Below are 47,108 nucleotides of genomic sequence, written 5' to 3' on the forward strand. Positions count from 1 at the left end.
GGTTGATGCCTTGTTTTTTTTTGCCTGAAATTTTATAGCTATAAAAAAGCCCATCGAAATGGGCTAGCTTGGCGTTAACTTAAGATGTTTGAATTGATCTTTCGCGTTAAAAGTGACGCAAATTAAGCTTTCAAATGGTCTTCGAATTCTTCACCCAATTGCATCGCAAGGGTATTACCAGAGAGATCACAAGTCACCAGACCATATTCTTTTTTAAAACTAAATGTAAAACCACGGTTGTCTGCCAAGGTACGTACGGAATACCCCAATTTTTCAAGCCATAGACGGAATGCCAGAAGATTTTTTGCTTTCACCACTTTTTTCACGAGATAACTCCTTCATCACTGTTCCTTAATAAATTAGGGTGAATAAAAAATTTTTAAAGGGGAAAATTTTAAAAATTCTTTAAATTTCCTGAAAATGCTTTTTTTATAGACAAATAATTGGATGAACTTTCACTAATAAATAGCTAAATTTATGATTTATGAATGCTTTCGGATGTTGTAACTAAATATTAGAAATCGCACTCTGATTGACTAAAATTTAAGCATAATAAAGTTTTGAGTATGTTGCAGCTAGGGGGAGTCTATAACTAATCGAATTGTTATTCATTTCAATTTGGGTAAAGATTGCAGCAATCATCTGATTGACCATTTTTTGCAATAAGTGGTCCTCGATCAATGTGTAGAATAATTTATACTTGCAAAAAATAGTGAGTCTGAATATGACACAAGTAAATATTGAACAGTATGTAAAGGATTGTATTGAACGTATGCAGCAAGAGGATCAGACACCGGTTGCTGTCATGTTGGGACATGAGGACTGGATTGAATTTACCGTACAGTCTCAAGTGGCATATACGCCATTCGGGAGCGCAAGACGTTATCAGCCAGCACTGGGCGGTTTATTACTGGTTCGGGTGGATGAAATGCATGCTTTACGCGTTGTGACCCAAGCAGAGCTGGATGCCTACGCGCAAAGCAATCAGATTCTCTAAAACCCTAATTAGAAATTGTCTTTCAAGGTTCTTAAACGGGCAAATTCTTCAACGCTGTCTGCACGCAAGAAAGGATTGGTTTTAAGTTCAATTTCAATCGTGCTGGGTAAGGTGCATTGGCCTAGCATTCTCAGACGTTCGACCTGTTCATGGCGCTCCTGAATTTCCAGATTATCTGGTTCTGCATGCAGTGCAAACTGGGCATTGGAAAGTGTATATTCATGTGTACAGTACACCTTGGTGCGCGGGGGTAATGCAGCCAGACGGGATAGAGAGTGGTACATCTGTTCAAAAGTACCTTCAAACACCCGGCCACAGCCCATCGCAAACAGGGTATCACCGCAGAACAGCACATCTAGAGCATCAATAAAGTAGACAATGTGGCCTAAAGTGTGTCCCGGTACACTGATGATACTGACCTCGATACCATGAAAATCGAATTCATCATCATGATCCAGAGGATGGCTGATGAATGGGATTTTACTCAATTCCTCACGAGGACCATATATCGGAATGTTTTTATCCTGAATCAGTTCGGGTACACCGCCAATATGGTCTTTATGCCAGTGGGTTAACCAGATTTGTGCCAGTTCAAGCCCATGCTGTTGGCAATATTCCTGTACCAGTCCGGCTTCTGTGGGATCAACAGCCACGACTTGTTTGGAGTCTGTATGTTCCAGCAGCCAGATATAATTCTGTAAGTTATTTTTGACGTCTATACAGTGAATTTTGAAAGGCATCATTTCAGTTAAACCGTTCGAAGTTATTTAGTAAATTAGCATAATTACCCGGCATATGCAGATGCTGGGTCAATGTTTGTTGATGATTCATGTATCTGATTTTAAGAGTGTATAGGTTGGGTGATCAGTCTATATCATCCGCTGAAACAGGATCACCAATGCTATAAAAATGACCGCCTGCAATATGGTGAATACTGCGCCATTCACGCTCCACGTCCTGATAATACCAGTGTCCATCACGGAACACGCGCTCGTCAGCATAAGCCGCAATGACCTTGCCAATAAACAGGTCATGAGTTTGCTGATTATGGGGTTCAGGAATCAGTTCACACAGCAGCCAGGCTGCACAACCACTTACAGCCGGAATGTCTGACTGATCAAACTGAAACAGTTCCACACCACATTGTTCTAACTTATCGGGTTGATCATGCATGCTGATCGTTCCAACAGCTTGCACCATGTTCAGCTGTTTAAGCGTGGGAACTTGCAAAGCAAAGTAACCAGAATTTTCAATAATTTTGCGGGTTTTGGTACTTTTATCTAAAACTACAGTGACTTTGGCTGGCTGGAATTCTAGTGCACAAGCCCAGGCTGCGGCCATAACATCTGTATTTTCCTGATCCTGGGCAGAAACCAGCACCGTTGGACCATGATTGAGCAAACGATAGGATTTTTCCAAGGGTACAGCTTTCAGATGGGGATTAGACATTGCAAACCTTAAAATAAACAAATGTACGTGCTAAAAATTATGCACTTATTGGCTTATTAACATATATAAATTTTTTTGGCGAAAAAAGCTTTTAAACTAAAGCGCTAAACAAAAGGAGTTTAAGCAATGAAAATGTATCAAGTGGATGCGTTCACTACGGAGCTGTTCAAGGGCAATCCCGCTGCGGTGATTGTGCAGGATGAGTGGCTGGATGAGAGCCTGATGCAAAACATTGCGCTGGAAAATAATTTATCTGAAACTGCCTTTGTGAAGACCATTGATGCAGAAAACTATGAAATTCGCTGGTTTACGCCAACGAAAGAAGTTGATTTCTGTGGGCATGCGACCCTGGCCAGCAGCTTTGTATTATTTCTGGATTATACCTCGCATAAAACCATTCGATTTCATGTAAAAAATCTCGGTATTTTTACAGTTAGCCAAGATCAAGATGGCAAAATCCGTATGAACTTCCCGATCCGTCGGGCAGTTTTGGTCGATGAATATCCTGCTATGTTGCGTGGAGCTTTGACCAAATCTTTTAAAAATGTCTATTTAAATGAACAGGCCTATATTATCGAATATGAGTCGGTACAGGATGTGCTGGATGAGACTCCGGATTTTGAATTACTAAAACAGGTCAATGATCGCCGTACCGCGATTACTGCGACTGGCGCATTGCTGGATGTCGCCTTAATGGCGGGTGCAGAACAGTATGACTGTGTATCGCGTTACTTTGCGCCAAGTAATGGTATTAATGAAGATCCGGTGACCGGTTCAATTCATACCGGAATCGTGCCGATCTGGGCAGAAAAACTCGGAAAACAGCAGCTGGTTGCTTATCAGGGCTCAAGCCGGGGGGGTGTGCTGTATTGCGAGATGCAGGATAATGACCGGATTGAAATTTCAGGTTACGGCAAGCTGTATATGAAAGCTGAAATTCTGCTTTAATCAGATAGAATATCTAAAAGCTGTTGTGAACAGCAGCTTTTATAAAAATACAACTCACAACAAGAGAGTCATTCTCTATGATGTTCACTGAATAAAAAGTTCATGTTTAAATTTGCTGGATCCAGAATGTCACTACGTTTTAAAAAATTAACACTTTCCATGTTTTTAATGGGCGCAGCGACGCTCAGTTTTGCTCAACCGGTATTGGTAAAAACAGAACAAAATATTGAAGAATATAAACTGGATAATGGTTTAAGAATTGTCCTTGCACCAAATGACAAAGAAAATAAGACTTTTATGAATACGGTCTATTTCACCGGTTCATTGAACGATCCGCAGGGGAAGGGTGGTCTGGCACATCTATTAGAACATTTAGCCTTTAAAGGGACTGAAAATATTAAAGGCGATGAATTTCAGCGTCGTCTGGACCAGTACACACTCTCATCGAATGCCAGTACGGATTATTATTCTACCAAATATACCAATCTGGTTCGCCCTGAAAGCACTGCACTGGCTGCGGTAATTCAGCTTGAAGCAGAACGGATGGATAAGCTGGTACTACAAGAAAAATATGTACCAACTGAAATTGATATTGTTAAACGTGAACGTGAAATCCGTCTGGATCAGCCATTTTCAGTATTGATGGATCAAATCTTTAAATCGGCTTATGGCAACCAGCATCTCGGTCGTCTGCCAATTGGCGATTTAAATGAGCTGCAATCGATCAATATGCAGGAATTGAATCAATTCTACCGGACCTGGTATGCACCAAATAATGCCTATATGGTAATTTCAGGCAAGTTCGACAAGAAACAGGTACTGAAATATATTGATCAGCATTTTAGTCCAATCAAGGCACGTTCTGTACCAGAACAGCCGAAAGTACCAGAGTTAAGTCCTGAAAAGATTAAACAGCGTGAGTTTACTGTGGCCAAAGGCAGTGATTTTGCCAAATTCAATATCTATCTGAACCGTTCAGAAGTAGCTAAGCAGAACGCATTATCGGTAACACCAACGCTATACACCTTGCAGCCGAGCGGGCATCTGTATCAGGGGGTTGTCGAGCAGGGAACAGCGACAGCTGTACAGTCTGCTACCTGGCTAGATAAGGACTTCAATATGGTCTTCATGGGGGCAGTCTATGCGCCAAATCATGATGCGAAAAAGGTCGAACAGGCGTTGCAGAATGGTGTCGAGCAGGGTAAAGGTTTTAATGAAACTGAGCTGAACCGGGTTAAAAATATGAGCCGCAATGCCGCTGAGAACATTAAAAATAATGCAGCAGCACTAGGTTTACGCCTGAGTGATTATATTGCATCTTCGAATGGAGACTGGAGCAAATATTTTAAGGATCTGGATGCAATTCAAAACCTGACTGTGGCAGATGCTAACGCTATCTATAAAGATTTTTTTAAGGCGCAATACCGCATTCAGGGCAATATTGTACCTACGCCTGAAGATCAGAAAAAAGCCAAACAGCAAGAGCAGTTTGCAGCAGCTAAACCAACCCTGGATCAACAGCCTGTCACTGAAGAACCTTTAAAAGATGTTTCGGTTTACCAAGCTGAAGTAAAGCAGTATGTGAAGGAGTCTAAAAAGCTACTGACCAGCAAAGAAAAGCAGATCCAGCGTGGCAAACTGCAAAATGGCATTCAGTATGCTTTGTTCCCAACCCAGACTCGCGATGACAAAGTCTATTCGACGATTGCCCTTGATTTTGGTACAGCTGAAACACTCAAGCATAAAGGAGAATTGCTGGATCTGATGGCTTACTTGATCATGCGGGCTTCTGAGACTCAGAGCCTGCAACAGATTTCAGATAAGACCATTGAAGTGAGTGGCTCGGCCAATGTCAGTGCATCAGGCAATGGCCTGAATATTTCGATTTCAGCCAAGAAAGAATATTTTGAAGAATATTTTAAATACATTCTAAATGTATTGAAAAATCCGACTTTTGAGCAGAGCCAGTTTGACCTGATCAAGTCTCAGTCTTTGTCCAGCTTAGACCGTCCTTATACAGAACCGGATACAGTGACCAGTCTGACTTTTGCGCGTCTGCTTGAGCGTTATGAGCCGGGAGATTTACGTTATCACTTTGAACCTGACTTGGCTAAACAGCAGATCAACGCAGCGACGCGTGAACAAGTTCAGCAACTGTATCAACGTTTCTTTAAAACCCATCATGCCCGCGTTGCGGTCACTGGTGAATTTAAACCTCAAGCGATGCAGACGCTGATCAAGCAGGAATTTGAGGGCTGGAAGAGCAATGAGCCTTATACTCGCCTCAAGTCTGAATATGTCGCGCGTACTGCTGAAAGGGTACATGCATTATCGGAACAGCGCGAGTTTGGCAGCTATGTCGCCGCCATTTCAATTCCGGTGGGTTCAGATCATCCAGATGTACCTGCATTACTGGTATTAAGACACATTTTGGGTGATTCACAACTGTCTTCTCGTCTGGCACAGGAATTACGTGAAAAGAATGCCCTGGTCTATGGCTTTAGTGCCAATGTAGATTTCGCTGAATGGGACAATGCCGGTGCCTTGGCCTTTGGCGCAAACTATACCGCAGGACGCTCTGGCCAAGTATCGGATTCAATACGTAAGGTGATTGCTGAGCTACGTAGCAAAGGTGTCACTGCACAAGAAGTCGAAGCTGCAAAAGCCAGTATTCTGAAAAAACGTGTCACAGCACTGGAAGATGATCGCCGTATTCATAGCATGCTGGTGCCTCAGCTGGAACGGAACCGTGACCTGAATTATCGTCAGAAACGTGACCGCGCGGTGGCAGCCTTAACCAAAGCAGATATCGATGCAGTGATTCAGAAGTATCTGAATACCGATCAGCTGGTAGAAGTGATGTCGGATCAATATGGGCAGCCAGTAAATCAGACCACGCTTACGAAACGTTAAATCTGTCTAATTCTGATAGATAACTGACTAAAAAACCTCCTCAATGCAGGAGGTTTTTTATAAGGAAGGGAAATATTTATTCTTTAATAGTAAATATCTTCCATAAGGTGAAAAGTAATAGACATTCCATAATTTCTGGCCATTTTCTCAACCTTTAAAGCCGGTAAAAACCTTTGGCATTGTCATGAAAAACAGATTTTAAAGCATTTTCATCATAGCTATGTACGATATCGCTAAAGGCATCAATGATATCAACTAGATTTGCACTGACCCGATCCATCGGAAAATTGGAGGCAAATATGGCACGATCCCTTCCAAAGCATTTTAGGGCATGCTGAATTAGAGGTGTTGCAAGTTCAATCAGCTGTGCTTTGGAAGCTAATTGTCGCTGCTGATGAAAATGATGACCCAGCACTGGCATAAATAGCGCAGAGATTTTGGTCATGACATTCGGACATTCTGCCAGTTTGGCCAGATCTGTTTGCCAGTTTTCTAGAATCCGTTGCCTTTCCTGTGCAGTTTTTCCGGTACCTTTACCCACTGTGCCAAATAGTCCAACAGGCGTGCCGAGATGATCCAGAACAATCGGTGTTTCAGGGAAAGTCTTGGCAAGATGAATCACATCAGAAATCTGGGTGGAATAGACCCAGGCATCAAAACTCAGCCCGGCTTTGGCCAGATGTTCAAACCCTTTCAGGAATTTTTTATTAAGGTACAAATGGGGTTCATCAGCCCAGGCATGCACGCCTTTATCCGGATGCACGGAAGCCATTTTACGGATCCCACGAAACTTGGGCGAAACTTCCTGATGGAGTTGCAGTAATTTTTTAAAGTCTTTCCTGCGTGGATCCGCCGTAGCCACAATTGCACCTAATGCCAGATCGTGTGCCTGAAAAGGCAGACCGGCTACAAATCGGGTTTCATTCACGACACCTGTGCCTTTGTATTCATGCCAGCCAGCTTCAATATGTACCACCTGTTCAACCTGATAACGACCAATATCCTGTTTATAATGGGCAGGTAAATAAGGTGCGGTAATGTGTTCAGTCAGGCCTATCGTTTCAATAATTGGTTTGGGATTCAGGAGGCGCACCATACGGTCCAGCAGGCGAGGATGCTTACCAAACAGTTTGACTGCCAGTGCTGCCGCATGAGGGGTGTGATAGGGATCCCACTGATGGATATGTGGGTCGATGATGGGGAAGCTAAGCTGCATGACTTTCCTTGTTGTTATTGGAATTATTCTTATTGCTATATAGAAGTAAAATAATACGGGCGTCAATGCAAAAAGTTGATCTAAAAATGCCAGGTATAAAAAAAGCCCCGAAGGGCTGAGCATTAATGATCGTGGTCATGATCATGTTTATGCTTGTTAGCATGGAATTCTTCGTTATGACGGAAGCGCAAATAGTTTTCGAACTGCTCGCAGTATTCATCATAATTGTCTTCCAGCATCATCTGGAACTGCTGAAGAATGTAAGACATCACCTGATCTTTGGCATCACGCATTTCATTGCCGTCTTTGAAATTGTTGGCTGCCACCCAGGTATTAAAACGGGCAGTTGCAAACAGCATCGAAGCGCTGACTTGACCACGCTTTTCTGCAGGATTGTCCTGAGAGCCTTTTTCTACGCGGCTAAACTCATTGGCTTGCTTGATAAATTCATCAGCACGTTCAAAGAATGCAGCATTTAACGCTTCTTCTTCGGTTACATCGGTCGCCTCAATCTTTTGAACCATGAATTTTTCCTGACACTAAAATCTTAATCGGCTTATTATAGGCAAAGCCTTGCAGAAACTAAACCTTTGCCTTAATCTAAAAATAGCCTAAGCATAAAAATGTGATTCCCATGCAAGATGCAATTGCTGTACAAAGCCTAAAAAGTGACATTGCCTTATTACGTCAAAATATCTGGCCACCGGTCAATCTGGCCAATGTCGAAGGGCTGCCAATTTACTATGGCAGCAAGTCGCAGGTGGAAGAATATTATCGTCAGTGGACGGGTTTGATTGAAAGGGCGCAGGATCTGTTTCAGCCTTTTATGGAAGATGAAGTGCTGGATGCAGTTCATCTGCCTAGCCATTTAAATCTGCCATTATTCTATTTTCATGTCGATCGTATCCGGATCAATAAAACCCGCGCCAAAGAATCAAAAACTTTTCGCGGCATTGCCAGTCTGGTAGAAAAATGCGGTCAATTCGAGCCGGCACAGATTCAGGCGATGCAACGCTGGCTAGACAGTGATGAGACAGCAGCGCTGGTGGCACATCGGGAATTTGTCGATTTACGCACTTATGTGTTCCAGCATGGGCAAAGTGAATATACCCGGACTCGATTCTATGTGAATGGTATTGTTCTGAGCGTAGAGCAGAATTTCGAACTGGTAGATGCACGAGATAAGCCACGTAAACAGCGCAGTGACAGTTATAACGATCCGCTTGCCGATAACAATATCTGGAAAGTTTACGGTAAATATCGTTAAGTATTTACTGATCTATTTCTTCCAGAAAGGCTGTACCTGGGCAAATTGCTGTAACTCTGCCTGAATTTCCTTTTGCAGGCGCTGTTGCTCCGCATGTAACCAGCCCAGCACAAACCATGCTTTAGGCTTTCGTTTCACATAAGGTTGATATAGGCTTTCTGCAACATGCAGGTCATTATATTGACCCAGGCTTTCCTGTAGCGGTTTTAACGCTTTAAGATAATTTTTCACCTGTTTGGCTGGAAACAGGTTTTGCAGAAATTCGATGTTATAGCGTAAACGCTTGACCCGCTTACGGGTACGATGCTGATCTTCAATTGCCAGCTCACAAAACTGTTCAGCATCGGCACAGATCTGCTGATGTAATTTGCCTAGACGCTTATACAGCATACGAATATCTGTAGCGACCTGTTTAGGTTCAGCCTCACTATAACGCAGTAAGTCCAGTATCAGATAATTGGTTTCTGGTTCCCGGAATAACTGTTCTACATGGACATTTTCTTCTGTTGCCGGTGGTAAGCTCAGAATCGGTGATCCGGCAGCTTCAAGTTGTGGCAATAAGCTTTCTGCCAAGGCATCGCGATCACGTGCTGCACCGAGTTGCTGAAAAAGTTCAGTCAGTTGCTCCACCCAAATAGGAGGAATTTCTAGCTCATCGACATTAAAAAAGCGTAAGGCACTGCGCAGACGACGGATAGCGACCCGAGCTTGATGGATATGTTCACTATTATAATATTCAGTAGATAGCGCCGTTGCATTAGGAAGTAGGTGCTGCAAAGTATTTCTAATAATTTTCTGCAACATGCCATGTAAGTTATCATCCTTGCCTAATACCAGCGGCAGTTGATGTTGAGCAGGTGTAATGCTGCTGCCTTCAAGCAAAGCATAGCCACGATCTGACTTGCTACGGCTGTCTAGCCATAAGTCATAACGTTGGATCCAGGGTTGTACAAATTCGATCAGTTCACTCAGCTGTCCCTGTTTGAGTTCAAATTCCAGCTCATAAATGGCAATAAATTCTGTACCATGCCGGATTTCACCTTGATCAAAAGCAATTTCAATCACACTGTTTTTATAGTTTTCTACATGAATAGAACGTTGCACTTCAGTTTCAAATTGCAGATGTAAAGGAATTTTTAGTGACCCTAATGCTTCTTTGAGCAGTTCACTGACTTCAGGATAATTTTTATAGTGTTTAAGGTCACATTGTTCAGGCTGTTCTTTTCCTAACTCAAATTCCACCTCCAGACGTTCAAAAGGCTGTTTCCCAGGAGCTTTAAGGGTCTGTAGCCAGATTTCATTTTCCAGGCGCTGCCGTAAAGCAATGCCATGCTCGCGCAGCTGTAACTCAGTCGTATCAAAATAACGAGCCCAGAGATGATTACGCACTAGCGTTAAACTGATGAAGTCTTGTTGCAGCTGTGCGTGCATGTGGGAGGGGACTTGAAATTTGAGTTCGATTTCTGCCATCGGGTGCTCCTCCTCGATACGGCGTCTAATAATTATAATAGTGAATATAGCCCAAAGCGTTTGGAAAAGATAAGCTGCAAATGCAACAAAAAAGCACCTCTGCGACTGAAGTGCTTTAGGATAGATTTTCTACAACTGCAATAAAACTTGATAAAGCGACTTTATTTTAAAAACTTGCGGCTTATCAGAAACTGTTCTGTGGCCTCTAGCAGTTTTTGCGCATAAACTTCCTGCTTTGCAGTCAGCCAGCCCAAGACAAACCAGTCACTGGCTTCAAGCTCAGTCTGCTGAATATAGACTGCTGAGGAGGCTAGAGTCTGGTATTCAGCTGCTGCCAGCTGCGCATCATTCAGCGCCTTGCTGTATTTCTGTAGATTTTTCACATCATAAATTGAGGTCAGAATTGGAAAGCTGAACTTCAGTTCCTGAATACGCACCGCAAGTAGATCCAGTTGTTCAAAATCATGGATTTCAGTCTGGTTCATCTGCTCTTGTAAAGCTTTATATTGCTGTTGCAAAGTTGCCTGTGCTACGGTTTTTAAATCCTGTGTGCTTTTGACATCTTCTTTCAGGCTAAAGATCAGCAGTTCCAGATAGTGATGCACATTCTGTGTCGACTTCACCAGATTACCCAGTTTTTCCTTAGTATATAGAATATCTTTACTCAGGTTTTCTGCAGTAGTCGGATTCTGTAAAAAGGCGGCTAATGTGCTTTGCATATGCTGTAAATGCTGCAAGTGTTCAAACTGCTTCTTAAAAGCTTCCAGCTGATGTGCCCATTTATCCGAAATGCCAGAATGCCAGTTTTTAAATAACAGAACACTTAGATACAAATGCTCTAGCGCTTGCTGAGCCTGATCGATATGATCCTGTTCTGCGACCTGTGCCGAGATCGCTGCGATATTGGGCAGTAAATGCTGCATCTGCTGGGCAATCAGACTACATAAAGCTTTGGCTGCACTATCTTTTTTGCTGAGCTGGAATTCTTTTACCTGGGTTGCCGGACTGACTTTTTGCTGAGTTGCAAGCAGGTTACCGATTTCTGCTTTGCTGCGCACATCGAGCCATAGCTGATATTTCTTAACCCATTCAAAGCTAAATGCCAGCAATTGTTCAACTGAACCACTTTTTAGTTCGAATTCGACTTCATGGACTTCCTGTTCGGCATCTAGAGTACGGATCGCACCGATATCGAGGGCAACTTCAATTCCAGTGCCTTCATATTCAATCACGCGCAGGGTACGGGTGATATCCGTTTCAAACTGTAGCTTGAGCTGGCTGATCTGATCACCCAGTGCATTATTTAAAATTTGTTGCGCTTCTGGTGCAGCGGCATAAATATTCAGATCCAGTTCAGGTGCCCGTTCCAGTTCACCCAAGTCATGATTATGTTCAAAACGTTCAATATGGCTTTTACCGGCTGCTTTTAAGGTTTGTACCCAACGAGTGCCTTCCAGACGCTGACGGAGGGCTACGCCACTTTTTGAAAGCAGACGGTCTTCGGTGTCATAGTATTTGGCTTGTAGTTGAATCTGTTCGGACTTCTTCGGATCAAGTGCCTTTAACAGCGCAGTGCGGCGTGCTGCAGGAATCTGAAATTTAAGTTCAACTTCAACCATGATAAATATCCTGTTTGTACTGTCTATAAAGGTGATAGACAGAGCTGATGGTGCTTTGTATATGCTGTGGATGTGAGCACATATACGCTGCAATCATGTTTTTAATTTTTAAGTCGAAGATTGTAACTAAAATCATTTTTTTAGTAAGACTTGACCGGGCTAAAAAAATCATGAACCTGTTTAAATTGAAAGAATTTATTCATACCTAAGCAGTTGAAAGCATGCTAGATTCAAGGAAAATTAAACATAGCTGAGAAAGCTCACTGCATGAAATCGCACTTTTAAATGTTTAAATAATGCGCTAATGTGAAATTAAAAATATCAGGATGATGCCATGAATGCACAAGTAGAACCTAAAGCGGATTTGACGCTAGCAGTTAGCCAGCCAATGCCGATCCGTGATTATCATGAATTTTATCGATTTTATCTGACTGAACACCGCAATATTATGAGTCGCCGTCTGCATGTAGCAGGGAGCAGTATCGGGCTGTATTTCTTTAGCAAGGCGATCATACAGCGTAAACCTAAATATTTTCTTTATGGACTGGCATCGGGTTATGCCTGTGCCTGGATCGGACATTTTATTTTTGAGAAAAACAAGCCTGCTAGCTTTAAGCAACCACTATATAGTTTTGTCTCGGATTGGCGTATGTTTGCTGATGTATTGCGTGGCAATATCAGCCTGATTAGTCGTGATCAGGACAAGATTCCAAGTTAGAATTGATTAAAAAATAAAAAAATGTATTGATGGGTCATCAAAATTACAGGAAAACGCTTGCAAGCTTAGAGTTAATGTTCTAATAATTAAGGCGTTGTCTAAAGGTAATATTTTACCAAAAGATACAGCGAAAGAATTACACAGTTTTCCATGCCTGGAGTGACCTTCTCCGGGCTTTTTTTATGTCCAAAATCCAACAATATGAAAGTAAAAAAATCTGACATTCTGCCATTTTCCCTAAAAGTTGGGCATATAGGAATTAGGGTATCAAATGAGTGATTCATAACTGATGATTATTTTTATGTGATTTATTTAAGTCAAATAGCAGATATGAATTATCCCTGAAATTATTAATTTTCCACATTAAATGAACTGGTTATTTTGATACTGCATTCCTTGTATTTATTTACTGAAAATATGTCGTTATATAAGTTTGCATGGTGTCATCATGCTCCTGGTTATGCCTATAATAGCTGATGTATTTTGAATGGCGGCAGTCATGCGCGGTTTGTATTTAATTACCAATGATGATCCAATTGAACTTCTTCTCGCGAAACTTGAAGGTGCGATGGCAACTTATGAAGTTGCAGTGCTTCAGTATCGTCGTAAAAAAGTTGCGAAAGAAAATCAGGCTTATGAAATCGAATATATGAAACAAATGTGTGAACAATATAAAGTTCCATTTGTGATTAATGATGATTTAGAAACTGCGGTGAAATATGGCATAGGTGTGCATTTGGGGCAGGGTGATGGCTCAATTCAGGAAGCTGTTGAACGTTTACCTAAAAATGTTTTGATTGGTCGTAGTTGCAACAACTCACTTGAGCTGGCTGAGCAAGCCATTGCAGATGGTGCAAATTATGTGGCATTTGGCGCGATCTATGCCACTGATAGCAAACCTGAAGCGGGCAATATTGGCTTGGAAACCTTAAAACTGGCCAAGCAAAAATTAAATGTACCCATCTGTGCAATTGGTGGCTTAACTGTTGAAAACTCGAAAGAGGTGATTGAGGCAGGTGCGGATCTTTGTGCGGTTATTAGCGATGTTTTAGGTCGTTCAATGTCTACTGTTGGTCAACGTGTGTATGACTGGTCAGAACTATTTGCTGAACAAGCTTAATTTTTTATTTCTTACCTTATTTTTTTGAGTTGAGTGATTCTCATGAGTTTATCTCCAAAGCAAGAACAACTATTTAAACAAGCCAATAAACATATTCCAGGTGGCGTAAACTCACCTGTACGTGCTTTTAACGGCGTAGGCGGTACGCCAGTCTTTATCGAAAAGGCACAAGGTGCTTATCTATACGATGTTGATGGTAAACGTTATGTGGACTATGTTGGTTCATGGGGCCCGATGATTCTGGGTCATGCGCATCCAGCGATTATTAAAGCTGTTCAGGATGCTGCGGTAGATGGCTTAAGCTTTGGTGCACCGACGGTTCATGAAACGACTTTGGCGGATATCATTTGCGATATCATGCCATCAATTGAACTGGTTCGTATGACCAACTCAGGTACTGAAGCAACGATGACTGCGATCCGTCTGGCACGTGGTTATACTGGCCGTGACAAGATCGTGAAGTTTGAAGGTTGTTACCACGGTCACTCGGATTCACTTCTTGTAAAAGCAGGTTCAGGCCTGTTGACCAAAGGCGAGGGCGAAGCGACTTCTGCGGGCGTACCAGCGGACTTTGCCAAACATACCTTAACACTTCCATATAATGACATCGCTACCTTAAAAGAATGCTTTGCCAAGTTCGGTTCTGAAATTGCGGGTGTGATTGTTGAGCCTGTGGCAGGTAACATGAACCTGGTGAAACCGATTGACGGGTTTCTTCAAGCCATTCGTGATGTCTGTGATGAGCATGGTTCAGTTTTCATTATTGATGAAGTAATGACAGGTTTCCGTGTTGGTCTTGGCGGTGCTCAGGCACATTACGGCGTAACTCCTGACTTAACCACTTTGGGTAAAATCATCGGTGCAGGTTTGCCAGTGGGTGCATTCGGAGGCAAACGTGAAGTGATGGAATGCATCGCACCGCTTGGTAAGGTGTATCAAGCAGGTACTTTATCAGGTAACCCACTGGCAATGCGTGCTGGTATCGCGATGTTTAAACATCTGCGTGAACCGGGCTTCTATGAGAAATTAACTGCGCAGCTTGAGAAACTGCTGGTTGGCTTACAAGCAGCTGCGGATGAAGCTGGTATTCCATTCAAGACCCAACAAGTTGGTGGTATGTTTGGTCTATACTTTACCGATCAGGAAGATATCACCAGCTTCGATTCAATGTTGAAATGCGATGTCGATGCTTTCCGTAAATTCTTCCACGGTATGTTGAAACGTGGTGTGAACCTTGCACCTTCTGCATTTGAAGCCGGCTTTATTTCTGCTGCACACAGCGATGAAGATATCGAATTCACGATCCAGGCTGCTAAAGAAACTTTTGCAGAAATGAAAGAGTAAATTTGCTTTTTTAGAATCCTCCCTAACCTTCTCTTGGGCTTCATTTTATAAGCAATGCTTTTAATATTCGCTCAGGAGAAGGTATTCATCGTTGTAAATAAAAATCACACCTCTCCCTAACCCTTTCCTAAAAGGAGAGGGAAGCTTCAGTTAATTTGAGATCAAAATGCAAACCAAACATTATTTGACTTTAAGCGATGCAGAATTTTTATTAGATCAAGCCCATCAATATGCGATTCAGAATAACTTTAATGTCAGTATTGCAGTCGTAGATGAAACGGGTAATTTGCTGGCGATGAAGCGTATGGATGGTGCTTCACCTATGACCGCCAATTTATGTCTGGAAAAAGCACATTGTTCTGCAATTAGTCGCCGTCCATCCAAGCTTTTTGAAGATATTATTAAAGGCGGCCAAATGGGCTTTCTGACAATGGATACCTTCTCGGGTATGTTGGAAGGTGGTGAGCCGATTCTGTATCAAGGGCAGTTGGTGGGTGCGATGGGTGTATCTGGTGTAAAGTCATTTGAAGATGCGGAGATTGCACAGGTGGCGATTGAGAAGTTTTTGGCGCAGCTAAGCTAATTCAAAATAGAAATTGATTAACTCAATTCAATAAATTGTTCCAAAATGAAGCGTGGAACGTGAAATATCAAATAAAAGCCCAATCGGTAATGAGGGGGCTTTTCTATATAAAATAAAAATCGTATTTCATGTCAAGTTTATTATATTAATTTTAGAAAAAGTTTAAATTTACCTTTCGAATATTTGGCCTATTTCTAGTCTAGTGTAACCACGTTCTTTAAAGATCAAAACAATAGCTTGTCTATAATCTTCAGAAGTAGAAGTTCTATATTTATTAATTAATTGCTGCTCAGAATTAAGCTGGAGGTCATTTTTTATCGTCAATACTTCTGTAGAGACTTTATTAAAAATCTTGAAATTCAACATACAGGCGCTCTTTATCATTATTGTAGCGGCCCGACTACAACACACACCTGCCTTAGCTTAGCTAGACACCCTTAGTGACAAGGATTACAAATTAAAAAAGAATCTGCAAGTTTTTCTAAAGATGGAGCATGAATAATTTACTAAATTTATGTCTATTTAATATAAGGGTGTTATATGAAATTAGTTCAATAAATGTTTGTACAATCAAAATTTTTTCAAATTGAGACTAGACTAAAATAGCATGAATCCTCATGCCATTTTGTATTTATAAGAGTTTACTATGCTGTACCCAATGCCTAAAAAAATCCAACTCGCACCATCTCAAGCCAAATGGCAATTGGCATCAGCACAATCTGTTTTAGTTCTTGTAGGCTTACAAAATCTACGCATGATACAGGGCATTCAAGACAGTGTGCTTATGCACAACCTGATTCAAATCAGCAATAAAGCCAAAGCACTCGATATTCCCATTGTTGACCTGTACGGTGATGATATTATTCAAGGTATGCAGCAACTTGGTGAATATGCCTCAACCCATCCACAATTGATTTTTGCAGGCACAATCACCCCAATGTTGAAACAAATCCTGCCACATTTACAAAGTGTGACTGAGCAAATTTGCGTGATTGATGATGCGATCCTATTGCCAAATCAGGAACAGCATATCCAGTGGATTGATAATATTTCGGCACAAGGCTTGCATCATATGAATAGTTATAGCTTGACCCGATTATGGAATCTGAGTGCGCCAGCAGAATATGTGTTGTCGAGCAAAGGTATTATGTTAGCAGTAGCTGAACAGCTGGATATGGATGCACTAAATATTGATCCACATGTAGATTTAAGACAATACGGACTAGACTCGATCGCTGTGGTAAGCCTGGTTGGTGTGTGGCGCGCTAATGGTGCAAATATCCGTTATGAAGATGTTTATGAATATCCTTCACTAGAAGAACTGGTGAGTTTTGTTCTGCAATCAACACGCAGATAATCACGAATTGGGTAATTTTCTTAATATAATCGGAAATTTCATCGGCAATTACAGAAAACGACATTGTAATTCTGTGCCAAGCTTTCTATCATTGCCGCCTTGTTTTGCGCGATCAGCCAGGGATTGAACTTTGAGCAATTTTCTAACCGAACATCTGATTCATCGTGATGACGATTTTATGGTCATTCATAAACCGGCAGGTTTACTCACGGTACCCGGTAAAACAGAAGATTTGCAAGATTGCCTGATTAACAGATTAGTAGAATTAGAACCAAAAACACTGCTTATTCATCGTCTCGATCGGGACACTTCAGGAATTCTGGTCTTTGCCTTAAGCCGTGAAGGACAAAAATCTATTTCGCGCCAGTTTCAGGAACGCCAAACCGATAAAACCTATCAAGCTATTGTAGCCGGAACATTAGACGGTGAAGGTACTGTCGATATACCGGTGATCTATGATCCAAGCCGTCCACCATTACATGTTGCTGAACCAAATCATAATAAGCCCGCATTGACCCACTGGCAGGCAGTCGAGCATTTTGAAATTCAGGGACAGCCCGTTACTCGCGTCAAACTGACACCCATTACCGGCCGTTCACATCAGCTCCGTGTACACATGCAGTATCTCGGTCATCCAATTATTGGCGATACTTTATATGCTACAGTGCAACAGCAACAGTTGATGCCACGCCTGTGCCTGCATGCAGAACAGCTCAGTTTTATTCATCCTAAAAATGCAGAAAAAGTCGAGTTTCATTGCCCGGCACCATTCTAGGAAATACTCGTTTAATCGTCGTTATTGATGCCCACTTTTGGTGGGCTTTGTGTCAAAATATATTGCTTAAAGATGTGAAATTTTGCTCAAATGATGTGTTATTTTTGAGCATAATCTTTACAGTCTTGTATTTAAGATAAAGGTGGAAAAATTGCAGCAGTTTGCTATTGGTCAACGTTGGTTATCAGATACTGAAACAGAACTCGGTCTGGGGGTTCTCATTGATGTTGATGAGCGATCGGTCAGTATTTTATTCCCGAAAAGCGACGAAACCCGTGTCTATGCACGTAGCAATGCGCCTTTGTCTCGTATCATTTTTAATGTAAATGATGAACTGCAAGACCAGGAAGGCAATACCTGGACAGTTGAATCTTTTGAAGATCGCAACGGCGTGGTGCGCTATCAGGTTGTACGTACTTTAACTGATGGTACTGAGGAACGTAAAGCTCTGAATGAAACCCGTATTGGTGCAACCATTCAACTGTCTAAGCCATTAGACCGTTTGCTGGCTAGCCAAATTGATTATAAAGAATGGTATGATCTGCGTATTGAAGCTATGCTCATGCAAGCCAATATGCAAAGCAGCCCGTTACGTGGTCTGGTTGGCTCACGTGTAGGCTTGATTCCGCATCAGCTGTATATCGCACACGAAGTCGGTAAACGTTTTGCACCGCGTGTATTGCTGGCGGATGAAGTAGGTCTGGGTAAAACCATTGAAGCCGGTTTGATCATTCACCAACAGTTAAAAACTGGCCGTTCTGAACGTATTCTGATTCTGGTACCAGATTCACTGCAATATCAGTGGATGATTGAAATGCGCCGTCGTTTCAATCTGGAATTCTCACTATTTGATTTAACCCGTACTGCATCGATCAAAGAACACGATCCTGATCTAAATCCGTTCCTGACTGAACAGCGCATTATTGCTTCTATTGACCTAATGATTGATCACGAAGACCTGCGTGAGCAGGCGCTTGAAGCTGGTTTCGATCTTCTTGTTGTCGATGAAGCCCATCATTTGATGTGGAGTGAAGAAGAGGGTGGTAACGACCGTTACGATCTGGTTGAAGAACTATCTGAAAAAACACCAGGCGTATTATTGTTAACGGCAACACCTGAACAGCTGGGTGTGGAATCGCACTTTGCGCGTTTACGTTTGCTGGATCCACAACGTTTCAGTTCATTAGACCGTTTCCTGGATGAAGAAGCACAATATCAGCAGACTGCAAAAATTGCTGAAGTGCTAATGTCAGATATGCCACTTGAAGAAGGGCATCTGGCAGCACTTGAAGGTCTGCTTGGTCATCGTATTGAAGATAACCCTGAGCAACGTTTCCGTGCGATTCACGAACTGCTAGACCGCCATGGAACAGGTCGTATCCTGTTCCGTAATACCCGTGAAGCCATTCAGGGCTTCCCGGGGCGGGACTGCCAGCCAGCACCATTACCAGCACCTGAAAACTGGTCTAAAGATGGCAAGTTACGTGAGCAAATGTGGCCAGAAGAATCACAGCTTGATGGTTCCTGGATGGAATCAGACCCACGTGTAATGTGGTTGATGGAAAAACTCCGCGCTGATCTCAAACACAAAAAAGTGCTTTTGATTGCGCGTAGTGGTCCAGTAGTAGAAGCACTGGAAAATGTGCTACGTCTTCATGCTGGTATCCGTACTGCGATGTTCCATGAAGGCATGAGCCTGCTGGAACGTGACCAGGCAGCAGCTTATTTCGCTGAAGAGTCTTATGGTGCGCAGATTTTACTGTGTTCAGAAATTGGTTCTGAAGGCCGTAACTTCCAGTTTGCTTCTGACCTGATCCTATTTGACTTGCCAGCAAATCCAGATGTGCTTGAGCAGCGTATCGGTCGTCTGGATCGTATCGGTCAGGAAAATCGTATCCAGATCCATGTACCTTATCTGGTCGGTACTGCACAAGAGCGTATGTTCCGCTGGTATAACGAAGCACTGAATATTTTCAGCAATATTTCGCCAACTGCGCAAACATTGCAAGAAAACTTCATTATTGAATTAAAAGACTGTTTACTTGCTGATAAAGGTCAGGCTTTTGAAGACCTGCTAGAAGAAGTGACCGTACAACGTCAGGCGCTGGAAGCAGAACTGCAAGAAGGCCGTGACCGTCTGTTGGAATACAACTCTTGCCGTCCAATGGTGGCACAGGAAATCGTCACTGCGCTTGAAGACTATGACGATAATACGACTTTGCCAATGTTCATGAAGCGCTTTATGGCATCGACCAACATTGATTTTGATGAGCAAAGTAATGGTACGGTGATTATCAAGCCAACCGATCAAATGCAGGTGCAAGGTCTGACTCTGGATGAAGAGGGCATGACTGCAACTTTCTATCGTGATCAGGCACAAATCCGTGAAGATGCTCAATACTTGACGCTTGAACATCCATTCACTGAAAGTGTGATGGAAATGATCAATACACAAGGATTTGGTAGTACCAATGTTGCGGTGTTGAAGTCTGCTGCATTGCCACAAGGTTCAGTATTGCTTGAAGTCTGGTTTAAAGTGGATGTCGTGGCACCGAAAGCATTGAACTTGCCATCAAGCTTGCCACAACAATTAGTTCGTGTATTGCTCAGTGAAAAAGGTCAGGATCTGTCGCAAAAAATTGCGCCAGAAATTCTGAAACCATATTTACATCATCTGGATGGCAATAGCTGCCGTCAGGTCGTGAAAGCGCGTCGTGAAGTAATTGAAGCACGTTATCAACAGGCACTGGAACTGGCTCGAGCTGCTTTGCCGCAATTCAAGCAACAGGCGAAGGAAGTATATGGCAGCAAATGGCAATATGAAATTGACCGTCTGACTTACCTGAAACAGTTCAACCCAAGCATCCGTGAAGATGAAATTTCTCGTCTGCAAAAACTGCAGAAAGAAGGTTTAAGCTTACTGGATGGTCTGTCTGTAACCCCAGAAGCAATTCAGGTGATGGTGGTGGTTAAACCATAACAATCATCTAAGAAAAGGCAGCCTTCGGGCTGTTTTTTTATGGCTATTTTTCTACAAGAAATCTGGATTGAAATTATGAGGATTTATATGATTAAAACTATTTCATTTAGATAAGAATATTTGTTTGAAGATATAAGCTGTCAGTAAATGGTTGTTGTTAAAAATTATCTTCGGTTAAAATAGTAAAAAATCATAACAAGAAATCACAATAATGTCTCAGGCGTTTATTACTTTAGGCTCGCAAACTTCACATGGTGGTGTAGTTGCCGAAGCGGAAAATTCTGTATTAATTCACGGCATCGCTGTGCATTTGCAAGGCATGAAGCATTACTGTCCCAAGTGCAATAGCGTAGTGACCGCCATTGCTAAAAATCAATCCATTACTGTTTTAGGGCGGGCGGTGATTGTCGCAGGTGACAAAGCCAGTTGTGGCGCCCAGTTTCTGGCAAATCAGCATCTGACAGTTTCGCAAAAATAATCCAGCTGCTTTTATTCTTCATTCGGTGACTTCAAGGTCATGCTTAGGAAGAATATGTGCTCATTTTTAGTCATCTTTAAGGTTAAGCTTGCAGACATCATGGATTGAAAAACTATATAACCGCATGAAGCCAGCCTTACATTTTACCCATGCCAATGGCATTCCATCAGCGACTTATCGGAAGTTCCTGAACGGTTTTCAGGATGAATATACGGTTAAAAGTATTCCTCTGATCGGCATGAATCCAGATTATCCAATTACCACAGACTGGCGTTATTTGGTGGATGAGGTGATTGCCGATATTGAACAGCAATTTTCAGGACAGCCAGTGATTGGACTTGGACACTCTTTTGGCGGTTTGGTTACGATGATGGCAGCTTATAAAAAACCAGCTTTATTTTCTAAGCTCATCATTATGGATCCGCCTTTTGTGATTGGGAAAAACAGTGCGTTATTTGAATTGGTGAAAAAGTTCAATTTAAAAAGTATTGATCGCTTTACTCCGGCAGGTATTACTTTAAAGCGTAAAGACCACTGGTCATCTCAGCTGGACGCGGTAGAGGCGCTGAGATCGAATCGTCTGTTTAAGCATTTTGATGAACAGTGTTTTCAGGACTATATCGACAGTGGAATTGTTGAAGATCAACAGCGCGGTGGTGTAACTTTAAAAATTCCAAAACAGGTTGAAGCAGAAATCTTTCGGACAGTTCCGGCCTGGTGGTGGCGTACTCCGCGTAAAGCACCGCAAGTTCCCATTCACCTCATCACTGCAGAACAGAGCCAGTTCTATCAACAGGGTCTGCCGCAAGGCTTAAAGAAAATTTATCAAATTGATTATTCAGTCTTGCCAGGTGGACATATGTTTCCACTGGAACAGCCAAAACAGGTAGCTGAATATGTAAAAGCCAAACTGAAAACTTTGGGATAATATCGAATAAAAAGAGATGATCGGTATCTCTTTTTATTTAGCTTGTATTCATCAAGATTAACGGATTTGAGACTGATCGAGATGTCGAGCACCTTCCAAAATCATGCGGATCATGATCATGGTCTGTTCGGCAATTTCCTGACGTTCATCAGCTGGCATATCTATCACTTTGGCACCCATGTTAAATACCAGCTGGGTAATCGCTTTGGCAGCAATATCCGGATAGAGCAGACGGCTTTTATTTAGTCTTTCCAGACGTACCAGGTCTTCCTGTAATTCCTGCTGAAAATACTGGAGTTGACGTTCTACCGCCTGTTTATATGATTGTGAACCGGTATAGCCTTCACGGAGTAACAAACTCAGGTTGCCTTCATCAGCATCTAACTGGGCAATAAATACTTCTACTGAACTACGGATAATACTGTTCTGTTTCGATGCCTTTAAACGCGATTCATTCAGAATCTTACGCAAAACCAGACCGGCACGGTCAATCAGTTCAATTGCCAGTTCATCGATATCTTTAAAGTGACGATAAAAGCTGTTCGGTGCAATACCGGCTTCGCGTGCTACTTCACGCAGGCTTAAAGAGGCAATACTTTTTTGTGGGCCAATCAGATTCAAGGCTGCCTGAAACAGTTCTTCTTTGGTAATGGTCGCCTTACGCCCCACGCTGCGTACAATGATCGGTTCATCAATGTTCTTTGTTTTGAGTAGGGAAGCGTCACTGCTTATTTTCATTGAAGACTCGTCATGTATTGGATATGAGGCATTCCAGTATTATAGCGAAGCCCAGCAAACTTGTGAAATGAATAGAAACAATACAGGTGTATATACAAATATATATACATGTGTATAATAATTCAAAACCCAACAAGATTGCTATGAAGATGCAGGTACTCGCAAAACGTAAATCGCCGATCGATTTCTTTAAAGAAAGCGTGATTGATCAGCATGCGATTAATTTCTGGATGCAGAAATTTAACCCACTCTGGTCGCTGAACCAGCCATTGGGCAAGATTGTGCATAAAGAAAATGCTGCCCAGGATATGGTCAGCCTGAAAATTCAGGTCAATCGCTTGTTCAAATTTGGCGAAGCGGGCCAGCATCATCCAGTTTACGTTATGGTAAATGGTATTCGTTACGAGCGTAGCTATAGTCTGACGCAGCTGGATCAGCAACATGTGTTACTGACCATCAAGAAAGTTGAAGATGGTAAGGTAAGTCATTGGGCGGCAAATATCGCTCAAGTTGGTGACATTATTGAATTCGGTTTGCCATTTGGTGATATGACTTTAGCTGTTGAAGCAACACCAATGCTGTTGTTGGCAGCGGGTAGTGGTATTACACCTATGCTGAGTTTGCTCGAAGCATTGAGCAAGACTGGCAAGCTGAGTCAACAGCCAGTACAGCTTCTGTACTGGGTAAAGCATTATCAAGATGTCGCATTCAAATCACGTTTTGAAGAATTTGCTGCGCAGTATCCAAACTTTAGCTTTAAAGTATTCGCGACTCAGGAACAACCGGCTGCGGAACGCTTGAATCAAAGTCATCTGACCGATCTTCAAAATATTGATCAGACAACAGTCTATGCTTGCGGTCCATCAGGTTTTGTCGCTCAGGCAGAAATACTGTTTGCTCATGCCAAAGTATTTAAGTCTGAAGCTTTCAGCATGAGTCTGGACGATAACACTGAAACAGGCTTTGTGAATGTCACACTGACGCAATCTAATAAAGTTGTTAGCATTCCAAAAGGTCAGTCTATTCTGGCGAGTCTGGAACAGCAAAATATTAAACCGAACCATGGCTGTCGTATGGGTATTTGTAATAAATGCGCTTGCAATAAAGTTGAAGGTTCTACCAAAAATTTAGTCAATGGCGCACAAAATAAAGAACCAGGAAATCTCCTGAAAATTTGTGTGAATTCAGCGCAGACTGACCTTGTCATCGACCTATAAGCGAGTTGATCACTATGAATATGCCAGTAAAATTTCAGTATTTTAAAAATCCAAAAAACCGTGAACTGACACAGACAGAATTGGACGAACTTGCGCGTGAACTTGATGCGATCAAGCAGGAAGTGCTAGATGACTTGGGCGAGAAAGACGCGAAATATATCCGTCGTGTCTATTCTGCAATTCGTTACTCTTCTATTGCGGGTCGTGCGTTATTGTTCGCAGGCTGGTTCCCTCCAGCATGGATTTTAGGTACAGGTCTGCTTGGTTTTGCCAAAATCATGGAAAATATGGAGTTGGGTCATAATGTCATGCACGGTCAGTACGACTGGATGAATGATCCTAAGATGAATGGCCAGACTTATGAATGGGACATTGTGGGTACTTCTGACAACTGGCGTCAAACCCATAACTTTAAGCATCATACCTATACCAATATTAAAGGTATGGATGATGATATCGGCTATGGTCTGGTTCGTCTGTTCCCTGAACAACGCTGGAAACCGGGTTATTTATTGCAACCGATTTACAGCATTCCATTCTGCCTGTTGTTCCAATGGGGCGTAGCGATTCAAAACCTGGAACTGGGTAAATACTTCAAGGGTCGTAAAACCAAGGAACAGACCAAAGAAGAATGGAAACCAATGCAGCGTAAAATTACCAAACAGCTATTTAAGGACTATGTCTTCTTCCCGTTAATTGCAGGTCCTGCTGCATTGCCGGTGTTTGCTGGTAATATGGTGGCAAATGGTATCCGTAACGTTTGGACATTTAGTATTATTTTCTGTGGTCACTTTACTAAGGATGTTGAAGTATTCCCGAAATCAGTACTGGAAAACGAAAGCCGTGGTCACTGGTATATGCGCCAGATTCGTGGTTCATCGAATCTGACAGGCTCTGAAGCGTTTCATATTCTGACTGGTCATTTGAGCCATCAGATTGAGCACCATTTATACCCAGATGTACCTGCACGTCGTTATCGTCAAATGGCGCCAAAAGTACAGGCAGTCTGTGAGAAATATGGTCTGAACTACAACAATGCCAGTCTGGTGAAACAGTACGGCAGCGTGATCAAGCGTATTGTGAAATATGCTTTTCCATTTAAAAAATAAGTTTAGATGATTTAATAGAAAACCACTTCAATTGAAGTGGTTTTTTTATTCCTTTAATTATATTTTCAGTCTTGAACATGGCTACGTAAAATCCGAATGAGATTGATATAGTTTCCTTTCTTTGCGGCTGAAATGACACGATCGATTTCTTCTTTTTTCCATTTATGCCGACGTGCAGCACAAATAAATTTTGATAGCAAAATAAAAGGATTCTCACCGTATTGGATATATAGATTTCTTATGTATTTGGGGGGATTAAATTGATTCATAGTTACATTGCCTTAATGAAATTAAATCGCTGTACTAGGTTATTTGTGTGAAATGTATCACAATAAATGGCGTGTTATGATATTTATAGACTAAAGTTATAAGTATTAGATTTTATTTATATAAATATGAAAAATTATTATTTAGTCTATTCTGTTTAAAAATTTAAATAACCAGCTTAAATTATCTTTATATTTAATTATGTATCATGAATATTTAATTATAATTTCAACTTGAAAATACATTTATTATTTAAAGAATATTAATTTGAGAGTTTTTTTATAGTATTTAGATTTTCTAATACGGGTAATTTCTTGTCAAAGCCCACCATATAGCTATGCTGCGCTAAACTCAGCATTTCCTTATCTTCCTCGCTATTCCCATAAGCATAAATCATCTCAAAATCTTCAAGATTGATCGCTTCTAAAACGCGTAATTTCTTTTGCAGACAGCTACAGTCGGGTGTTAGATATTTTCCTGTCAATTTTCTATTTTTGATTTCAACTTTGGAACAGAGCAGCTCAATACTTAGAGTATTAGCAATCATTTCCAGATATAGATCAATAGTTGCTGAAACCAGTATAACTTTATGTCCTAACTTTTGATGCATTTTCAGCTGCTCAAACAGAGTAGGGTCAAGATTCCCTAAAATCTTATTCGCGTATTGCAATGCTAAAGGGCAAACTATCTCTACATCAGCATCTTTAAACATAGCTAAATAAAGCTTTGGTCGCATGCGATGGGCAGGATAGAGTTTGAGATAATAAGCAGTAATCCACGGCAGAATTTTCAGACCACGCCAAATAATATGTCGTTTTTTCAGGACATGAAAAATAAACCCTGTAAAGCTGTCATGCGAATACAGGGTGCCATCAAAGTCAAATAAGGCTAGAGCTTGAGGTTTTTGACTTTGCGCATGCATGTTTGATAACGGCCATCTACACGGCTAGCAAACCAGTTGGTATTGTAATCACGACTCAGTTTTGGTCCAGAAATCACCACTTCAGGCATGATGGCATAAAAAGGTTCTTTACCCGTTTGTTCCTGATATAGTTTCGCTACACCACGATAGGTCATGGTGTCTTCAAAATCCTTTTCCTTTTCCTTCTTCAGGTCAGAACGGATCTGACGCTCAGTAATAATGAAATTATGCTTGGCAAATACATTGATTAATTCACGTTCAGACTGACTTTTTTGAGAGCGGATACTGCCATCTTTGCTATATAGTAAGAGATCGCCATCCAGATCCAGTTCGGCTTCAGTCAGATCATTGAGCATGCTCTGGAAGGCCGCATTACGACTGGAATACATGCCTGAATTATAGTCGGCAAAGCGGTAGATCGGTTTATCATAATCTGCCGGATACATCATCAGACGATGAATACCATAATACAGACCGCCATACTGACTATACAGATCGGTACGCAGTTCAGCGATATTGCCACCTTGACGCTTATGCTCCTTGGCATAGCTAATATGCACTTGCATCGAACCTAAAGTCGTAATCGGATTAAGCTTTTCGCCGATGTTTTGACCAAAGAGTTTGGCTGCACCCGTCAGCGCACTCACGTGATAATGTTTGGCCATATAGTCAAATATTTCACGATACAGTTCATCCAGTTCACGTTCAGTTTTAACCTTACGCATCTGGCTGAGATAGTTGTTATCCGGAGTGGGATGATTCTTCAGAACATCCTGGAAATATCCTGCAACTGTTCCACCGATACTTTCACCAAGTTTCTCGGTAAATTTTTCTTCCAGACGGCCTTGAACTTCTTTTACTGCTTTTTCGCCCAGACCAGCAACAGTTGGATTTGCGTGGAAATTAGATTCCTGATCCACCACTGCGACAATGGTACAGATATTCTGTTTAGTCTGGGGAATACCCAGTTGTTCGGTAATATCATAGATATCTTTAGCCCATGAATCACGATTGCTGACACGTGATGGAATCGCTTTAGGTATCTGGTCAGCTTCCATAGTTGGCTCATCAGAAGACCACCAGGAACCATTGCCACAGCCAGCAAGACTTAGGGATAAAGCAAGGACAGACCACGATTTAACAGTAAAAATTCGGTGAAGTGTGTTGTTCATGTTGTCTAAATCAGATTCCAGCAGATGAGCGATCAAGGCAGATGCAGTATACTATGCTCATCAACAAAGTGATGAATTTATATGTATATTGGTCCGTATCAACTATCAAATAATTTGATTGTTGCTCCCATGGCAGGCGTGACAGACCGTCCGTTCCGTACACTATGCAAATATTTTGGTGCAGGTCATGCTGTTAGTGAAATGATGACTTCAGACAAAACCCTGCGCATGAGTAAGAAAAGTTTGTACCGTGCTAATTTCGATGGCGAACTGGCGCCAATTTCTGCACAAATTGCCGGTTCAGATCCGCGTGATCTGGCAGAGGCGGCACGGTATCAGGTTGCGAACGGTGCACAAATTGTTGATATTAATATGGGTTGCCCAGCTAAAAAAGTCTGTAACAAGCTGGCTGGTTCGGCATTACTGCAAGATGAAGATCTGGTTGCACGTATTCTGGATGCCGTTGTTGCTGCAGTCGATGTCCCCGTGACTTTAAAAACCCGTCTGGGTTATTTAAATGGTCAGGAAAATATCATGCGTGTGGCCAAGCGGGCAGAAGAAGCCGGTATTTCGGCCTTGGCATTACATGGCCGTACCCGCGAAGATATGTATTTAAACACAGCGCGCTATTCACTGATTAAAGATGTGAAGGAGATATTGAATATCCCCGTGATTGCGAACGGAGATATCGACAGTCCAGAAAAGGCCAAATATGTACTGGATTATACCGGTGCCGATGCGGTGATGATTGGACGTGCAGCGCAGGGACGTCCATGGATTTTTCGTGAAATCGCACATTATTTAAAGACTGGAGAACAGCTGGCTGCACCAAGTATTGCCGAAGTTAAAGAGGTCTTACTGGGTCACTTGGCTGAACTGTATGAATTTTACGGTGAATATTCTGGCTGCCGAATTTCCCGTAAGCATATTGCCTGGTATACCAAAGGTCTGCGTTCTAGCAATGAGTTCCGTCAGAATATGTATAAGGTGGAAAGTACCGCAGATCAATATAAAGTGGTAGAAGCCTACTTCAATAATCTGCTGGAGCATGGTCAGATCATGAGTGATGTGCAGGTCGAACAGGTTAATCTTCTGGAAACAACCTGATTTTCCACATTACCTGAAATGAATTCCTTCTTAAGGTACTGTTGTTTAAACAGTACCTTTTTAATATCTGTATGCTGCAATACAGCAAGGTGTTTACATGATGGAAATACCTGTACAGAGTTAAGTACTAACTTCACTAAAACCGGACAGGACTTGGACAGTATTAACCTGAATTTTCTCTATGATAAAGGACATGTGCAAGATGAATTTCAATTTTGTCTAAATAAAATCAAGGGAGAATCAGAATGACAAATATTAATCGTCCAGTTTCAGAGATTAATCCAACTACTCAAACCGATCTGGTTGAGGACAATAACGCAATAAAACATGAAGAAGTTGTGAAAATGGATCTTTCAATCGCACAAGGTACTGATCCTAATTTAACTCCAGCAGATACTACAAGAACCCTTGATCCAGATGAGAAAGAGGCTGAAGCTGGAGATCAGGCATTGGCAACCGGTGCCGGGAGTGTGGGTGGAGCGGCCATTGGCGCAACACTCGGTATGGTGGGCGGACCAGGAGGCTCCTTGATTGGCGGAGTCGTTGGCGGAGTACTTGGCGGAATCGCAGGTAAGGATATTTCAACACCAGATCATCCAGACCATGGTATTGAAAATTCCAGTCTATTAGGAGACCATGACAAGTACTGGCGTGAAGAGTATCAAAGCAGACCTTATTATAGTGAAAGCCGTAATGTGCATGGGGATCTGGACTATGATCGCGATTATCGCGGGGCTTACCAACTCGGTTATGAAAACCGTGAACATTATAGTGGTAAAGAATTTAATGAAGCTGAACCTGACTTGCGAAGCAAATGGGAGCAATTCAAAGGTGAATCTCGTTTGACCTGGGAACAGGCTAAATATGCAGTTAAAGATGCATGGGATCGCACAACTCGCTAAATCACACCTTTAGATAAAACCTCTCTACTTCGGAGAGGTTTTATTATTTTTTTACAAATACAAACTTAACCGTTATTTGCTTTACAGCATTAGTCTGAATCCTTCAGATTAAGACTAGCTATTTTTAATACGTCTATTATATCCGAGAAATCTAACAGTCATCATTGAAAATAGGCAAGAGGATAATGTATTTAAAACGACTATTCATGAATAAATATAAAATTGGGAATTTCAAAAAATTATAATTACCTGGTTATAAAAACTATACTTATTTGATGGTTATTCATGCAATTTAGACATGTCTGTTACATCCGTAGTCTACAGGTACATAGCGTAGTATATATTCACTGAAACCGGACAGGACTTGGACAGTGTTAACCTGAATTTTCTCTATTATAAATAAATCAAAGACAAGATGAGATTTCCATCTTGGCTATAAAAGATCAAGGGAGATTTAGAATGACAAATACCAATCGACCAGTTTCAGATATTAACCCAGCTTCACATCGTGATTTGTCTCAAGAACGGACTGATGTATTAAGAGATGATGAAGCATTGAAAAGCAGCCCGACCACTTCAGGCAGTGCACGCCCAGATTTAAATTTACCAGATACCGAAAACCATCGTGTTCCCGATATGAATGAAGCGGGTGATCATCCTGTGGCTACCAGTGCTGGAACCTTAGGTGGCGCTGCAGCAGGTGCGGCGATTGGAGCAGTCGGTGGTCCTGCAGGCGCAGTCGTCGGCGGCCTTGTTGGGGGAGTAGTAGGTGGTCTAGCTGGAAATGAAATGGCAGAATCAGCACGACCTACGCTAGATACACCAGAAGGTATTGCACTTTCAGGTTCAGAAAATTTACAGGACGATGATCACTACTGGCGTGAACAGCATCATCAGACTCCTTATTATAGTGAAAGCCGTAATGTCTATGGTGATCTGGACTATGATCGGGATTATCGTGGCGCATATCGCCTCGGTTATGAAAATCGTGCGCATTATGACGGTAAAGAATTTAATGAAGCTGAGCCTGATTTGCGTACCAAATGGGAACAGGTTAAAGGTGACTCCCGTCTCAATTGGGAAGAAGCCAAGTTTGCAGTGAAAGATGCATGGCATCGTGCGACTCGCTAACTTCTATTACTCATAAAAAAAACCTCTCAATATTGAGAGGTTTTTTTTATTTTAATGAGAAGAAAAACTGCTTATTCTCGATGTTTAATCTCCAGAACCAGCTGGTTAACCAGATCCGAAGCTTCCATTTCGCGTGTTTGTGCGGCGTTTGAGCCAGCCCAGAAAGCACCATAGCCATGATCGCCCTGTTGAACGGCTGCTGCATGTAATTGCTTGGCCAGGTCATAAGTATATGGATAGGCTGGTACATCTAGACGATCCGGGGTGTCGATATCAGTATGCCAGTGATTGATAATGCCACGCGCAGGACGACCAGAAATGCTTGCAGTCACTTGAGTCAATGGTTTAGACAGCAAGGCTTTACGATAGGCTTCATTGGCATTAGAGGTTTTGCACTGTACAAATGCCGTTCCCAGCTGAACGGCTTCAGCACCAAACTCCAGCATCTGTCGTGCCTGATAGCCGTCCATAATGCCCCCAGCGGCTACAATGGGCAAGGAGCAATACTGTTTAATCAGCTTGATTAAATTCGAAGTTTTGACTGAGGCATCAAATTTGGTGCTGAAAATTCCACGGTGCCCACCTGCTTCAATACCTTGAGCAATCACCACATCAATGCCAGCAGCCTCGATCGCGCGTGCTTCAGCCAGATTGGTCGCAGAAACCATGGTGATAATTCCAGCCTCTTTAAGTGCTTGAACCTGATAAGAATGCGGAATACCGAAGTGAAAACTCACCGCTTTCGGACGTGTTTCCAGAACCAGATTCAGGAAATCATCATTGTCCCTAAAGCTTGGATAAATGCATTTCAAGGTTTTGGGTGGTTCTATACCAAACTGGGCAAATTTATCCTTGAACTGATCAATCCAGGCTTGAGCGACAGTGTCATCTAAGTTTTCAGTTTTATGGCAGAAAAAATTGACTTGAAAAGGCTGATCGGTTAGCTCCTGAGTTTTAAGAATCTGTTCACGCGCAGACTGTACGCTACTGGCACCTAATCCTAATGAACCCAAAGCACATTGATTAGAGACTTCAGCGGCCAGCTCAGGTGTGGAGACACCGGCCATGGGTGCTAACAGAATTGGGTGTTTAACGCCTAATTTTTCCAATAAAGACATGGCTTTGCTCCTTGTTATCACCTTACTGTGCCTTCGCCTTAAAAATTAAGCAAATCATATTGGTTATTTTATTTTGAAATATTCGACTATAGTTACATAAGCATTACATTTGCGGCGACACTCATTGTCGCTGTACTGATCGATTGCATAGTAGGTGAAATTCTGCAGTTTTATAATGCTGTTTTAGTTAAATTTTCCTGAACTCATGTCTGATCGTATACGTGAAAAACTACAGATTCTCGCTGATGCTGCCAAATATGATGTGTCCTGTTCATCTAGCGGCAGTAATCGAAAGAATAAAGATAAAGGTCTAGGCAATACCGGCAACGGGATCTGTCATAGCTATACTGAAGATGGCCGTTGTGTTTCCTTGCTAAAAATCCTGTTTTCCAATGTCTGTATTTATGACTGCTCGTATTGCGTTTCACGCCGTTCTAATGATGTAAAACGGGCCGCTTTTACCGTGCAGGAAGTGGTTGATCTGACCATGAACTTCTATCGTCGTAATTATATTGAAGGGCTATTCTTGAGTTCAGGTATCTTTAAGTCTGCCGATTACACCATGGAGCGTATGCTGCAGGTAGTCAAGAAACTGCGGCTGGAAGAAAACTTTAATGGTTATATTCATCTTAAGACCATTCCGGGAGCTTCGCAGGAAATTATTACTGAAGCAGGTCTATATGTGGACCGGATGAGTATCAATCTGGAAATGCCAACAGAAGATGGATTACGAAAATTTGCCCCAGAGAAAACTCATGCTGAAGTACAGAAAGATCTGGGCATTGTGCGTGATCGTCTGATTCAAATGAAAGACGAAAGTAAAATTATCAAGGCTGTACCCAAATTTGTACCGGCAGGCCAGACTACACAAATGGTGGTTGGGGCGCATAGTGAAACGGATCGTGATGTCATTTTGATGGCGGATCGGCATTACAAGGAATTTAAACTAAAGCGTGTGTATTTTTCCGGTTATATCCCGATTAATGCTGAAGAAAAAGCACTACCGGCCGTGGGTTCAGCACCACCATTATTACGTGAAAACAGGCTGTATCAATCTGACTGGTTAATGCGTTTTTATGGTTTTGATGCTGAAGAAATTGTCGATGACCAACATCCGAATCTGGAACTGGATATTGATCCAAAGCTCAGTTGGGCATTGCGTCATCCGGAAGCCTTTCCAGTCGATATTAATCGCGCTGAGTATAAAATGATTCTGCGAGTACCGGGAATCGGAGTGCGTTCAGCCAAGAAAATCGTTCAGGCGCGCCGTTTTGGTCAGATTCATATTGATCAGCTGAAACGTATGGGGGTAGCCTATAACCGTGCGCAACATTTTATCCATTGTGCCGATACACCAAAATTTAAAAAAGAACAGCAGTCTCAACAGATTCGGCAGCAGATATTGCAGTCGGGTTATTCAAAATATCAGCAGCAACTTTCACCTCAACTGGGATTAGGGTTCTGATGGCCTGTTACTGTTTTGATGGCACGATGACAGGACTATTGAGCTGTGTATTTCGTGCTTTTGAATTTCGTGAATTTGAGGTCAGAATTACTGCCAATCCACATGCACAAAATGGTCTGTTTGATGATTTTATTCATGTGGTGTCCAATGATGCGCATGGCCAGCGTGTCTGGCAAGGCTTAAAGCAGAAAGTCGGTTCAGGCAGCTTGAGGGCTTTTTACTATACCTTTTTGGCGGAGCAAGAACAGGCTTTCCAGGTCTTGTTTGACTTTGCGGTATATGTCTTTCAGAGTCAGCGTCCAGTAGATGAAGACTATGGTCATGCTGCGGTATTGGGCATGTCACAATGGGCAAAACAGGTGGGACGTGAAAAGCACCGGATGGAAGCTTTTGTGCGTTTCAAAAAATGTCAGGATGGTTTGTTCTTAAGTTTGATCAAGCCAGATTTTAATGTGCTACCGATTATTAGCAAATACTTCAAGGAACGTTATCAGGATCAGACCTGGCTGATTTATGATGAACAGCGCAAATATGGTATCTACTATGATTTAAAAAATTTACATCAGGTAGAAATGAATGCAGTACAGATAGATCCACAAGTCCGGCTTGGACATAGTCAGTCTTTCAGCGTTGAACTGGATGATGAGGAATTACTCTATGACCAGCTTTGGAAAGACTATTTTCATAGTGTAAATATTCAGGCACGTAAGAATATGAAGCTGCATATTCAATATGTGCCTAAGCGCTATTGGCGATATATGAATGAAAAAGCACTTTGAAACACATGCTTTAGGATTTTCAGGCATAATCAGAGCGCTATTGTTTTTTGATTGAGTGATGTGTTTATGAAGGTATGGCTGAGTACATTGGCGCTAGGCTTGACGTTGACTGCATGTTCGCAAGAACCCGAAAAGGTTGAGGTCGACCCCGCTCAGTATCAGGTTAAAAATGCTCAGGAATTACAGCAACGCTTTGATACCCTCAATCAAAAACTGGCAACTGACTTTAGCCAGTTTAAAAAAGTCGAAAGCATTGCCTTTGCGCATCAGTTCCCTTTAGATGTAAATAACCTGAGAACCTTGAATCAGCATTTGGTCGCAAGCACAGCACTTAAGTCCAGTAAAATGGCCTATTGCGATATGATGAATGGCTATTTTGCCGAGATGTATCGACTGGGACATTACAATCTTAATTTAGTGAATGATATTCAGCTGCCAAATACAGAAAAAGAAGATCTTAAAGCGAATTTCTCAACGGCTGATCAGTTCTATACCTTTATTCTGGATCGATATACCAGCTATCGTCAGGTACAACAAACCATGAACTATGGTTGTAATCTAAAAGCGGCACTATAAATTTTTAAAATTATTCAGTGCATAAAGAAGCCCATCATCAGATGGGCTTCTTTATGCTGGAGTATTAACAGCCGGTCAGTTTTTCTGGCTGAGGTTTTTCGCCCGGGAAGAAAATCGGACGGAGTTTTACCCCAATACCATTCCCCACAAAGGCAAATACCAGCCATAACCAGCCATGTACACTGCCCGAAGCAATACCACTGAAATATGCGCCAATGTTACAACCATAAGCCAAACGTGCGCCGTAGCCGAGCATCAAGCCACCAATGACTGCTGCCAGTAATGAACTTTTTGGAATATTGAAATTGGGTGCAAATTTACCTGCCAGACTTGCAGCAAGCAGGGCGCCAAGCATGATGCCAAAGTTCATCATCGACGTGATGTCAAACCACAGTGATTCTGATAATGCTTTAGCATTGCCTGGTTGCTGCCAATATGCCCAAGAAGCAACATCTACACCTACGAAACTTGCCGATTTCGCTGCCCAAACGGCAAGGGCAGAAGTTACCCCCCATGGACGTCCAGCCAGTGCCAAAGTCGCAAAGTTAAGCAGGGTTAAAATGATACCGCCCCAGATCAATGGCCATGGACCACGAAGAAAGCGTTTCCAGCCTTGATACTGGCTTTGTGGTTCAGCTTCCAGACTGCCATGGCGTTTCTTTTCGAGAAACACAGTCGCAGCGGCAATAACTGCAAATACTAGAAAGCTGAGTAACAGTGCAGGCACTACCCCGAAGCTTTTCACAATCGAAATTGGTGCCAGATGTGGCAGATTAAACCACCAGTCGAGATGAGACGTTGCAATCAGCGAACCTGCACAGAAGAAGAACAGAGTTACCAGCATACGCGCACTACCACCACCAACGGTATAGAGCGTACCTGATGCACAGCCGCCACCGAGCTGCATGCCAATACCGAAAATAAAGGCACCAATCATGACTGACATGGAAACGGGATTAACATTGCCTTTGACAGGATTACCGAACAACTCACCGGCACCAAGGGCGGGAAAGAAAAGCAATACTGCCAGAGCGAGCATAATCATTTGCGCGCGTAACCCACGACCGCGGCGTTCCTTGATAAACACACGCCAGCTAGAAGTAAAACCAAAAGAGGCATGGTACAGGGTCATACCCAAGGCGCCACCGACCAGGAATAAAAGCGCCTGATTCAGCCCTACGATTTGATAGGCACCGACCGTACCTAAAGCAAGTAAAATAAATGATACCCAAACCGATATATTAGATCGGTTTGAGGATGCAGCAATCACTGACATAGGAGAGATAAAATATCAAAAAATAAAGTGTGTCATTTTACAGGCCTGTTTTTTCAAAGCGAGTCCAAAACCTAGAATTTACATTCCAATATCTGATTCTTCATATCAATTTAATTTATATTAAATCAGATTGATGTGAAAGAGCGAGATATTCCAGTAAAGGAACAACATGGCAGCGATACGAACAAAGGGAATATATTAACTGGCACTTAGCTTTGACGTCTTGGTAAAATAAGCTGGTAATCGCGTCTAAAATTGTCAGTGAAAACATACCTACAATTATTGCGGCAGCTGAGATCAGTTGCTTAAGCCTGAGCAAGATTTAAGACGTGGGAAATAATGTTCTTAGAGAAAAGACAAGGGGAGCTGATCTGCTAGCCTCTAAAGACTTAGCGAAAATATTGACATGAATACTAATCTTATCCTAAGCATAGCCCGGGGCTTCAATGCATAATAGTCCAGCTATATTGCAAATTCACGCCAGTTCTTGAGTAATCACACATAATATAAATCCAGATCAATTGGCTGAGTCCGGCTGCAGGATTCACTTTTCCAGGTATCAAATCTGAAAAGATAGATGAGAGAATAAAAAAGCCTGCAAAATGCAGGCTTTTTAAGGCACTGGAGCCTTGAAAAAGAATTAATTAACCAGAATTAATTTTCAGCTTCTTGGCGTACTTTTGCTGCGCCTTCTTCAACTGAACCTGCAACAGATGCTGTTGCATCTTTGGCTGCTTCTTTAGCACGTTGGGCTGCAGCTTCAGCACTTGCAGCAGCTCTATCTGTTGCTTCCGCCGTATTTGCTGCTGCATTATCCAGAGCTTGGTCGGTTTCAGCTGCAGCTTCGCGGCTCGCATCTTCCATATCATGACCTGCCTGTTCTGCAGCATTTTCCAGGTGCTCACCTGTAGTTGCGCCAGTTTCAGGTTGTTTTTCCTTGCTACAGCCTACAAGTGCCACAGTTGTCGCCAAACCTAAAGCAATAAGAAGTTTATTCATTGTGTTATATCCTTTTGTTGTCATAGATCACTGATATAAAAATATTATCGGAATCACGTGCTTCAGAATGCTACAAAATGTGGCGTTCGTGTAAATGTTGTCAACCATTTTATAAACTATTGAAAACAAAAAAGCCTGCTCGAAGGCAGGCTTTTTAAGCAAGAAAAATTACAGACCAGCAGAAGCACGTAATGCTTCAACCTTATCTGTTTTTTCCCAAGTAAATGCAGTATCTGAACCTTCACGACCGAAGTGACCATAAGCTGCTGTTTGCTTATACATTGGCTGGATCAGGTTTAGCATACGGGTAATACCATATGGACGCAGATCGAAGTGCTCACGAACCAATTGAACGATCAACTCGTCAGATACTTTACCGGTATTAAAGGTATTGATTGAAATAGAAGTTGGCTCAGCCACACCAATTGCATAAGACACCTGAATTTCACATTTATCAGCAAGTCCAGCAGCAACGATATTTTTCGCTACATAACGACCTGCATAAGCAGCAGAACGGTCAACTTTCGATGGATCTTTACCAGAGAATGCACCACCACCATGACGCGCCATACCACCGTAAGTATCTACAATAATTTTACGGCCAGTCAGACCACAGTCACCTACAGGACCACCGATTACGAACATACCGGTCGGGTTGATGTGGAATTTGGTTTCTGCATGGAACATTTCAGATGGAATGATTTTCTTCACGATTTCTTCAATCACAGCTTCTTTTAGGTTCGCTTGTGAAATTTCAGGATCATGTTGAGTTGAAAGGACCACTGCATCTAAACGTACCGGCATGCCATTTTCATAAGCGAAAGTTACCTGGCTTTTCGCATCTGGGCGTAACCATGGCAATGAGCCATTACGACGTAATTCAGCCTGCTTTTCCATTAGGCGGTGTGCATAAGAAATTGGCGCAGGCATTAATACGTCAGTTTCACGGCTGGCATAACCAAACATCAGGCCCTGGTCACCGGCACCTTGATCTTCTGGCTTTTGACGGTCTACACCCTGAGCAATTTCAGGAGACTGTTTACCGATCATGTTGATCACGGCACAGGTTGAACCATCAAAGCCAAGATCAGAATGATGATAACCAATGCCATTTACGGTTTGACGTACGATCGCTTCAAAGTCGACGTTTGCAGTTGTTGTGATTTCACCGGCAAGTACAACCGCACCCGTTTTTACAAGCGTTTCACAAGCAACCCGCGCATATGGGTCTTCTTTTAAGATTGCATCCAAAATAGCATCACTGATTTGGTCAGCCATTTTATCTGGATGGCCTTCGCTTACAGATTCCGAGGTAAATACAGCGTACTCGCGCATAAGTCCTATCACAGTTAAATTTAAAGACCCGATATGTTACATCGTGTTGCGTCGAAGGACTAGGTTTGAACGGTAAAATTGGCTGAAATTGTTTCAATTTAATTTGTTTTTATTTGAATATTAGTATTTGAAAAACTGATATACCGCTTATATCAGTGGCTTTTGCTTATGTTTTGCTCAAGAAAAATCTGGCAGCTTTTTTTGGTCATTTTTTGTAGCAGCAGAGCTAGGCTTCTTATACCTTAGATTAATTTTTCCAAAGAAGAAGCAATCTTATTGTTTGAAAATGCATTTTACTGTCGCAAACCACTCCATCAATCGTGATGATTTAAGCTAAGGTTAATGAGCTAAAAACTTTATTAATCTGATCGGCGCATAATATATAGAAGAATTGCATCAAGACTTTGATCTAAAATTTATAAAATTTCATTGCATGTATAAGCCTACAGACTAGGCCTTATTTACTGAAAACGAAGAAGAGGGCAAAAGGTAAAATACAGCAGCGAGCTTTAGTTTATTTTTAGTCCTGCCGATGAGGGAAATAATTTGAATCAATAAAAGCCATATATGTATATTTAAGTGGCTGACCTTTTCAAGAGAATAATAAAAATTTGATAGAAGGGAACTCGCTTGTAAAACATAAGAAAATTAGGGTTTTTATTGTGATGAAAATTGAGTATTAATCGGTGCCTGTACTTAAAAGTGTAGATTAAATGTACGTTGACCAATCTAAACAACAATAAAGTGATAAATATTGTAGGCTGGTCTTTACCCCTCGCTGTTTTTTTAAGACAATATGCAGCAGTTTTGAAAGTCTTTTCATCATTTTCTATTTCTGAATTATTTGGACACTGATTTATGACAACCCCGCTTAATGAACGTCGTGTTGCAAACGCAATTCGTGTATTGGCAATGGATGCTGTGCAAAAAGCAAACTCAGGACATCCAGGTGCTCCAATGGGGATGGCAGACATCGCTGATGTGGTTTGGCGCGAATTTTTAAGCCATAACCCGACTAACCCGAATTGGGCGAACCGCGACCGTTTTGTATTGTCGAACGGTCACGGCTCAATGCTGCAATATGCACTTCTTCATTTAACGGGCTATGATCTTTCAATCGAAGATTTGAAATCATTCCGTCAATTGCATTCTAAAACTCCAGGTCACCCGGAATTGGGCTATGCACCTGGTATTGAAACCACTACTGGTCCATTAGGCCAGGGTATTGCCAATGCTGTAGGTTTTGCACTGGCTGAAAAAACGCTTGCTGCGCAATTCAACAAAGACGATATTCAAGTTGTTGATCACTTTACTTACTGCTTCCTGGGCGATGGCTGCTTGATGGAGGGTGTTTCTCATGAAGCATGTTCATTAGCGGGTACTTTGGGTCTAGGCAAGCTGATCGTTTACTATGATGATAACGGCATTTCGATCGATGGCGAAGTTGAAGGCTGGTTCTCTGACGATACAGAGCAACGTTTCAAATCTTATGGCTGGCAGGTCATCAAAGTTGATGGTCATGATGCGGATGCAATCCGTCAAGCGACTGTAGAAGCGAAAGCTGAAGCGAACAAACCAACCATCATCATGTGTAAAACAGTGATTGGTTTAGGTTCACCAAACAAACAGGGTAAAGAAGACTGTCATGGTGCGCCTTTAGGTAATGATGAAATCGTATTGACTCGTGAAGCGCTTGGCTGGTCAGACGAAGCATTTGTTATTCCTGCTGAAGTTTATGCAGCATGGGATGCCAAAGAAAAAGGTTCACAAGCTGAAGCAGCCTGGAATGAAACTTTTGCCGCTTATGCAGCAAAATACCCAACTGAAGCAGCTGAATTAAAACGCCGTATTTCTGGTGATCTTCCAGCTGACTTTGTTGCAAAAGCAGATGCTTACATTGCTGAAGTAAATGCAAAAGAAGAAACGATTGCGACACGTAAAGCAAGCCAAAATACGTTGCAAGCACTTGTGCCTTCTTTGCCTGAAGTGCTTGGCGGTTCTGCTGACCTTGCAGGCTCTAACCTGACTTTATGGAAAGGTGCGCAAGGCGTACAAGACAATCCGGCAGGTAACTACGTACACTATGGCGTACGTGAGTTTGGTATGACTGCAATTGCCAATGGTGTAGCACTACACGGTGGTTTCATTCCGTATGTAGCAACATTCCTGATGTTTATGGAATATGCACGTAATGCAGTGCGTATGTCTGCTCTGATGAAACAGCGCGTAATTCATGTTTATACGCATGACTCAATCGGTCTGGGTGAAGATGGCCCAACGCACCAACCGGTTGAACAAATCGCATCTTTACGTGGTACACCAAACCTGAATACATGGCGTCCATGTGACACTGTTGAAGCAGCGATTTCCTGGAAATCTGCTTTAATGCGTTCAGAAGGTCCAACAGCGTTAATTTTCTCTCGTCAAAACTTGCCATTCCAGACCCGTACTCAAGCACAAATCGAGAACGCTGCGAAAGGCGGTTATGTACTGGCTGAAGAAAAAGGCGAATTGAAAGCGATCATTATTGCAACGGGTTCAGAAGTATCTCTGGCAATGGAAGCGTATGCGCAACTTGAAGGTGTACGTGTCGTCTCTATGCCATGTGCTGAAGAATTCATGAAGCAAGATGCTGCTTACCGTGAAGCAGTTCTACCTGCAGCGATTCGCGCACGTGTAGCGGTGGAAGCTGCACATGTGGATTACTGGTGGAAATTTGTAGGTCTTGACGGTCGTGTGATTGGTATGACCACTTATGGTGAATCTGCACCTGCGAAAGATCTGTTCCAGTTCTTCGGTATTACCACTGAAGCAGTTGTAGCAGCTGTAAAAGAGATTACTGCTTAATCAACTGATTAAACAGTTTTTAAAGGACGCCCCAGTTTTGGGGCGTCTTTTGTTTTTTCACTTTTTAGTGTTGTTTTCATGTGGCAACTGCTAAAAAGTTCTCCCATAGTCGAAATGAAAGAGTGAGATGAACATGAGCTTGTATGAACAAATTAACGATGAAATTACTTTAATGGATGCAGGCGAACAGAAATGGATCGGGCAGGATCTGCCTCTTGAAGCAATGATGGCAGTTGAGCTGTTACTTCAGGATCTGGCTGCTGAAAAAATTATTAAAGTGCGTCGTAAAAACCATGAAAAACATTCTGGTTTAAAGCAGATTGACCGTATTCTGGTGGAAAAGCTTTAAAGTTGAAGACTTAAATAGCCCCACATGGGGCTTTTTTTGTACAAAAATAATCATCTGTATGAGTCATAGATATATTTTAAAAATTGGTATGAGTAATAATAAAAAATATCTTATCTTAATCATCAAAATAGCCTAAGCTAATTGAATCTATTTGAAATACAAGAATCGTATAAAAATGATGATACAAGACCAGATTCAAATTGAGTCTCTAGAACATATTACACAGCAGGAGTGGCTGCCATTATGGTTGGATTACCAGAATTTTTATCAGACTCAGCTCAGTGAAGAGGTAAATCAGCATACCTGGCAAAGGCTTACTGATCTTGCATTCGACAATATGTATGGATTCGCAGCGATTCTGAATCAGCAGGTCGTTGGCATTGTACATGTCATTCAACATGACAGCTGCTGGACTTTAACGCCGTATGCCTATTTGCAAGATCTTTATACGCATATTGATTTTCGAGGGCGGGGTGTGGCACGAGCCTTGATTGAGAAAGTATATATAGATGCCAAACAGCGTGGATGTGATCGAGTGTATTGGTTAACTCATGAGAGCAATCGACAAGCACAGCAGCTCTATGATCAGGTTGCCAAGAAAACCGGTTTTATTCAATATAAGATGACTTAATATCGACAAAGTCATCATGCTTACAATTTTACCGTTCCATGCATGCAACAAATCGTTCTATCTTTAGCGGTGCAAATAATTCTAATTAAGCTAGATTAGAACCTATTCAAAACAGAGGGTTATGATATGAAATTCAAGACATTGGCTTTGGGCCTGACTTTGGCTTCAGTAGCAACATTTTCTATGGCGAAGCCGGTTGCGTATACCATTGATCCAGGCCATACCGCGACTGTATTTAGCTGGAGTCACTTTGGTTTTTCGACACCATCTGCGAACTTTAGTGATATTCAGGGCACGATTACGGTTGATAATGAAAAGCCTGCTAACTCATCAGTAAATGTAACTATTCCGGTATCGAGTATTAATACCAATGTTAAAGCACTGGATGAGCATATTCAAAAAGCAGAATTCTTTGATGTAGAGAAATATCCAAACATCACGTTTAAAAGTACCAAGGTTCAGGCTTTAGGTAAAAACAAATATAAAATCACCGGTGATTTGACTATAAAAGGTGTAACCAAGCTAGTTGTGCTGGATGCAGTATTAAATAAACAGGCTGTTCATCCAATGACAAAACTGCAAACAATTGGCTTCAATGCGACCACGTCATTTAACCGTTCAGCTTTCAATGTTGGCGCTTATGTGCCAAATGTCGGTGATAAAATTACTGTAAACATTACCACTGAAGCATCTGTACCCGCTGCGAAAAAATAAGAAAAGACAAATTTAAAAAGCACCCTGTAGGGTGCTTTTTTATAGATGAAAATTAAGCTTTGCTAGAAATTAGTAGATAGCTAATCTGAAAGAATATCCTTTTATCACCCACTTAATTTGAAGAATAAAAATTAGCTGGTTTGAATATGCTTGAGAAATTCTTGAAGGATGGATACCGATACAGCTTCTAAAGCAGCAGCATATTGCTGATTGTCGGCACGTAAGGCTGCAATGTCGATATTCGCGTGACGCAGCTCACAGGTATGGCCAATCAGCCATTTCTCCAGACGCTCAGCTTCCACTTCAGCATGAAATTGCAGTGCCAGAATATTGCTGCCAATCCGGAAAGCCTGATTTGGATAGACCGCAGAACTTGCCAGAAGCTCAGCCTCTGTGGGCAGGTTGAAAGTATCTCCATGCCAATGTAATACTTCAAGATTTTCCAGATTTTTTAGTGGATTATTCTCTACAGATGCAAGGCTAAGCTTGGACCAACCAATCTCTTTGCTATGACCTGCATACACTTTTGCTCCTAATGCATGCGCAATAAGCTGTGCACCTAAACAAATTCCTAAAGTCGGCAAATTTTGCTGTAAACGAACTTTCAGTAAGTCTATTTCCTGCTGTAAGAAAGGATAGTCTTCAGTTTCATAAACGCCGATTGGACCACCTAAAATCACCGTCAGACCTGTATGTTCAAATGCCTGGGTCAGGTCATCGACCCCTGCTTCAAAATAACGTACGCGTAGGCCGAGCTGATAGAAAGTATCTTCCCACGCGCCAAGGTCTTCAAAGGCAAGATGCTGGATGGCATAGACCGTGTCTGGAAATTCGTCAAAATTAAGCATGATGGTGACTGATCAAAAGAAATGATTTAATTTAACTTGAATCATATGACTTGGAAAGCTGAATGCAGCTCAATGAGCTCCTCCATTTAGCAGTGGCTTGGTTGCAATTGCTTAAACTCTGTAAAGATACTCCGCTATTGTTCACTTCAGTTTGGGTATAACTTGGAACTTGATGACCGTATGCAATCCCATAGTTTTATATACTGATAACAACTCCATTAGGGGAGCCATGCTATGCAAAGTCTAAGCCTTTATATTGATCGTAAAAGATTAAGTCCCTATGCCATGTCGGTTTTTGTGGCCCTTAGAGAAAAACATGTCGATTTTAAAGAGATTAAAATCGATCTGGATAAGGATGAAAATAAATCAGATACCTATCTAAGAATCTGTAAAACTGGAAAAATTCCCTGCTTATCTGTGGATGGCTGGTCAATTTTTGAATCCATGGCAATCACTGAATTTCTGGATGAGCTTTTTCCAGCACCTGATTATCCGGCTCTTTATCCGACAGATATTCGGGCGCGTGCTAAATGTCGGGCGGTTCAGGCATTGCTTAAATCTGATTTTAGTCTGATATGTCAAAATATGCCTTCAACAGGTATCTTTCAGCCATTACCAGAACCCTATGTTCCAGACCGGCATACCCAGGTGGAAATTGATCGATTAACCAGAGTAAGTGAGGCTTTGATTGGCGATCAATGGTTAAGTTCACAATGGAGTATTGCAGATTTTGATTTAGCCTTCATGCTACATCGATTATTGAGTTTTAAAGTTCCTATTTCTGAAAGACTTTATAGCTATGTCATGCGGAATTTTCAGCGCGAATCTGTGCATGTTTGGTTTAAATTAAGAGAACTGGAACGAGGTACATGGGATCCATCACCATTTGATGTACCGTGAGTTGAGAAAAACTTTCAGGGTTGATGGATTTAAGTCATGATTTAATTGTTTAAATAACTCCTGAATTGAGCAGAAATCAGGAGTTATTTATTCATGGGCATCTTCAGGATATTATTTTAATAAATCTAACAGGGCATCCGCTGTTGCTGCAGATGATGCTGGATTTTGTCCGGTAATCAGTAAGCCATCCTGCTGCACATGAACTTGCCAATCATCAGCTTTGGAATAGTTCCCGCCATTTTCCTTCAGCATATCTTCGACCAGGAATGGAACAATATTCGTCAGGCCGACTCCCTCTTCTTCGGTATTACTAAAACCAGTCACTGATTTGCCTGACACAATTGAGTGGCCTTCACTATCTTTTACCTTTTTCAGTACTCCCGGCGCGTGACAGACCAGTGCGACAGGCTTATTGGATTGCAAGGTTTCTTCAATTAAATGAATTGAAGTGTAGTCATTGGCTAAATCCCATAACGGACCATGTCCACCTGGATAGAATACGGCATCAAACGCATCTGCATTTACTTCGCTTAATTTATGGGTATTGGCTAAAGCACGCATGGCAGTTTCATCTGCTTCAAAACGTCTGGTTGCTTCAGTTTGGGCATCTTCAGCACTGCTTTTAGGATCAAGCGGCGGGTGACCACCCTGGGGGGAGGTTAAAGTGATTTCGGCTCCCGCATCAATGAATCGATAATATGGGGCAGCCAGTTCCTCTAGCCAGAAACCGGTTTTTTCGCCTGTGTCACCAAGTTGATCATGAGAGGTCAGAACAATCAAAATTTTCATATGTTTACCTAAGATTATGTCAGATTTAAAATTTAATAAGTAAAATTATTGGATAGATGGATAGGAGAAAAATTGCCATCGTTAAACTGGAAACTTAAATTTAAAACAGCTTGGATTTGATATTTTGTGGTAATCCTTAAAACAAATGTTTTAAACACCTACATATATGAAATGTTTTAAAAAAATCATTATGATTGATCAGAACTTTTCTTTTTCTTTCCACCACCATCCTGTTTATTGACTGTAGACCAGGCAATACGTTCAGCCTCTTCTTCAGAACGTCCTTGTTCTTTCTCAGTTTCTTCAATGTGTTTACCTTGCCGTTTCTGTTTTTCCGTATAGGCAGATTTATCACCTCTAGGCATAGTCTGATCCTCACATGCGGTCTAATATGGGAATGACTATAACAAGGACTTGATTTAGGCAAAGTAAGCTTCTGTCAGGATTTGTTTGAATTGTTTTATAGGTTATTAAATGACTGGAGCATTTATATCTAACTTATTTTTAGTTCTAAAGATGAAGTCAATTTTAAAATCTTAATTTTGAACAGGATAATAACCCTAGAGCCATTATCCTAAAGCTTTTATTTAGCCATTAACAATGCTGCCACCATTTACGTGGATCACCTGACCCGAGATATAGCTGGCTTCTTCACTAGCCAGAAATAAATAGGCTGGAGCGACTTCACTTGGCTGTCCCATACGGCCCATCGGTGTCTGCTTACCAAACTCTTTTAAGGTTTCTTCATCAAAACTACTTGGAATAAGTGGGGTCCAGATCGGGCCGGGTGCAACCCCGTTAACACGAATACCTGTCTTGTTTTTCAGCAAATTGGTCGAAAGACTACGGGTAAACGTGGTAATTGCACCCTTAGTGCTAGAGTAGTCGATCAGTTCATCATGTCCGTGATAGCTAGTAATACTAGTGGTATTAATAATACTGTCACCTGCCTGCATATGTGGGAGAACTGCCTGAGTTAAATGAAACATACTCAGAATGTTGGTGTTAAAGGTTTTATATAGCTGTTCAGGAGAGATATCGGTAATACTTTTCTGCGGATATTGTACTCCTGCATTATTTACCAGAATATTAATTGTCTTGAATTCCTGAATAGTCTGTTTTACCAGATCTTGAATTTCTTCTGGTTGCTGCAAGTCACATTTGATCAGTAGACAGCGCTGTCCTTCTGCTTCAACCATTTTCTTTGTATATTTTGCATCCTGATCTTCATCCAGATAGCAAATCGCGATATCCGCTCCTTCACGGGCAAACAGGACAGATACCGAACGGCCAATCCCACTATCTCCACCGGTAATGAGAGCAACTTTGCCTTTTAATTTCTCGCTACCTTTATAGTGAGGTTTAATGATCTCTGGCTCTGGGTTCATTGCAGTCTGAACACCAGGCTGATGGTCTTGTGTTTCGGTTGAATTTGGGGTTTCAGGGTAATTATTCATATATTTTCAGGTCCATTGTTTAGTGTAATGACAGAAAAATATATTAGGGAGATTTTCCAGAAATAGGCTAAGACCTGACATTTCATAACAGAATCTATGCAGGAGATTGCATTTGTTGAATTAGGTTTACATTTGAAGATTTACATAAATATATTTAAGGTAAATTAAATATTTTAATGTTTAATTTACTATATTGAATTAAATTTTAAGATTATCTTAAGATAATAAATGGATTTAGACTTAAGTCTATTATTTTTATTAAAATAAAGATCTTTATATAAATAAAAGATAATAATTA

Annotated in this window: 45 protein-coding genes; 26 read left to right on the plus strand and 19 right to left on the minus strand. The window is 41.7% G+C overall.

Annotation, left to right across the window (positions count from 1 at the left end):
• Window positions 1-122: 122 nt before the first annotated feature.
• Entirely contained in the window at window positions 123-326 is a 204-nt protein-coding gene (locus tag B3D47_RS05350; protein WP_004812366.1) for a hypothetical protein, read from the minus strand.
• 398 nt (window positions 327-724) lie between these two features.
• On the opposite strand from B3D47_RS05350, the gene B3D47_RS05355 reads away from it, so the two are divergent.
• Window positions 725-997 carry a hypothetical protein gene (locus tag B3D47_RS05355; RefSeq protein ID WP_048882074.1) on the plus strand — a complete coding sequence of 91 codons (273 nt, stop codon included), beginning with the start codon at window positions 725-727 and terminating at the stop codon, window positions 995-997.
• Between the two features lie 8 nt (window positions 998-1,005).
• Here B3D47_RS05355 and gloB read toward each other — a convergent pair whose 3' ends face one another.
• Together gloB and B3D47_RS05365 are read right to left on the minus strand one after the other, a co-directional pair.
• Window positions 1,006-1,740, minus strand: coding sequence for a hydroxyacylglutathione hydrolase (gloB, locus tag B3D47_RS05360; RefSeq protein ID WP_286860395.1), 735 nt, complete (start codon window positions 1,738-1,740; stop codon window positions 1,006-1,008).
• Window positions 1,741-1,861: 121 nt separating this feature from the next.
• Window positions 1,862-2,446: a flavin reductase family protein gene (locus B3D47_RS05365; RefSeq protein WP_248603624.1), complete on the minus strand. Its 585-nt coding sequence runs from the start codon at window positions 2,444-2,446 to the stop codon at window positions 1,862-1,864.
• A 126-nt stretch (window positions 2,447-2,572) separates the two neighbouring features.
• Here B3D47_RS05365 and B3D47_RS05370 point away from each other — a divergent pair, with 126 nt between their 5' ends.
• Window positions 2,573-3,394 (plus strand): PhzF family phenazine biosynthesis protein, encoded by an 822-nt coding sequence (locus B3D47_RS05370; protein ID WP_004894224.1) that lies wholly within the window; start codon window positions 2,573-2,575, stop codon window positions 3,392-3,394.
• Window positions 3,395-3,520: 126 nt separating this feature from the next.
• Window positions 3,521-6,307 carry a M16 family metallopeptidase gene (locus B3D47_RS05375; protein ID WP_286860399.1) on the plus strand — a complete coding sequence of 929 codons (2,787 nt, stop codon included), beginning with the start codon at window positions 3,521-3,523 and terminating at the stop codon, window positions 6,305-6,307.
• A gap of 154 nt (window positions 6,308-6,461) precedes the next feature.
• On the opposite strand, the gene B3D47_RS05380 is transcribed toward B3D47_RS05375, so the two are convergent.
• Complete coding sequence (locus tag B3D47_RS05380; protein ID WP_286860402.1) at window positions 6,462-7,523, minus strand: amidohydrolase family protein; 1,062 nt, start codon at window positions 7,521-7,523, stop codon at window positions 6,462-6,464.
• A gap of 122 nt (window positions 7,524-7,645) precedes the next feature.
• A complete protein-coding gene (locus B3D47_RS05385) occupies window positions 7,646-8,047 on the minus strand; it encodes a DUF3144 domain-containing protein (RefSeq protein ID WP_004812380.1) in 402 nt (133 codons plus the stop codon).
• A gap of 110 nt (window positions 8,048-8,157) precedes the next feature.
• Between B3D47_RS05385 and B3D47_RS05390 the strand changes: the two genes are divergently transcribed.
• Window positions 8,158-8,790 carry a hypothetical protein gene (locus B3D47_RS05390; RefSeq protein WP_103800073.1) on the plus strand — a complete coding sequence of 211 codons (633 nt, stop codon included), beginning with the start codon at window positions 8,158-8,160 and terminating at the stop codon, window positions 8,788-8,790.
• Between the two features lie 12 nt (window positions 8,791-8,802).
• On the opposite strand, the gene B3D47_RS05395 is transcribed toward B3D47_RS05390, so the two are convergent.
• Together B3D47_RS05395 and B3D47_RS05400 are read right to left on the minus strand one after the other, a co-directional pair.
• Window positions 8,803-10,260 (minus strand): CYTH and CHAD domain-containing protein, encoded by a 1,458-nt coding sequence (locus B3D47_RS05395; protein ID WP_004894233.1) that lies wholly within the window; start codon window positions 10,258-10,260, stop codon window positions 8,803-8,805.
• 161 nt (window positions 10,261-10,421) lie between these two features.
• Window positions 10,422-11,879, minus strand: coding sequence for a CYTH domain-containing protein (locus B3D47_RS05400; protein ID WP_008304741.1), 1,458 nt, complete (start codon window positions 11,877-11,879; stop codon window positions 10,422-10,424).
• Between the two features lie 334 nt (window positions 11,880-12,213).
• On the opposite strand from B3D47_RS05400, the gene B3D47_RS05405 reads away from it, so the two are divergent.
• From B3D47_RS05405 to B3D47_RS05420, 4 genes are all read left to right on the plus strand, one after another.
• Window positions 12,214-12,597 (plus strand): DUF962 domain-containing protein, encoded by a 384-nt coding sequence (locus B3D47_RS05405; protein ID WP_180184250.1) that lies wholly within the window; start codon window positions 12,214-12,216, stop codon window positions 12,595-12,597.
• Window positions 12,598-13,096: 499 nt separating this feature from the next.
• On the plus strand, window positions 13,097-13,717 hold the full coding sequence (gene thiE, locus B3D47_RS05410; RefSeq protein ID WP_163167760.1) for a thiamine phosphate synthase: 621 nt from the start codon (window positions 13,097-13,099) through the stop codon (window positions 13,715-13,717).
• A gap of 42 nt (window positions 13,718-13,759) precedes the next feature.
• Window positions 13,760-15,061 (plus strand): glutamate-1-semialdehyde 2,1-aminomutase, encoded by a 1,302-nt coding sequence (gene hemL / locus B3D47_RS05415; protein ID WP_163166489.1) that lies wholly within the window; start codon window positions 13,760-13,762, stop codon window positions 15,059-15,061.
• 166 nt (window positions 15,062-15,227) lie between these two features.
• Entirely contained in the window at window positions 15,228-15,644 is a 417-nt protein-coding gene (locus B3D47_RS05420) for a GlcG/HbpS family heme-binding protein (protein ID WP_262478915.1), read from the plus strand.
• 168 nt (window positions 15,645-15,812) lie between these two features.
• Here the strand turns inward: B3D47_RS05420 and B3D47_RS05425 are convergent, their stop codons facing one another.
• Window positions 15,813-16,010 (minus strand): hypothetical protein, encoded by a 198-nt coding sequence (locus B3D47_RS05425; RefSeq protein WP_004812396.1) that lies wholly within the window; start codon window positions 16,008-16,010, stop codon window positions 15,813-15,815.
• A gap of 280 nt (window positions 16,011-16,290) precedes the next feature.
• Here B3D47_RS05425 and B3D47_RS05430 point away from each other — a divergent pair, with 280 nt between their 5' ends.
• The 5 genes from B3D47_RS05430 to B3D47_RS05450 all read left to right on the plus strand — a co-directional run bounded on the left by B3D47_RS05430 (window position 16,291) and on the right by B3D47_RS05450 (window position 22,162).
• Window positions 16,291-17,001, plus strand: a complete 711-nt coding sequence (locus B3D47_RS05430) for a phosphopantetheine-binding protein (protein WP_286860409.1) — start codon at window positions 16,291-16,293, stop codon at window positions 16,999-17,001.
• Between the two features lie 130 nt (window positions 17,002-17,131).
• A complete protein-coding gene (locus B3D47_RS05435; protein WP_008304726.1) occupies window positions 17,132-17,776 on the plus strand; it encodes an RluA family pseudouridine synthase in 645 nt (214 codons plus the stop codon).
• 142 nt (window positions 17,777-17,918) lie between these two features.
• Window positions 17,919-20,756 (plus strand): RNA polymerase-associated protein RapA, encoded by a 2,838-nt coding sequence (rapA, locus tag B3D47_RS05440; RefSeq protein WP_286860412.1) that lies wholly within the window; start codon window positions 17,919-17,921, stop codon window positions 20,754-20,756.
• Window positions 20,757-20,967: 211 nt separating this feature from the next.
• Window positions 20,968-21,234 carry a PAAR domain-containing protein gene (locus tag B3D47_RS05445; RefSeq protein WP_004894260.1) on the plus strand — a complete coding sequence of 89 codons (267 nt, stop codon included), beginning with the start codon at window positions 20,968-20,970 and terminating at the stop codon, window positions 21,232-21,234.
• Window positions 21,235-21,358: 124 nt separating this feature from the next.
• Complete coding sequence (locus B3D47_RS05450; protein WP_163167758.1) at window positions 21,359-22,162, plus strand: alpha/beta fold hydrolase; 804 nt, start codon at window positions 21,359-21,361, stop codon at window positions 22,160-22,162.
• Window positions 22,163-22,219: 57 nt separating this feature from the next.
• Here B3D47_RS05450 and fabR read toward each other — a convergent pair whose 3' ends face one another.
• The gene (fabR, locus tag B3D47_RS05455; RefSeq protein WP_004894263.1) at window positions 22,220-22,900 is read right to left on the minus strand and encodes an HTH-type transcriptional repressor FabR; all 681 of its coding nucleotides are present in this window, start codon (window positions 22,898-22,900) and stop codon (window positions 22,220-22,222) included.
• 149 nt (window positions 22,901-23,049) lie between these two features.
• Between fabR and B3D47_RS05460 the strand changes: the two genes are divergently transcribed.
• Both B3D47_RS05460 and B3D47_RS05465 read left to right on the plus strand, forming a co-directional pair.
• Complete coding sequence (locus tag B3D47_RS05460; protein ID WP_286860416.1) at window positions 23,050-24,117, plus strand: ferredoxin reductase; 1,068 nt, start codon at window positions 23,050-23,052, stop codon at window positions 24,115-24,117.
• 14 nt (window positions 24,118-24,131) lie between these two features.
• Complete coding sequence (locus B3D47_RS05465) at window positions 24,132-25,226, plus strand: fatty acid desaturase family protein (RefSeq protein ID WP_262478918.1); 1,095 nt, start codon at window positions 24,132-24,134, stop codon at window positions 25,224-25,226.
• A gap of 529 nt (window positions 25,227-25,755) precedes the next feature.
• Here B3D47_RS05465 and B3D47_RS05470 read toward each other — a convergent pair.
• Together B3D47_RS05470 and B3D47_RS05475 are read right to left on the minus strand one after the other, a co-directional pair.
• Complete coding sequence (locus B3D47_RS05470) at window positions 25,756-26,415, minus strand: HAD-IB family hydrolase (protein WP_286860420.1); 660 nt, start codon at window positions 26,413-26,415, stop codon at window positions 25,756-25,758.
• Window positions 26,382-27,587: a DUF1615 family protein gene (locus B3D47_RS05475; RefSeq protein ID WP_286860462.1), complete on the minus strand. Its 1,206-nt coding sequence runs from the start codon at window positions 27,585-27,587 to the stop codon at window positions 26,382-26,384. The genes B3D47_RS05470 and B3D47_RS05475 overlap by 34 nt, the downstream gene beginning before the upstream one ends.
• Window positions 27,588-27,668: 81 nt before the next feature.
• Here B3D47_RS05475 and dusB point away from each other — a divergent pair, with 81 nt between their 5' ends.
• The 3 genes from dusB to B3D47_RS05490 all read left to right on the plus strand — a co-directional run bounded on the left by dusB (window position 27,669) and on the right by B3D47_RS05490 (window position 30,727).
• A complete protein-coding gene (gene dusB / locus B3D47_RS05480) occupies window positions 27,669-28,694 on the plus strand; it encodes a tRNA dihydrouridine synthase DusB (protein ID WP_004894270.1) in 1,026 nt (341 codons plus the stop codon).
• Window positions 28,695-28,939: 245 nt separating this feature from the next.
• Complete coding sequence (locus B3D47_RS05485; RefSeq protein ID WP_286860426.1) at window positions 28,940-29,596, plus strand: hypothetical protein; 657 nt, start codon at window positions 28,940-28,942, stop codon at window positions 29,594-29,596.
• A 459-nt stretch (window positions 29,597-30,055) separates the two neighbouring features.
• The gene (locus tag B3D47_RS05490; RefSeq protein WP_286860429.1) at window positions 30,056-30,727 is read left to right on the plus strand and encodes a glycine zipper domain-containing protein; all 672 of its coding nucleotides are present in this window, start codon (window positions 30,056-30,058) and stop codon (window positions 30,725-30,727) included.
• Window positions 30,728-30,798: 71 nt separating this feature from the next.
• On the opposite strand, the gene B3D47_RS05495 is transcribed toward B3D47_RS05490, so the two are convergent.
• A complete protein-coding gene (locus tag B3D47_RS05495) occupies window positions 30,799-31,845 on the minus strand; it encodes an NAD(P)H-dependent flavin oxidoreductase (protein ID WP_286860431.1) in 1,047 nt (348 codons plus the stop codon).
• A 205-nt stretch (window positions 31,846-32,050) separates the two neighbouring features.
• Here B3D47_RS05495 and B3D47_RS05500 point away from each other — a divergent pair, with 205 nt between their 5' ends.
• From B3D47_RS05500 to B3D47_RS05510, 3 genes are all read left to right on the plus strand, one after another.
• A complete protein-coding gene (locus B3D47_RS05500; protein ID WP_004894280.1) occupies window positions 32,051-33,310 on the plus strand; it encodes a putative DNA modification/repair radical SAM protein in 1,260 nt (419 codons plus the stop codon).
• Window positions 33,310-34,089: a TIGR03915 family putative DNA repair protein gene (locus B3D47_RS05505; RefSeq protein ID WP_286860435.1), complete on the plus strand. Its 780-nt coding sequence runs from the start codon at window positions 33,310-33,312 to the stop codon at window positions 34,087-34,089. The genes B3D47_RS05500 and B3D47_RS05505 overlap by 1 nt, the downstream gene beginning before the upstream one ends.
• A 66-nt stretch (window positions 34,090-34,155) precedes the next feature.
• Window positions 34,156-34,665: a hypothetical protein gene (locus B3D47_RS05510; protein ID WP_004812548.1), complete on the plus strand. Its 510-nt coding sequence runs from the start codon at window positions 34,156-34,158 to the stop codon at window positions 34,663-34,665.
• Between the two features lie 64 nt (window positions 34,666-34,729).
• Here B3D47_RS05510 and B3D47_RS05515 read toward each other — a convergent pair whose 3' ends face one another.
• The 3 genes from B3D47_RS05515 to metK all read right to left on the minus strand — a co-directional run bounded on the left by B3D47_RS05515 (window position 34,730) and on the right by metK (window position 38,275).
• Complete coding sequence (locus B3D47_RS05515) at window positions 34,730-35,941, minus strand: YeeE/YedE family protein (RefSeq protein ID WP_286860438.1); 1,212 nt, start codon at window positions 35,939-35,941, stop codon at window positions 34,730-34,732.
• A 654-nt stretch (window positions 35,942-36,595) separates the two neighbouring features.
• On the minus strand, window positions 36,596-36,940 hold the full coding sequence (locus B3D47_RS05520; RefSeq protein ID WP_004812551.1) for a hypothetical protein: 345 nt from the start codon (window positions 36,938-36,940) through the stop codon (window positions 36,596-36,598).
• Window positions 36,941-37,108: 168 nt separating this feature from the next.
• Window positions 37,109-38,275 carry a methionine adenosyltransferase gene (metK, locus tag B3D47_RS05525; protein ID WP_286860441.1) on the minus strand — a complete coding sequence of 389 codons (1,167 nt, stop codon included), beginning with the start codon at window positions 38,273-38,275 and terminating at the stop codon, window positions 37,109-37,111.
• An 858-nt stretch (window positions 38,276-39,133) separates the two neighbouring features.
• On the opposite strand from metK, the gene tkt reads away from it, so the two are divergent.
• From tkt to B3D47_RS05545, 4 genes are all read left to right on the plus strand, one after another.
• Window positions 39,134-41,122 carry a transketolase gene (gene tkt, locus B3D47_RS05530; RefSeq protein WP_286860444.1) on the plus strand — a complete coding sequence of 663 codons (1,989 nt, stop codon included), beginning with the start codon at window positions 39,134-39,136 and terminating at the stop codon, window positions 41,120-41,122.
• A gap of 133 nt (window positions 41,123-41,255) precedes the next feature.
• Window positions 41,256-41,471: a hypothetical protein gene (locus tag B3D47_RS05535; protein WP_004812556.1), complete on the plus strand. Its 216-nt coding sequence runs from the start codon at window positions 41,256-41,258 to the stop codon at window positions 41,469-41,471.
• Between the two features lie 175 nt (window positions 41,472-41,646).
• Window positions 41,647-42,102, plus strand: coding sequence for a GNAT family N-acetyltransferase (locus B3D47_RS05540; protein ID WP_286860446.1), 456 nt, complete (start codon window positions 41,647-41,649; stop codon window positions 42,100-42,102).
• Window positions 42,103-42,228: 126 nt separating this feature from the next.
• On the plus strand, window positions 42,229-42,816 hold the full coding sequence (locus B3D47_RS05545; protein ID WP_286860449.1) for a YceI family protein: 588 nt from the start codon (window positions 42,229-42,231) through the stop codon (window positions 42,814-42,816).
• A gap of 131 nt (window positions 42,817-42,947) precedes the next feature.
• Here the strand turns inward: B3D47_RS05545 and B3D47_RS05550 are convergent, their stop codons facing one another.
• On the minus strand, window positions 42,948-43,664 hold the full coding sequence (locus tag B3D47_RS05550) for a glutamine amidotransferase (RefSeq protein WP_286860452.1): 717 nt from the start codon (window positions 43,662-43,664) through the stop codon (window positions 42,948-42,950).
• 234 nt (window positions 43,665-43,898) lie between these two features.
• On the opposite strand from B3D47_RS05550, the gene yfcF reads away from it, so the two are divergent.
• Window positions 43,899-44,564 carry a glutathione transferase gene (yfcF, locus tag B3D47_RS05555; protein WP_286860454.1) on the plus strand — a complete coding sequence of 222 codons (666 nt, stop codon included), beginning with the start codon at window positions 43,899-43,901 and terminating at the stop codon, window positions 44,562-44,564.
• A 111-nt stretch (window positions 44,565-44,675) separates the two neighbouring features.
• Here the strand turns inward: yfcF and B3D47_RS05560 are convergent, their stop codons facing one another.
• The 3 genes from B3D47_RS05560 to B3D47_RS05570 form a co-directional block, all read right to left on the minus strand.
• Window positions 44,676-45,353 carry a type 1 glutamine amidotransferase domain-containing protein gene (locus tag B3D47_RS05560; protein ID WP_286860456.1) on the minus strand — a complete coding sequence of 226 codons (678 nt, stop codon included), beginning with the start codon at window positions 45,351-45,353 and terminating at the stop codon, window positions 44,676-44,678.
• A 188-nt stretch (window positions 45,354-45,541) separates the two neighbouring features.
• The gene (locus tag B3D47_RS05565; RefSeq protein WP_286860457.1) at window positions 45,542-45,718 is read right to left on the minus strand and encodes a hypothetical protein; all 177 of its coding nucleotides are present in this window, start codon (window positions 45,716-45,718) and stop codon (window positions 45,542-45,544) included.
• A gap of 222 nt (window positions 45,719-45,940) precedes the next feature.
• Entirely contained in the window at window positions 45,941-46,810 is an 870-nt protein-coding gene (locus tag B3D47_RS05570; protein WP_286860459.1) for an SDR family oxidoreductase, read from the minus strand.
• Window positions 46,811-47,108 lie beyond the last annotated feature (298 nt).

The sequence above is a fragment of the Acinetobacter sp. UBA3461 genome (assembly GCF_002381195.1).
Taxonomy (GTDB): domain Bacteria; phylum Pseudomonadota; class Gammaproteobacteria; order Pseudomonadales; family Moraxellaceae; genus Acinetobacter; species Acinetobacter schindleri.

Coding starts and splice junctions, on each gene's coding strand:
- B3D47_RS05490 (WP_286860429.1), top strand. CDS start 30,056: ATGACAAATACCAATCGACCAGTTTCAGATATTAACCCAGCTTCACAT.
- thiE (WP_163167760.1), top strand. CDS start 13,097: ATGCGCGGTTTGTATTTAATTACCAATGATGATCCAATTGAACTTCTT.
- B3D47_RS05460 (WP_286860416.1), top strand. CDS start 23,050: ATGCAGGTACTCGCAAAACGTAAATCGCCGATCGATTTCTTTAAAGAA.
- B3D47_RS05445 (WP_004894260.1), top strand. CDS start 20,968: ATGTCTCAGGCGTTTATTACTTTAGGCTCGCAAACTTCACATGGTGGT.
- B3D47_RS05355 (WP_048882074.1), top strand. CDS start 725: ATGACACAAGTAAATATTGAACAGTATGTAAAGGATTGTATTGAACGT.
- B3D47_RS05375 (WP_286860399.1), top strand. CDS start 3,521: ATGTCACTACGTTTTAAAAAATTAACACTTTCCATGTTTTTAATGGGC.
- B3D47_RS05395 (WP_004894233.1), bottom strand. CDS start 10,260: ATGGCAGAAATCGAACTCAAATTTCAAGTCCCCTCCCACATGCACGCA.
- B3D47_RS05370 (WP_004894224.1), top strand. CDS start 2,573: ATGAAAATGTATCAAGTGGATGCGTTCACTACGGAGCTGTTCAAGGGC.
- B3D47_RS05565 (WP_286860457.1), bottom strand. CDS start 45,718: ATGCCTAGAGGTGATAAATCTGCCTATACGGAAAAACAGAAACGGCAA.
- B3D47_RS05485 (WP_286860426.1), top strand. CDS start 28,940: ATGACAAATATTAATCGTCCAGTTTCAGAGATTAATCCAACTACTCAA.
- B3D47_RS05500 (WP_004894280.1), top strand. CDS start 32,051: ATGTCTGATCGTATACGTGAAAAACTACAGATTCTCGCTGATGCTGCC.
- B3D47_RS05495 (WP_286860431.1), bottom strand. CDS start 31,845: ATGTCTTTATTGGAAAAATTAGGCGTTAAACACCCAATTCTGTTAGCA.
- B3D47_RS05545 (WP_286860449.1), top strand. CDS start 42,229: ATGAAATTCAAGACATTGGCTTTGGGCCTGACTTTGGCTTCAGTAGCA.
- dusB (WP_004894270.1), top strand. CDS start 27,669: ATGTATATTGGTCCGTATCAACTATCAAATAATTTGATTGTTGCTCCC.
- B3D47_RS05405 (WP_180184250.1), top strand. CDS start 12,214: ATGAATGCACAAGTAGAACCTAAAGCGGATTTGACGCTAGCAGTTAGC.
- B3D47_RS05470 (WP_286860420.1), bottom strand. CDS start 26,415: ATGCATGCGCAAAGTCAAAAACCTCAAGCTCTAGCCTTATTTGACTTT.
- B3D47_RS05450 (WP_163167758.1), top strand. CDS start 21,359: ATGAAGCCAGCCTTACATTTTACCCATGCCAATGGCATTCCATCAGCG.
- B3D47_RS05535 (WP_004812556.1), top strand. CDS start 41,256: ATGAGCTTGTATGAACAAATTAACGATGAAATTACTTTAATGGATGCA.
- yfcF (WP_286860454.1), top strand. CDS start 43,899: ATGCAAAGTCTAAGCCTTTATATTGATCGTAAAAGATTAAGTCCCTAT.
- B3D47_RS05550 (WP_286860452.1), bottom strand. CDS start 43,664: ATGCTTAATTTTGACGAATTTCCAGACACGGTCTATGCCATCCAGCAT.
- B3D47_RS05475 (WP_286860462.1), bottom strand. CDS start 27,587: ATGAACAACACACTTCACCGAATTTTTACTGTTAAATCGTGGTCTGTC.
- B3D47_RS05505 (WP_286860435.1), top strand. CDS start 33,310: ATGGCCTGTTACTGTTTTGATGGCACGATGACAGGACTATTGAGCTGT.
- B3D47_RS05430 (WP_286860409.1), top strand. CDS start 16,291: ATGCTGTACCCAATGCCTAAAAAAATCCAACTCGCACCATCTCAAGCC.
- B3D47_RS05570 (WP_286860459.1), bottom strand. CDS start 46,810: ATGAATAATTACCCTGAAACCCCAAATTCAACCGAAACACAAGACCAT.
- metK (WP_286860441.1), bottom strand. CDS start 38,275: ATGCGCGAGTACGCTGTATTTACCTCGGAATCTGTAAGCGAAGGCCAT.
- B3D47_RS05520 (WP_004812551.1), bottom strand. CDS start 36,940: ATGAATAAACTTCTTATTGCTTTAGGTTTGGCGACAACTGTGGCACTT.
- B3D47_RS05380 (WP_286860402.1), bottom strand. CDS start 7,523: ATGCAGCTTAGCTTCCCCATCATCGACCCACATATCCATCAGTGGGAT.
- hemL (WP_163166489.1), top strand. CDS start 13,760: ATGAGTTTATCTCCAAAGCAAGAACAACTATTTAAACAAGCCAATAAA.
- B3D47_RS05365 (WP_248603624.1), bottom strand. CDS start 2,446: ATGTCTAATCCCCATCTGAAAGCTGTACCCTTGGAAAAATCCTATCGT.
- B3D47_RS05385 (WP_004812380.1), bottom strand. CDS start 8,047: ATGGTTCAAAAGATTGAGGCGACCGATGTAACCGAAGAAGAAGCGTTA.
- tkt (WP_286860444.1), top strand. CDS start 39,134: ATGACAACCCCGCTTAATGAACGTCGTGTTGCAAACGCAATTCGTGTA.
- B3D47_RS05515 (WP_286860438.1), bottom strand. CDS start 35,941: ATGTCAGTGATTGCTGCATCCTCAAACCGATCTAATATATCGGTTTGG.
- fabR (WP_004894263.1), bottom strand. CDS start 22,900: ATGAAAATAAGCAGTGACGCTTCCCTACTCAAAACAAAGAACATTGAT.
- B3D47_RS05465 (WP_262478918.1), top strand. CDS start 24,132: ATGAATATGCCAGTAAAATTTCAGTATTTTAAAAATCCAAAAAACCGT.
- B3D47_RS05560 (WP_286860456.1), bottom strand. CDS start 45,353: ATGAAAATTTTGATTGTTCTGACCTCTCATGATCAACTTGGTGACACA.
- B3D47_RS05420 (WP_262478915.1), top strand. CDS start 15,228: ATGCAAACCAAACATTATTTGACTTTAAGCGATGCAGAATTTTTATTA.
- B3D47_RS05390 (WP_103800073.1), top strand. CDS start 8,158: ATGCAAGATGCAATTGCTGTACAAAGCCTAAAAAGTGACATTGCCTTA.
- B3D47_RS05425 (WP_004812396.1), bottom strand. CDS start 16,010: ATGTTGAATTTCAAGATTTTTAATAAAGTCTCTACAGAAGTATTGACG.
- B3D47_RS05540 (WP_286860446.1), top strand. CDS start 41,647: ATGATGATACAAGACCAGATTCAAATTGAGTCTCTAGAACATATTACA.
- gloB (WP_286860395.1), bottom strand. CDS start 1,740: ATGATGCCTTTCAAAATTCACTGTATAGACGTCAAAAATAACTTACAG.
- B3D47_RS05400 (WP_008304741.1), bottom strand. CDS start 11,879: ATGGTTGAAGTTGAACTTAAATTTCAGATTCCTGCAGCACGCCGCACT.
- B3D47_RS05510 (WP_004812548.1), top strand. CDS start 34,156: ATGAAGGTATGGCTGAGTACATTGGCGCTAGGCTTGACGTTGACTGCA.